We start from the raw sequence: 56,325 nt of genomic DNA, 5'->3' as shown, positions 1-56,325 counted from the left end.
CGACGAGAACATCAGAAGAGCAAAGAACACGACAGCGTGACGCAGCATGACATCTCCGTATGCCAAGCACCCGGCTTGGGTGCGCCGCGCACGCCACCCCCCTGTTCAGCCTTGTCAATCCCCTACCCTATGCGTCCTCGGTCACCCGCAGCACTTCCTCGATCGTGGTCACGCCGGCCAGGGCCTTGGCGATGCCGTCCTCGTACATGGTGCGCATGCCGTGCGTGCGCGCGAGCTGTTCGATCTCGCCCATGCCGGCGTGGCGGATCACCGCGCGGCGCAGCTCGTCGTTCATCACCAGGAACTCCATGATCGTGGTGCGGCCGAGGTAGCCGGTGGGCGAGAGCGCGGACGGGCGCGGGCGGTACAGGTGGATCGGGCCTTCGGGCTGCCAGCGGCGCAGGCCGAACTTCTCGATCTCCTCCGGCGAGGCCTCGTAGCGCTCGGCGTGGGTCGGCTCCAGCCGGCGCACCAGGCGCTGGGCGAGGATGCCGTTGACGGTGGAGGTCAGCAGGTAGTCCTCCACGCCCATGTCGAGCAGACGGGTGATGCCGCCGGCGGCGTTGTTGGTGTGCAGCGTGGACAGCACCAGGTGGCCGGTCAGCGCCGACTGGATCGCGATCCGGCACGTCTCCAGGTCGCGCATCTCGCCGATCATGATGATGTCGGGGTCCTGGCGCACGATCGAGCGCAGCGCATTGGCGAAGTCGAGCCCGATCTGCGGCTTGACCTGGATCTGGTTGATGCCCTCGATCTGGTACTCGACCGGATCCTCGACGGTGATGATCTTCACGTCCGGCGTGTTGAGCCGGGACAGCGCGGTGTAGAGCGTGGTGGTCTTGCCCGAGCCGGTGGGGCCGGTGACCAGCAGGATCCCGTGCGGCTGCTCGAGCACGTGCAGGAACTGCGGCAGCAGCTCGGCGCTGAAGCCCAGGCGCGCGAAGTCGAACACCACCGTCTCGCGGTCGAGCAGGCGCAGCACCACCGATTCGCCGAACGCGGTCGGCACGGTGGACACGCGCAGGTCCAGTTCGCGGCCCTGCACCCGGACCATGATCCGTCCGTCCTGCGGCAGGCGGCGCTCGGCGATGTTGAGCCGGGCCATGATCTTGACCCGCGAGATGATCGCGGCGGTCAGGTTCGCCGGCGGGCTCTCGGCCTCCTCCAGCACGCCGTCAATGCGGTAGCGCACCTTGAGCCGGTTCTCGAACGGCTCGATGTGGATGTCGGAGGCGCGCAGCTCGACCGCGCGCTGGATGATCAGGTTGACCAGGCGGATCACCGGCGCCTCGGACGCCAGGTCGCGCAGGTGCTCGACGTCGTCGGCCTCGCCGGCGGCCTCGCCCTCGGCGGTCTCCACGATCGCGCCCATCGCGCTGCGGCCCTGGCCGTGCCAGCGCTCGATCAGGTCGTCGATCTCCGAACGCAGCGCCACCTGCGGCCGCACCTCGCGCCCGCAGGCCAGGCGCAGCGCATCGAGCGCATAGCTGTCGTACGGGTCGGCCATCAGCACGTCCACGTGCGCGGGCGACTCGGCCACCGGCACCAGGTGGAACTGCTTCATGAACTTGACCGACAGCGCCACCTCCGGCGGCAGCTCGGGCGCGTCCTTGGCGCTGGCCAGCGGCAGGCCCAGCACCGCCGCGCAGGCCTCGGCGTGGTCGCGCTCGGACACCAGCCCGAGCCGGGCGAGCAGCGTCGGCAGGCTGCCGCCGGTTTCCTCCTGCAAGCGCCGCGCGCGGGCCAGGTCGGCTTCCTTGAGGCGGCCGCGGGCGAGCAGGGTCTCGACCACGCGGGCTTCGGGACCGGTTTCGCTCGCCGGAATGTCGCTGGCGACCGCATTCATTTTCGTCACGCCTGCCATGCGCCCGCTGTCCGGGCGGAGGCGACGACTCTAGCAGGTCGCCCATCCGGCCCGGCGCGCCGGTCAGTACCAGGCGCATGGCGTGCGGCGGATGGCCGAGGGCCACCGCCCTCACCGTTATGAGACTTGCGTCACAAAAAACACCGCGCGGCGCTCGGTCGCCGCGGGTCCGACAGGGGGAGACGACATGTCATCCGGTTCCGCGCCGGCGGCGCTCCGTGGTTGGGCGCCCCTGCTCCTGGCCACGCTGTTGGCCGCTCCTTTCCCCACCCAGGCCGCATGCACCGGCAATCCCAACGCCCGGGTGGATCCGCTCAGCCAGACCGTGCCGGAAACCACCGGCGGCGCACCCACGGTGGTGGTGCTCGACGGCAGCAAGTCCACGCCGAACCAGCCCGATCTGGGGTATGCCTGGCAGTACCTCGGCAGCACGCCCTCGGGCTTCACGGTCAGCCTGAGCGGAGCCAACACGGCCACCGCCAGCTTCGCCGCCCCGAACGTCCCGGTCGGCGGCGCCAGCCTGCAGTTCCGGCTGACCGTCACCTGCGGCACGCGCACCAGCAGTACGACCACCACCATCAACGTCACCGACGTGGTGGTCAACACGCCGCCGACCCCGGTCGCCGTGGCGGTGCCAGAGAACGCCGCCGAAGGCACCCTGGTCACCCTCGACGGCAGCGCCTCCTACGACCTCGACCCGGGCACCACCCTGAGCTACCAGTGGACCCAGATCGGCGGCTCGCCCACGGTGCTGCTCAGCAGCGCCAATCCCGCCGGCTCCATCGTCACCTTCGTCGCCCCCAACCTGCCGGCGACGACCAGCCTGACGTTCCGTCTGACGGTGTCGGACGGCAGCCTCTCGGCCAGCGCGAACCGCATCGTCAACATCCTCTGGAGCAACGACCCGCCCGTGGCTTCGCTGGTCTGCCCCGGCGGACTGATCGAGGCCGACGAGGGCGCGCTGGTCACCCTCGACGGCAGCGGCTCGAGCGATCCGGACGGCACCATCGCCAGCTACACCTGGGATCAGTACGCCGGCCTGCCCAATCTGGGCCTGGGCGCCCATGCGACGCCGACGATCGCCTTCTCCGCCCCGGCGCTGGGGTACCAGCAGACCGGCGCGCTGCAGGTGCGTCTGACGGTGACCGACGACCAGGGCGCCTCGGCCTCGGCCGAATGCGGGCTGTTCGTCCACGACGTCACCCCGCCGCTGATCACGGTGCCGGGCGACCTCACGGTCGAGGCCGATTCCGCTGCCGGTGCCGCGGTCAGCTATGCCGTCACGGCGCAGGACGCGGTGGACGATGAGTTCCCGTATCCGCTCGCGTGCACACCGCCCTCGGGCAGCGTGTTCCCCCTCGCGGCCGCCCCGGCCAAGGCACTCGCCACGCCCGTCGCCTGCGCCGCCACGGACTCCGCCGGCAACACCGCGAACGCCGGCTTCACCATCACCGTGCAGGACACCACGCCGCCGGTGATCACGGTGCCGGGCGCGCTCGGCGTCGAAGCCACCGGGGCCGACGGCGCCGTGGCCCATTTCGACGCCACCACGCTGGACGTGGTGGATGGCGCGGGCGTGGCCGACTGCACGCCGCCCAGCGGCAGCACCTTCCCGCTCGGCGACACCACCGTGACCTGCACCGCCAGCGATGCGCGCGGCAACCCGGCTGCACCCGCCGCGTTCATCCTCACGGTGCACGACACCACGCCGCCGACGATCGAACCGCACGCGGACCTCGGCCCGATCGAGGCCACCGGCCCGAGCGGCGCCGTCGTGACCTACACCAGCCCGGCGACCACCGACCTGGTGGACGGCGTCGGCACCGCGACCTGCCTGCCGGCCTCCGGCAGCACCTTCCCGCTCGGCACCAGCACCGTCACCTGCACCGCCGCCGATGCCGCCGGCAACGCCGCCACGCCGACGCAGTTCCAGGTCACGGTGGCAGACACCACGCCGCCGGTGATCGCGGCGCATGCGGATGTGTCCGCCACCGCCGCCTCGTCCGCCGGCGCGGTGGTGAGCTACACGCCGCCGACCGCCACCGACCTGGTGGACGGCCCGGTGGCCGTGACCTGCACTCCCGCCTCCGGCAGCACGTTCCCGGTCGGCCCCAGCACCGTGCAATGCTCGGCCACCGACAATGCCGGCAACACCGGCAACTCGAGTTTCATCGTGCAGGTGAGCTATGCCTGGACCGGCTTCTTCCGCCCGGTGGACAACGCGCCGACGCTCAACACCGTGCGCGCCGGCAGCGCGGTGCCGGTGAAGTTCAGCCTCGGCGGCGACATGGGCCTGGCGATCTTCGCCGCCGGGCATCCGCGCGCGGCGCTGATGGCCTGCGCCAGCGGCGCGGTGGAGGACGTGGTCGAGGAAACCGTCACCGCCGGCGGCAGCACGCTCACCTACGATGCGGTCGCGAAGCAGTACGTGTACGTGTGGAAGACCGACAAGGCCTGGGCCGGCAGCTGCCGCCAGCTCCAGATCCGCTTCGCCGACGGCAGCCTGCGGGTGGCCAACTTCAAGCTCACCAAGTGAGCCCGGCCACAACGACGAAGGCCCGGTCCTGCGACCGGGCCTTCGTGCTTCCGCACACCACTGCACGCGGACTTCACCCCACCCACACCCGCGCGTTGCGGAACATGCGCAGCCACGGCGAGTCGTCCGGCCACTCGCGCGGGGCCCAGCTGAAGTTGGCCTGGCGCAGGGTGCGCTCGGGGTGCGGCATCAGGATGGTGACGCGGCCGTCGTCGCTGGTCAGGCCGGCGATGCCGTCGGCCGAGCCGTTCGGGTTGAGCGGGTACATGCTGGCGATGCGGCCCTCGCCGTCCACGTAGCGCAGTGCCACGCGCGCGGCGGCCGGGTCGGTGCCGGCATCGAACGCGGCGCGGCCCTCGCCGTGCGCGACCGCGACCGGGATCCGCGAGCCGGCCATGCCGCGCAGGAACAGCGAGGGCGAGTCCTCCACCTGCAGCAGCGACAGCCGCGCCTCGTACTGCTCGCTGCGGTTGCGCAAAAAGCGCGGCCAGTGCGCGGCGCCGGGGATGATGTCCTTGAGCTGCGACAGCATCTGGCAGCCGTTGCACACGCCCAGGGCGAAGGTGTCGGGACGGGCGAAGAACGCGGCGAAGGCCTCGCGCAGCTCGGCGCGCTCCAGGATCGAGGTGGCCCAGCCGCGGCCGGCGCCGAGCACGTCGCCGTAGGAGAAACCGCCGCAGGCGACGATGCCCTTGAACCCGTCCAGGCGCACGCGCCCGGCGATCAGGTCGCTCATGTGCACGTCGTAGGCGGCGAAGCCGGCGCGGTCGAAGGCCACCGCGGTCTCGACCTGGCTGTTGACGCCCTGCTCGCGCAGGATCGCGACCCTGGGCCGCGCGCCGGTGGCGATGTACGGGGCGGCGACGTCCTCGGCCGGATCGAAGCCGAGCTTCGGCCGCAGCCCGGGCGCGTGGAAGTCGCGCGCCACGGCGCGCTCCTCGTCGGCGCATTCGGGGTTGTCGCGCAGCCGCTGCATGGCGTGGGTCACCGCCCACCAGGCGTCGAACAGCTCCTCCCAGCGCCATTCGGCGAGCGCCTGGCCGTCGCGCAGCACGCGCACCGCGGGCGCGGTGGTGGGCCTGGCGATGCGCTGCGCGCAATCAATCAGGCCGTGGCGCGCGATCAGGTCGGCGAACTCGGCGCGGTCCGCGCTCGCGATCTGCACCACCGCGCCCAGTTCCTCGTTGAACAGGGTGCGGAACGGATCCTCGCCCCAGCCGTCGAGCGAGATGTCCAGGCCCAGGTGCGAACAGAACGCCATCTCGCACAGCGCGGCGAAGGCGCCGCCGTCGGAACGGTCGTGGTAGGCGCGCAGCAGGCCCGCGGCGCGCGCGTCGCGGATCAGCTCGAAGAACGCGCGCAGGCGCGCCGGGTCGTCGAGGTCGGGCACGTCGCCGGCGAACGCCGGCAGGGCCGGGTTGGTCGCGGCCTCGGGATGGCACTGGGCCAGGATCGAGCCGCCCAGGCGCTGCCGGCCGGCGCCCAGGCCGATCAGCCACAGCTCGGTGTCGGCCTCGCGCGCGAGCAGCGGGGTCAGCGCCTGGCGCACGTCGGCCACCGGCGCGAACGCGGACACGACCAGCGACACCGGCGCCACCGTCTTGTGCGTCGCGCCCTCGTGCGGCCACTGCGCCTGCATGGACAGCGAGTCCTTGCCGACCGGAATGGCGAGGTCGAGCGCCGGGCACAGCTCCAGGCCCACCGCCTTGACCGCGTCGTACAGGCGCGCGTCCTCGCCGGGGTGGCCGGCGGCGGCCATCCAGTTGGCGGAGAGCTTGATCCGGTCCAGCGCCCCGACCGGCGCCGCGCACAGGTTGGTGATCGCCTCGCCCACCGCCATGCGCGCGCTCGCCTCGGGGTCGAGCAGGGCGAGCGGAGTGCGCTCGCCGATCGCCATCGCCTCGCCGGCGGTGCCGTCGAAGCCGGAGAAGGTGATCGCACAGTCGGCCACCGGCAACTGCCATGGGCCGACCATCTGGTCGCGCACGCTCAGGCCGCCGACGCTGCGGTCGCCGATGGTGACCAGGAAGGCCTTGGCGGCGACGGTCGGATGCGCGAGCACGCGCAGGCCGGCCTGGCGCAGGTCGAGCGCGGCGCCGTTGAGCTGCGGCCAGCGCGGCGCGGGCGGATGCGCGGTGTCGCGATGCATCTTCGGCGGCTTGCCGAACAGCACGTCCATCGGCAGGTCGATGGCCCAGGGCGTGGCCCCGTCCTGCCCCTGCGCGGCCGTGCCCTGCACCGCCTCGACCGTGGCCCCGTACCCGACCACCAGCCGCTGTTCCGCGGTCGCATGCCCCACCACCGCGAACGGGCAGCGTTCGCGCAGGCACAACGCGGCGAATTCGCCCACCCGCTCGGCCGGGATGCCGAGCACGTAGCGCTCCTGCGATTCGTTGCACCACAGCTGCATCGGCGACAGCGAGGGATCGTCGCTGGGCACCTTGGCCAGGTCAATCACGCCGCCCACGCCGGAGTCGTGCAGCAGCTCGGGGATCGCGTTGGACAGGCCGCCGGCGCCGACGTCGTGGATGGACAGGATCGGGTTGTCCGCGCCGAGCGCGACGCAGCGGTCGATCACTTCCTGGCAGCGGCGCTGCATCTCGGGGTTGTCGCGCTGCACGCTGGCGAAGTCGAGCTCCTCGGCGCTGTCGCCCGCGGCCACCGAGCTGGCCGCGCCGCCGCCCAGGCCGATCAGCATCGCCGGGCCGCCGAGCACGATCACCGCATCGCCGGGGCGCAGCCGGCGCTTTTCGACCAGCGGGCGGTCAATCGCGCCCACGCCGCCGGCGAGCATGATGGGCTTGTCGTAGCCGCGCACCAGCCCGTCGGCCTCGCGCAGCTCGAAGCTGCGGAAGTAGCCGGCGAGGTTGGGCCGGCCGAACTCGTTGTTGAACGCGGCCGCGCCGATCGGGCCCTCGAGCATGATCTCGAACGCGCTGGCCATGCGCGGGTTGAGCGGCCGCGGGCTCTCCCACGGCTGCGCCAGGGCCGGGATGCGCAGGTGCGAGACCGAGAACCCGCACAGCCCCGCCTTCGGCCGGCCGCCGCGGCCGGTGGCGCCCTCGTCGCGGATCTCGCCGCCGGCGCCGGTGGAGGCGCCCGGGAACGGCGCGATCGCGGTGGGGTGGTTGTGGGTCTCGACCTTGATGCAGAACGCGCTCTCGGTCAGCGGCTCGGCGCGGTATTCGTGGGTGTGCGGGTCGGGCCGGAAGCGGCGCGCCGGATGGCCTTCCACCACCGCCGCGTTGTCGGCGTACGCCGACAGGGTGTGCTGCGGCGTCTGCGCGTGGGTGTGCTTGATCATCTTGAACAGCGAGGTGGGCATCTCGCGTCCGTCGATGGTCCAGCTGGCGTTGAAGATCTTGTGCCGGCAGTGCTCGGAGTTGGCCTGCGCGAACATCATCAGCTCGATGTCGTGCGGGTCGCGGCCGAGTTCGGCGTAGCGGGCGCGCAGGTAGTCGAGCTCGTCCTCGGCCAGGGCCAGGCCGAGGCGGCGGTTGGCGGCCTCGAGCGCCTCGCGCGGCACCACCTCGAGCGCGCCGGGCGCGGGGGCGCGGAACAGCGCCGCGCCGTCCTCGCGCGCGGCCAGCAGCGACTGCGTCATCGGGTCGTGCAGCAGCCGGGCCAGCGCCGCCTGCCGGGCCGGATCGTCGGGCCAGCCGGACAGATCCAGGCGCGTGCCGCGCTCGACCCGCTTCAGCGCCAGGCCGGCGCCGTGCAGCAGCTCGGTGGCCTTGCTCGCCCACGGCGAGATCGTGCCCAGGCGCGGCACCACGTAGCGCGAGACTGACTCCGGCGCGCGCGGCGCCTGGCCTTCGCCGGCCTGCAGGATGCGCGCAAGGGCGGCGGTGTCCAGGCGTGCGCCGGATTCCGGCTCGACCCAGTAGGTGAACCAGGCACCGGTGATGCGCAACGCGGGAACGACGGTCTGGAGGCGGGCTTCGAGCCGTTCACGGCGGAACGGCGACAGGGCCGGCAGGCCCTCGAGGACGATCATGTCCGGGGAAACCGTGGCAAACGGGCCGGCCATTGTAGCGAAAGCCGCCGCCCCGCCCCCGGGCGGGCCCGCCCCGCCGGGCGGCGGGGCGGGAAATCCGGGCTCAGGGCGCGGCCGCGGTGCGCGCCGTCTCCGCCTCGGCAGCGTGCTTGTCCAGCGCCGCGCGCAGCTGTGCCGGCGGCAGGTAGCCGCCGAACTGGGTGCCGTCGGCGCTCAGGATCATCGGCGTGCCGGTCAGGCCCATGCGCTGGCCCAGCGCGTACTGGATCTGCACCGGGTTCTTGCAGGTCTTCTTCGGCACCGGCCGGTCGTTCTTGGCGTCGGTCAGCGCCTTGCGCGGGTCGGCCGCGCACCACACCGACTCCATGGTGCGGAAGTCGGCACTGCCCGGGCCCATGCGCGGGAACGCCAGGTATTCGACCGCGATGCCCTGGCGGTTGTACTCGGCGATCTCGTTGTGCAGCTTGCGGCAGAAGCCGCAGGAGACGTCGGTGAACACGGTCACCGTGTGCTTCGGGTTCGGCGGCGCGAACACGATCCGGTCGCGCGCCGGCACCGTGGCCAGCAGCTCCCTGCGCAGCGCGGCCAGGCTCTGCTCGCCCAGGTTCTTCTTCGCCGCGATGTCGTACAGCGTGCCCTGCAGCAGGTACTTGCCGTCGTCGCTGATGTAGATCACCTGGCCGCCGACGATCGCCTCGCGGAACCCCGCGATCGGTGCCGGACCGAGCCGGTCCACCTTCAACTCCGGATTGATCGCGCGCAGCGCCTCGCGCGCGCGGGCCTCGGGCGATCCGGCGGCATAGGCCGGCTCGGAGGCAGACGCCGGGGTCGCCGGCGCCTGCGACTGGGCGCCGGGCTTGGCGGCGGTGGCGGCCGGGCCCGGCCCCTGGGCACAGGCGGACAGGCTGAGGGTGCCGAGCAGGGCGAGGGTCAGACGCTTCATTCGGGACTCGTGGGTGGTGATTGAGGATCGGGGACGGCCGCCGCTCAGGCGGCCGGGTTCCCGATTGTGGCATGCCGCGGCGCGCGCAGCCGCCGGGGGCGGGACCGTCAGCCGCGCGGATGGTGCCGGGCGTGCAGCTTCTGCAGCTGTTCGCGCGCGACCAGGGTGTAGATCTGGGTGGTCGAGAGCGAGCTGTGGCCGAGCAGCAGCTGCAACGCGCGCAGGTCGGCGCCGTGGTTGAGCAGATGGGTGGCGAAGCTGTGGCGCAGGCCGTGCGGGCTGATCCGCCGCGGCTCGATCCCGGCCGCGCCGGCATAGCGCTTGACCAGTTGCCAGAACTGCTGCCGGGTCGGCGCCCGCCCCTGCGCGGTCAGGAACAGCGGCGCGAGCACACGCTTGCCGGCGAGCTGCGGCCGCGCCTGCTCGAGGTAGCGTTCGAGCCAGTGCTGCGCCTCCTCGCCCAGCGGCACCAGCCGCTCCTTGCCACCCTTGCCGGTGACCCGCAGCACGCCCTGGCGCAGGTTGAGCGCGGTCGCGGGCAGCGCCACCAGTTCGCCCACCCGCAGGCCGGTGGCGTACATCAGCTCCAGCATCGCCTTGTCGCGCAGGCCCAACGCCGTGGCCGCATCCGGCGCGGCCAGCAACGCCTCGATCTCGCTCTCCGACAGCGCCTTGGGCAGCGCGCGCGGCAGTTTCGGCGGCTCCAGCAACGCGGTCGGGTCGTCGCCGCGGGTCCCGCGCCGCAGCAGCCAGGCGTAGAACGCGCGCAATGCCGACAGCAGGCGCGCGTTGCTGCGCGGCGAATAGCCTTCGCGGCTGCGCAGGGCGAGGTAGTCGAACAGGCGCGCGCGGTCGGCCGCGGCGAGGTTGGGGCGCCAGCGTGCCAGTCCTTCCAGGTCGCGTCGGTAGCTCGCCAGGGTGGCCTGGGCCACGCCGCTCTCGGCCCACAACGCATCGAGGAAGGCCTCGATCAGCGCGGCATCCTCGGCCGCGAGCGGCGGACGCTGCATCGCACGCTGGCGGCGGTCGGCGGCGGTGGGCATGACGGCAGTCACGAAGCACTGATGCCGCGATGGTGCCTGCTTGCGCGCGGGGCGTGCACCCCCACCCCAGCCCCCCGCTGCGCGGGGAGGGGGACGGCCTTCCCGTATCCTTCCGCGCATGTCCCTGCCCGCCCCGCGCCCCCTGATCGGCTGGCGCCTGCTCGCCCTGCTCTACGACTTCTTCCCCGCCTGCGCACTGTGGTTCGCGGTGGCCGCGCTCGCGCTGCTGCTGCACGGCAACGAACCGGTGCGCGCCGACACCCTGGCCGGCTGGCTGGAACTGGGCGCGCTGTGGCTGGTGACCGGCGCCTATGCGGTGCTGAGCTGGCGCCGCGGCGGGCAGACCCTGGGCATGCGGCCGTGGCGGCTGCGGGTGGTGGCCGCCGACGGCGGGCCGGCGTCCTCGCGCGCGCTGTGGCTCCGCTACGCGGTCGGCGGGCTGTCGCTGCTGGCGGCAGGGCTGGGGTTCTGGTGGGCGTGGTGGGATCGCGAACGGTTGACGTGGCACGACCGCGCCAGCGGCACGCGCCTGGTCCGCGAACCCAAGTCTGTCTGAGCGGCGGGCGCGGCTCAGCCCGAGCGGCGCTTGAACAGCAGCACCGACACCGTCAGCAGCAGCACCGGCGGCAGCAGGTAGGCGATGCGGTAGTCGAAGCGGTACACGCTGGCCAGCTTGACGAACTGCTCCTGCAGCATCCAGAAGCCGAGCGCGAACACGATGCCGAGGAACAGGCGCTTGCCGAGCCCGCCGCTGCGCAGCGCGCCGAACGCGAACGGCGCCGCCGCCAGGCACAGCGCCAGCACGTTGAGCGGATAGAACCAGCGGCCCCAGTACACCTCCTCGAACTCGGAGGCGTCCAGGCCGTTGCGGCGGTGGTACTCGATGCTGCGGCGCAATTCGTCCGAGCGCAGGTAGCGCGGCCGGGTCACGCTCGCGGTCAGCGCGGTGGCGTCCAGGCGCGAGGCCCAGCGCTCCTCGGCGACGCGCTCCTCGCGCACCGACCGTTCCCCGAAATGCACGCGCCGCACGTCGCGCAGCAGCCAGCCGCCCGGGCGATGTTCGGCGCTGGCCGCGTGCGCGGCGGACTGGAGCCGGCCCTCGGCGTCGAACCGGTACAGGCGCACCTCGCGCAGCTCCAGCCAATGGTCGTCGCCAGCGCTGCGTTCGCGCCCGGTCTGCGCGTTGAGGAACATCTCGCCCTCGCGCGCCCACAGGCCCGAGTACTGGGCCACGATCAGGTCGTTGGAACGCGCCGAGGCCTTGATCGCGTCCGCACGCCGGTTGCCCCACGGGCCCAGGGTTTCGCCGTTGAGCACCATCAACCCGGTCAACAGGGCGAGGGCGGCCGCCACCGCCAGGCTGAGCCGGCGCCGCGACAGCCCCAGCGCACGCAGCGCGGTCAGCTCCGAACTGGCCGCGAGCTGGCCCAGCCCCATCAGCGAGCCGATCACCGCCGCGGTCGGGAACAGCTGGTAGGCGCGGCGCGGGATCGTCCACAGGAGGTAGGCCAGCGCCTCGGGAATGCCGTAGCGGCCCTTGCCGATGTCGGCCGCCTCGCCGAACAGGGCCATCACCACGTCCAGCCCGACCAGCACCGTCCAGGCCAGCAGCACCGAGGCGAACACCACCCGGCCGACGTACAGATCGTGGAGGCGCAGCAGCGGTTTCATCGGCGGCGCACCCGCGGCAGCCGGCCGTCGGCGAAGTACAGCCAGGTCGCCAGTGCCAGCAGCGGCAGCAGCAGCCACCACAGGCCCGCCGCGGCGGGCAGGCGCCCGGCGGCGATCCACTCGGTGCCGAGCGTGGCCAGGTTCATGCACACCAGGTAGGCGAGCATGCCGAGCAGGATCCGGCCATGGCGGGCCTGGCGCGGCCCGCTGCGGGCCAGCGGGAAGGCGAGCAGGGCGAAGGCCAGGGTCAGCAGCACCGGCGCCAGCCGCCGGTGCAGTTGCGCCTGCGCGGCCGGGCGCGGGTCGCCAAGCAGGGCCAGGGTCGGCAGCAGTTCCGGATCGTCGGGGGCGGCCGCCTGCTCACGGTCCGGCAGGCGGATCTCGTTGCGGGCATAACGCATCAGCCGGTAGTCCAGCCCGTCGGCGGCCGGGCCCTCGACCCGGAACCCGTCCTCCAGGCGCAGGTAGCGCTCGCGCGGGCCGGCGAAGAACAGGCTGCCGCCGCGCGCGGTGGTGACGTCCACCCGGTCCTCGCTCTGGCGGTGCACGAACACCCGCTCCAGACGCTCGCCGTCGGCCGACATCGCCCCGACATAGACCACTCCGCCGCCCGGCAGCTCGGCGAAGCGCCCCGGCTCCAGCCCGGCCACCACCAGGCCGCGGTTGGCCTCCTCGATCATCCGGTTCGACACCCGCTGCCCCCACGGCCCCAGCCACAGCGAGCAGGCGCCGACCAGCAGCAGCATCGGCAGCAGCAGCCCGGCCAGCGGCCGCAGCATCCGCCGCGGCCCCACCCCCACCGCCGCCAGCACCGGCATCTCCGAGTCGCGGTACAGCCGGCCCAGCGCCAGCAGCAGGCCGAGCAGCACCGCCAGCGGCAGGATCAGCGGCAGGTAGCGCAGCAACTGCAACCCGATCTGCGACAGCAGCAGCGTGGCCGGCACCTTGCCGCGGGCGATCCGGTCCAGCACCACCCCCAGCATCGCGCTCATGCTGACCATGCCCAGCACCACCAGCGCCGCGAACACGGAGTGGGCGAATTCGCGGGTGAGATAGCGGTCGAGCTTCGGCATCGGGCCTTGGTGTCTTAGACTTCCGGGTTCTGCGCGGCACGGCCCCCCGGCGGGCCGTGCGAACCCGCGATTGTACGGAACCCCGTCGCTCTCCCCCGGAATCTTCGTTCGATGGCCCTCGAATTCACCCTGAACCACGACGCCCCCGCGTCCGTCGCCACCGACTGCGTGATCGTCGGCGCCTATGCCGACAACCGCCTGACCCCGGCCGGGGACGCCCTCGACGCCGCCAGCGGCGGGCGCCTGAAGGCCCTGCTCGAGCGCGGCGACGTCAGCGGCAAGACCGGCAAGACCGCGCTGCTGCACGACCTGCCCGGCGTGGCCGCGCCGCGGGTGCTGGTGGTGGGCCTGGGCGAGGCGGACAAGTTCGGCGTGGCGCAGTACCTCAAGGCGGTGGGCGACGCCGCGCGCGCGCTCAAGCTCGGGCCGGTGCGGCGCGCGCTGCTGACCCTGTCCGAACTGCCGGTCAAGGGCCGCGACGGCGCCTGGAACATCCGCCAGGCCGCGATCGCCGCCGACCATGCCTGCTACCGCTACACCGCCACCCTCGGCGCCAAGAACAAGCAGCGCGAGGAGCGCGGCCTGGAGGCGCTGGCCATCCACGGCGCGGACGCCGCCGCGCTGGCCCAGGGGCGCGCCATCGCCGCCGGCGTGGCCTTCGCCCGCGAACTCGGCAACCTGCCGCCCAACATCTGCAACCCGGCCTACCTGGCGCAGCAGGCGCAGCAGTGCGCGGCGCGCTACCCGCAGGCCGCGTGCGAGGTGCTGGAGGAGGCGCAGATGCGCGAGCTCGGCATGGGCGCGCTGCTCGGCGTGGCCCAGGGCTCGGCCAATCCGCCCAAGCTCATCGTGCTGCGCTGGAACAACGGCGGCGAGGCCCGGCCCTACGTGCTGGTCGGCAAGGGCATCACCTTCGACACCGGCGGCATCAACCTCAAGGTGCAGGGCGGCATCGAGGAGATGAAGTACGACATGTGCGGCGCCGCCGGCGTGCTCGGCGCGTTCGTCGCCGCCGCCGAGATGGCGCTGCCGCTGAACCTGGTGGTGCTGGTGCCGGCGGTGGAGAACATGCCCGACGGCCGCAGCTACCGTCCTTCCGACATCCTCACCTCGATGTCGGGCAGGACCATCGAGGTCGGCAACACCGACGCCGAGGGCCGCCTGATCCTGTGCGACGCCATGACCTACGCCGAGCGCTACTCGCCCGCCGCGCTGGTGGACGTGGCCACCCTCACCGGGGCGTGCGTGGTCGCGCTGGGCAAGCACGCCAGCGGCCTGATGAGCAAGCACGACGACCTGGCCGCGGAACTGCTCGCCGCCGGCGAGACCACCTTCGACCGCGCCTGGCGCCTGCCGCTGTGGGAGGAGTACCAGTCGCAGCTCGACTCCACCTTCGCCGACGTCTACAACATCGGCGGCCGCTGGGCCGGCGCGATCACCGCCGGCTGCTTCCTGGCCCGCTTCGCCGAGGGCCAGCGCTGGGCGCACCTGGACATCGCCGGCGTGGCCAACGAGGAAGGCAAGCGCGGCATGGCCACCGGCCGTCCGGTCGGCCTGCTCGCGCAGTGGCTGCTCGACCGCGTGGCCTGAGCGTGCCCCGCGCCGACTTCTACCTGATCCAGAAGGAGCGCTTCCGCGCCGAGCCGCTGCGGCTGGTGTGCGAGCTGGCGCGCAAGGCCTACGACGCCGGCCACTGGACCCTGGTGCTGGCGCGCGACGCGGCCCAGGCCGAGGCCCTGGACGACCTGCTGTGGGACATGGGCGAGGACGTCTACATCCCGCACCAGATCGCCGGCCTGGACGTGGACGAGGACGAGGCCGCGGTGCTGATCGCCCCGCCCGAGGCCGACGTGCCGCTGCGGCCGCTGGTGATCAACCTGCGCGACGCGGCGGTGGAGGGCCCGTTCGAGCGCGTGCTCGAAGTGGTGCCCGCCGACCCCGCCGCGCGCGCTCCGCTGCGCGAACGCTGGAAGCAGTACCAGGCGCGCGGCTTCGAACTGAACAAGCACGACATGTGACGCATGAGCACCCTGGCCCCCAGCTACGACCCCGCGAGCTTCGAATCCCGCCTGTACCAGGAATGGGAGGCCAGCGGCGTGTTCAAGCCGCGCGGCGAGGGCACGCCGTACTGCATCCTGCTGCCGCCGCCCAACGTCACCGGCACCCTGCACATGGGCCACGCGTTCCAGCACACGCTGCAGGACGCACTGATCCGCTACCACCGCATGCGCGGCTTTGATGTGCTGTGGCAGGTGGGCACCGACCACGCCGGCATCGCCACCGAGATGGTGGTCAGCCGCAACCTGGCCCTGGAGGGCCAGGGCGAGACCCGCGATTCGCTCGGGCGTGAGGGCTTCATCGCCCGGGTCTGGGAGTGGAAGCGGCAGTCCGGCGACACCATCGAGCGGCAGATGCGCCGCCTGGGCGCCTCCGGCGACTGGTCGCGCAGCGTGTTCACGATGGACCCGATGGCGGCCAGGGCGGTGACCGAGGCGTTCGTGCGCCTGCACGAGCAGGGCCTGATCTACCGCGGCCAGCGCCTGGTCAACTGGGATCCGGTGCTGAAGACCGCGATCTCCGACCTCGAGGTGGTCAACGAGGAGGAGGACGGCTTCCTGTGGTCCATCCGCTACCCGCTCGCCGACGGCAGCGGCGAACTGGTGGTGGCCACCACCCGCCCGGAGACCATGCTCGGCGACACCGCGGTGATGGTGCACCCCGAGGACGAGCGCTACGCGCACCTGGTCGGCAAAACGGTGCGCCTGCCCCTGACCGGGCGCGAGATCCCGGTGATCGCCGACGCCTACGTGGACCGCGCGTTCGGCACCGGCGTGGTCAAGGTCACGCCCGCGCACGACTTCAACGACTACGCGGTGGGCCAGCGCCACGGCCTGCCGCTGCTCAACATCTTCACCCCCGAGGCCACGCTCGACGACCACGTCCCCGAGCGCTACCGCGGCCTGGACCGCATGGTCGCGCGCAAGGCGGTGCTGGCCGACCTCGAGGCGCAGGGCCTGCTGGTCGAGGCCAAACCGCACAAGCTGCAGGTGCCGCGCGGCGACCGCACCGGCCAGGTGATCGAGCCGTACCTGACCGACCAGTGGTTCGTGAAGATGGACGGCCTGGCCCGGCGCGGCCTGGAGCTGGTCGAGCGCGGCCAGATCCGCTTCGTGCCCGGCAACTGGATCAACACCTACCGGCACTGGATGGAGAACATCCAGGACTGGTGCATCTCGCGCCAGCTGTGGTGGGGCCACCGCATCCCGGCGTGGTACGACGCAGCGGGCAAGGCGTACGTCGGCCGTGACGAGGCCGAGGTGCGCGCCCGGCACGGCCTGGGCGCGGACGTCGCCCTGCGCCAGGACACCGACGTGCTGGAGACCTGGTTCTCCTCCGCGCTGTGGCCGTTCTCGACCATGGGCTGGCCCGATGAAGCGGCCATGCGCGCGCGCGGCTTCGAGCGCTACGTGCCGTCCTCGGTGCTGGTCACCGGCTTCGACATCATCTTCTTCTGGGTCGCGCGGATGATCATGATGACCGACCACTTCACCGGTCGGGTGCCGTTCCGCGACGTGTACATCACCGGCCTGGTGCGCGACGCGCACGGGCAGAAGATGTCCAAGTCGAAGGGCAACATCCTCGATCCGCTCGACATCATCGACGGCATCTCGGCCGACGACCTGGTGCGCAAGCGCACCACCGGCCTGATGCAGCCGCAGATGGCGGCGAAGATCGAGAAGGCCACGCGCAAGGAGTTCCCCGAGGGCATCCCCGCCTTCGGCGCCGACGCGCTGCGCTTCACCATCGCCGCGCTCGCCGGCCACGGCCGCGACATCAAGTTCGACCTCGGCCGCGCCGAGGGCTACAAGAACTTCTGCAACAAGCTGTGGAACGCCACCCGCTTCGTGCTGATGAACACCGACGGGTTCACGGCCGCCGGCGCGCCGCAGCCGCAGACCGACCCCGAGCGCTGGATCCTGGCCCGCCTGGCCAGGGTCTGCGCCGAGGCCGAGGCCCAGTTCGCCGCCTACCGCTTCGACCTGCTCGCCCAGGCCCTGTACGAGTTCGCCTGGAACGAGTTCTGCGACTGGTTCGTGGAGCTGGCCAAGCCGGCCCTGAACGGCCAGGACGCGGCCGCCGCGGCCAGCACCCGCCACACCCTGCTGTACGTGCTCGAGGCGCTGCTGCGCCTGCTGCACCCGCTGGTCCCGTTCGTGACCGAGGCGCTGTGGCGCCACCTCGCGCCCAGGCTCGGCCTGACCGAGACCACGATCATGCTGCGGCCCTACCCGCAGGCGGCCGACGTCGCCGGCGACCACGCCGCCGCCGAGGCCGACGTGGAATGGCTCAAGGCCATGGTCACCGCCCTGCGCCGCATCCGCAGCGAGCTCAACCTCGCGCCGTCGAAGCCGATCGCGCTGCTGCTGCAGGGCGGCGACGCCGCCGACGCCGCGCGCGTGGCCCGCTTCGAGGCGCAGCTGAAGTTCCTGGCCCGGATCGAACGCATCGCCACGCACGCCGGCGACCCGCCCCCGGCCGCCGCCGGCCTGGTCGGCGAACTCAAGCTGTTCGTGCCGCTGGAAGGCCTGGTGGACCTGGGCGCCGAACGCGCGCGCCTGGACAAGGAACTCAAGCGGGTCGAAGCCGAGATCGGCAAGTGCCAGACCAAGCTCGGCAACCCCACCTTCGTCCAGAACGCCCCCGCCGCGGTGGTCGAACAGGAACGCCAGCGCCTGGCCGACTGGAGCGCCCAGCGCGACGCCCTGGCCGCGCAGCGGGCGCGGTTGGGCGGATAACACGCGTCCACGGCAAGGTCCTGCCAAGCCTCACCCCGCCGCCCGTGGCGGGGTGGCTCCCGGCAGAACCGCGCGGCACGGATGCCGCGGACGAGCCTACATGGACGTATTCACGGCGTGTCCTGACGGGAACCACCCCGTCGCGGGCGGCGGCGACCAAGCTTCTACGCGCGCCACTCCGCCGCCCCTCACCCCGGCGGCAACAATTCCATCCCCATCACGATCGCGTCCTCGCGCCCCTCGTGCGCCGGGTAATAGCGCGGGCGCCGCCCGATCTCGTTGAACCCCTCGCTGTGGTACAGCGCGATCGCCACCGCGTTCGACGGACGCACCTCCAGGAACACCCGCTGCGCCCGCCGCGCCCGCGCCACCTGCAGCAGCGCCCGCAGCAACCGCCGCCCGTGCCCGCGCCCCTGCGCCTCCGGCGCCGTGCACACGTTGAGCACGTGCGCCTCGTCGGCGGCCACGCTCAGCACCCCGTAGCCGATCACCGCCCCGTCCTGCTCCAGCACCCAGGCCGGATAACCCGCGGCCAGGCAGTCGCGGAAGATCCCCCGCGTCCACGGGAATGCATAGGCGCGCTGCTCGATCGCCAGCACCGCCTCCAGATCGTCCTCGCGCATCGGCCGCAGCTGCGCCGGGGATGGAGCCGGTTCGACCGCGATCGCGCTCATCCCGCCTCCCGCTAGTGGCGCGCCCGCCGCAGCGCCCGCAAGGTCGGCCACAGCGCGCGCTTGGCCGCCGGAGTGCGCAGCGCCGGCAGGTCCAGCGGCGGCAGCGCTTCCACCGTCACCCCGGCCGCGCGGGCCAGCGCCGCGAGCAACGCCGCATCGCCGCGCCGCGCCGCCGGATCCGGCGCGCGCGGTCGCGACACCTCGGCCACCGGCGCCTCACGCGGTGTTGCCGCCGGCACGTACAGCCGCAACCCGAGCGCGGCCAGCACCTCGCGCTGGAACGGATCCCACGTCATCGCCTAGCCCGCCGCCGGCCCGCGCCAGCGCCGCACCAGCCACAGCGCCGGTCCCGACAGCGCGTACAGCGCCGCGGCCGCGAACAGCACCCGCGGCGGATCGATCACCAGCGCGATGATCACCGCCACCGCGACCACGATCGCCGCGAACGGCACCCGCTCCGCGCGCGGCCCTTCGCCGCCGCCCTTGAAGCTGTGGTAGCGGATCCGGCTCACCATCAGCAGCCCGGCGGTGACCGTCAGCACCGCCGCGACGTAGCGCAGCTCGGCGCCGCTCCAGCCCAGGTCGTGGAAGGTCCACACCAAGCTGGCCATCAGCCCGGCCGCGGCCGGGCTGGCCAGGCCGATGAACCAGCGCTTGTCCACCTGCCCGACCTGGGTGTTGAAGCGCGCCAGGCGCAGCGCCGCGCAGGCCGCGTACAGGAACGCGGCGAGCCAGCCGACCTTGCCCAGGGTGGCGCCGTCGAGCTTCATCGCCGACAGCGCCCAGTGGTACATCACCAGCGCCGGCGCCATGCCGAAGCTGATCAGGTCGGCGAGCGAGTCGTACTGCACCCCGAACTCGCTCTGGGTGTTGGTCAGGCGCGCCACCCGCCCGTCTATGCCGTCCAGGATCGCGGCGACGAAGATCGCCACGCACGCGGCCTCGAACCGCCCCTGCGAGGCGGCGATGATCGCGAAGAAGCCGGCGAACAGGCCGCCGGTGGTGAACAGGTTCGGCAGCAGGTAGATGCCGCGCGGGCGGGTCGGGGCGCGTTCGTCCATGCCCCCAGTCTAGCCGCTTGCGGGCACGCGCCGGCGGTGCTGCAATCGGCCCGGGTGCCTGCCCCCGGAGGTCGCCATGCGTCGTGTCCTGCCGTTGCTGTGCGCGGTCCTGGCCTGCGGCGCGTTCGCCGCGCAGGCCGCGGAAACCATCTACCAGTGGAAGGACGCCAACGGCGTCACCCACTACTCCAGCACCCCGCCGCCCAAGGGCGCCAAGTACCAGCGCCGCGAGGTGGCCGGCGACCGCGCCAAGCCCCCCGCCGCCGAGCCCGCGCCCGCGTCCGCCCCGGCAGGCAGCGCCGCCGCGCCGGCGGCCGGCGACAGCGCCCGCTGCGAACAGGCCCGCCGCAACCTCGAATACCTGCGCAGCGGCGCGGTGGTGGGCCTGGACGCCAACGGCGACGGCCAGCCCGACGCGCCGCTGGACGAGGCCGCCCGCGCGCGCCAGGCCGAACTGGCGCAGGCCGCGATCAAGGCCTACTGCCGCGGCGGTTGACGGCCCCCACCCCTCCCCCGCACGCGGGGGAGGGCGCGGATCGCGCGCGCCGGGATGCGCCCGGGCGCATGGCAGAATGTCGGCTTTTCCGCCGCACGAACGCCGCCGATGCGCCTGTCGCAGTTCCATCTCCGCACCGTCAAGGAAACCCCCGCCGACGCCGAGGTCGTCAGCCACCGGCTGATGCTGCGCGCCGGCATGCTGCGCAAGCTCGCCGCCGGCATCTACACCTGGTCGCCGCTCGGCCTGCGCGTGCTGCGCAAGGTCGAGGCCGTGGTGCGCGAGGAGATGACCCGCGCCGGCGCGATCGAGCTGCTGATGCCCTCGATCCAGCCGAAGGAACTGTGGGAGGAAACCGGGCGCTGGCAGAAGTTCGGCGGCCAGCTGCTCAAGCTCAAGGACCGCAAGGAGGCCGAGTACTGCTACGGCCCCACCCACGAGGAAGTGATCACCGACTTCGCCCGCCAGGAGCTGTCCAGCTACAAGCAGCTGCCGGTCAACTTCTTCCAGATCCAGACCAAGTTCCGCGACGAGATCCGGCCGCGCTTCGGCGTGATGCGCGCGCGCGAGTTCCTGATGAAGGACGCCTACTCCTTCCACGTGGACGACGCCGACCTGGCGCGCGAATACCGCAACATGTACGACACCTACTGCCGGATCTTCACCCGCCTGGGCCTGAAGTTCCGGCCGGTGGCCGCCGACACCGGCGCGATCGGCGGCAGCGCCTCGCACGAGTTCCACGTGCTGGCCGACAGCGGCGAGGACGCGATCGCCTTTTCCGACCGCTCCGACTACGCCGCCAACGTCGAGCTGGCCGAGGCGGTGGCGCCCGGCCCGCGCCCGGCCGCGGCCGAACCGATGCGCAAGGTGGCCACGCCGGTGCAGAAGACCTGCGAGGACGTGGCCGCGCTGCTCGGCATTCCGCTCGCGCGCACGGTCAAGTCGGTGGCGCTGATCGGCGAGCAGGGCTTCGTGCTCGCGCTGGTGCGCGGCGACCACGTGGTCAACGAGATCAAGCTGGCCAAGCTGCCGGGCCTGGCCGAATACCGCCTGGCCACCGAGGCCGAGATCGGCGAACACCTCGGCAGCGAGCCCGGCTTCCTCGGCCCGGTCGCGCCGCAGCGCCCGATCACCGTGATCGCCGACCGCAGCGTGGCGGCGATGGCCGACTTCGTGGTCGGCGCGAACCAGGCCGGCTTCCACCTCACCGGCGTCAACTGGGGCCGCGACCTGCCCGAGCCCGACCTCGTCGCCGACATCCGCAACGTGGTCGAGGGCGATCCCTCGCCCGACGGCCAGGGCGTGCTGCGCATCGCCCGCGGCATCGAGGTCGGCCACGTGTTCGCGCTCGGCCGCAAGTATTCCGAGGCCATGCAGTGCACGGTGCTCGACGCCGAGGGCAAGGCGGTCCATCCGGCGATGGGCTGCTACGGCATCGGCGTCTCGCGCATCGTCGCCGCGGCGATCGAGCAGAACTTCGATGCCGCCGGCATCGTCTGGCCGGAGGCGATGGCGCCGTGGCAGGTGGCGGTGTGCGTGATCAACCCGAAGCAGGACGCCGCCGTGGCCGAGGCCGCCGAGGCGCTGTACCGCGAACTCACCGCGGCCGGCGTGGACACCGTGCTCGACGACCGCGGCCTGCGCCCGGGCGCGATGTTCGCCGACATCGAGCTGATCGGCATCCCGCACCGGGTGGTGGTCTCCGAACGCGGCCTGGCCGCCGGCACCTTCGAATACCGCGCCCGCACCGCGGCCGGGTCCGAACAGCTCGACCGCGCGACGCTGCTGGCGCGGCTGGCCGGGCGGGGGTAAAAGCGTTTTTTGCCACGGATCTGCACGGATGAACACGGATCAGGAGCAACCAGGAAGACGGTGGATTGCGAGGGGTTGCATCGGCTTCGGCGCCTGTCGGCGTTGCTCTCTCCCTGACTTGTTCTATCCGTGTCCATCCGTGTAAATCCGTGGCAATACCACCCCCCTCTCCCGTTTCCCCCAACGACTTCCCGGAGCACTGCATGTCCATTGACCTGAGCGGCCTGTCGGCCAAGGAGCTGGAGGCCTTGATCAACCAGGCGAAGAAGCGCAAGACCCAGCTGAGCAAGCGCAAGTCGGCCGCGGCCGTGCGGCGCAAGGTGCTGGCGCTGCTCAAGGCCGAGGGCTACACCCTGGCCGAGCTGTTCGGTGGCGCGGCCAGGGCGCCCGCCGCGCCGCGCAAGGCCGCGGCCAAGCCCGGCAAGGCGCGCAAGGGCGGCAAGGTGCCGCCGAAGTACCGCAACCCGGACGACCCGGCGCAGACCTGGGCCGGCCGCGGCGTGCCGCCGCGCTGGCTGGCGGCGCTGCTGGCGCAGGGCCGCAAGCTCGAGGAATTCCTGATCAAGTGATGGAAACGCCGGCGCAAGCCGGCGTTTCCGTTTCCACTCTGCGCGCTTGCGCGCCGCGCTACAGGTTGCGCCGCGCCGACACCAGCAGGTTGCCGAACAGCAGCCCGGCGACCAGCGCCATCAGGGTGTTGAGCGCCGCGATCAGCGCGTCCTGGCCGGCGTCCAGGCTCTGCTGCTGGACCAGGTTGATCACCCCGCGCAGCGCCACGCTGCCGGGCACCAGCATGATCAGGCCGGGCACCCGGATCAGCGCGCCGGGACGCCGCACCCAGCGCGCGTAGGCGTTGCCGGCGGCGGTGGTCGCCAGCGCGGACAGGAACACCCCGGCCGGGCTGCCGAACGCCTGCCCGCCCAGCCGCGCGATCACGTAGCCGCTGGCCGCCGCCAGCATCACCAGCAGGTAGTCGCGCGGGTGCGCGCGAAACAGCACCGCGAACGCGAACGCACCCAGCGCCACCGCGCTCCATTCCACCCAGTCCGGCTGCGGCCGCCAGGCGCGCACCGCCGGTTCCAGGCCCATGAACTGCGCGATGGTCAGTGCGATCGCGGTGCCGACGGTGAGCTTGAAGATCGTGGTCAGCGCGCCGGCGAAGCGCGCCGTGCCCGAGACCAGGTGCCGGCTGGTGAGTTCGTTGACCGCGTTGGTCAGCGCCATGCCGGGCAGCAGCACCACCAGCGCGGCGATGGTGACGGTGTTGAGGTTGAGCGGGCCGACCAGGCTCGCGACCGCGATCGCGGTGAAGCCGGCCACCAGCCCGGCGATCGCGTCCGAGGCCTCCTGCAGCCGCGGCCGCCGCGCCGCGAGCTGCTCGAGCAGGCCGATCATCAGCCCGATCAGGCCGGCGGTGGCGATGTCCAGCCACGGCAGCCGCAGCAGCCCGGCGACCGCGGCCGAGGCCAGGCCGAAGGCCAGCACCTGCAGCACCCGGCCGCGCCGGCGCGGCGCGCGGTCGAGCACCTCCAGCGCGGCCAGACCCTCGGCGATGCCCATCCGCCCGGCCATCACCTCCTCGGCGATGCGGTCGGCCCGGCACAGCTTGGACAGGTCGGTCTCGCCCAGGCCGGTGCGGATCACGCGGGTGATGGACTCGCCGCCCGGGCGGCTGCGGTCGCTGAACGAGAGGATCATCCCGGTCGGGTTCACCCACGGCTCGCAGGCCAGGCCGAGCTTGTGCGCCACCGCCGCGATCGCGCCTTCGAGGCGTTGCGCGGTGGTGCCGTAGGCGTGCAGGCGTTCGGCCAGTTCGATGACGAAGGCGACGCGCTGGGAGACGCTGGCGGATTCGGCGGGCGACATGGCCCCAGCATCGCATGCGTCCGGCCCTCGGGCGCAAGCGCGCGCCGGCTTTCGGTATGCTCGCGGCGATGGTTCTCGATCCCAGCCTGCCGCCGGAAGTCGCCCTGGACGAAGGCGATCCCTCGCGCCTGCGCCTGCTCGGCAACTGGGTGCTGGCGCATGCGGCCGCGATCGCCGAGACCCTGCGCGGCGCGCCCGAGGGCGTGAGCGCGGTGGACGCGCGCGGCATCGAGCGGCTCGACTCGGCCGGCGTGCTGCAGCTGCTGCGCTTCGCCCGCCGCCGCGGGCTGCCCCTGGAGGCGTTCGCGTTCCGCGACGAGCACCGCGCGCTGGTGGCGGCGATCGAGGACGTCGCCGACGAGCGCCCGCCGCGCAAGCGCGAGTACGGCGTGGCCGCGGCGCTGGCGCGGCTGGGCTATGCGGTGCACGACAACGCGCGCGAGATCGCCGCGCTGGTCGCGTTCCTGGGCGAGAACCTGGTCAAGGCGGCGCGCCTGTTCGCCGAGCCGCGCCGCTTCCGCCTCACCTCCACCGTCTTCCACATGGAGCAGGTCGGCCTGGACGCGGTGCCGCTGGTGGCGCTGCTGTCGTTCCTGGTCGGCGCGGTGATCGCGTTCCTCGGCGCCAACATCCTGCGCGACTTCGGCGCCGAGATCTACGTGGTCGAACTGGTCTCGATCGCGTTCCTGCGCGAGTTCGGCGTGCTGCTGACCGCGATCATCCTCGCCGGGCGCACCGCGAGCGCGTTCACCGCCCAGATCGGGGCGATGAAGAGCCGCGAGGAGGTGGACGCGATCCGCACCCTCGGCCTGGATCCGATCGACCTGCTGGTGCTGCCGCGGGTGATCGCGCTGCTGGTGATGCTGCCGCTGCTGGCGTTCATCGCCATGATCTTCGGCCTGCTCGGCGGCCTGACCGTGGGCGCCTTCAGCCTGGAGATCCCGCCGCAGGCGTACCTGGCGCGGATGGACGCGACCATGGAAGTGCGGCACTTCCTGGTCGGGATCAGCAAGGCGCCGCTGTTCGCGGTGGTGATCGCGCTGATCGGCTGCCTGGAGGGCCTGCAGGTCGAGGGCACCGCGCAGTCGGTGGGCGAGCGCACCACCTCGAGCGTGGTGCAGACGATCTCGCTGGTGATCGTGATAGACGCGCTGATGGCGCTGTGGTTCATGCGGATGGACTGGTGATGCACGAGGCCGAACCCATCGTCCGCGTGCGCGGGCTGCTCAACCGCTTCGGCGCGCAGGTCGTGCACGAGGGGCTCGACCTGGACGTGCGCCGCGGCGAGATCCTGGGCGTGGTCGGCGGCTCGGGCACCGGCAAGTCGGTGCTGATGCGCTCGATCCTGGGCCTGCGCCGGCCCGACGCCGGCCGGATCGATGTGCTGGGCGTGGACGCGCGCAGCGAGGACCCGGCCACGCGCGCCCTGATCGAGCGCAACACCGGCGTGCTGTTCCAGGACGGCGCGCTGTTCTCCTCGCTGACCGTCGGCGAGAACGTGGAAGTGCCGCTCAAGGAGCACTATCCCGAGCTGCCGGATTCGCTGCGCTACGAGCTGGCGCTGCTCAAGGTCAAGCTCGCCGGCCTGCCCGCCGACGCGCTCGACAAGCTGCCGGCGCAGCTCTCCGGCGGCATGCGCAAGCGCGCCGGGCTGGCGCGCGCGCTCGCGCTCGATCCGCCGCTGCTGTTCCTGGACGAGCCCACGGCCGGCCTGGACCCGATCGGCGCGGCCGCGTTCGACGCGCTGATCCGCACCCTGCAGCAGGCGCTGGGGCTGACCGTGTTCCTGATCACCCACGACCTCGACACCCTGTATACGATCTGCGACCGGGTCGCGGTGCTCGCCGACCGCCGGGTCCTGGTCACCGCCCCGGTCGCCGAAGTCGAGCGCTTCGACCACCCCTGGGTGCAGGCGTACTTCCACGGCCCGCGCGCGCGGGCGGCGCGCGCGGCGCGTCCGCTGCCGGCATGAGGCGGGCCACACCGGAGACCGGCCGATGGAAACCCGAGCCAACTACGTCCTGATCGGCGCCTTCACCCTGGTGGTGAGCGTGTTCGGCCTGCTGTTCGCGCTGTGGGCGGCGAACTGGTCCTCGGAGCGCGAGTGGATCCGCTACCGGATCATCTTCAACGAGGCCGTCACCGGCCTGTCGGTGGGCGGCAGCGTGCGCTACAACGGCATCACCGTGGGCACCGTGCAGGAGCTCAAGCTGGCGCCCGACGACCCGCGCCAGGTGCTGGCGATCGTGCGCATCGACGCCCAGACCCCGATCAAGACCGACACCCGCGCCAAGATCTCGCAGGACGGCCTGACCGGCCCGACCTTCATCCAGCTCAGCGGCGGCACCCCCGGCGCGCCGCGCCTGCTGCCGCGCGAGCGCGACGACCTGCCGCTGATCCGCACCGAGCCGTCCGCGCTGCAGAACATCGCCGACACCGCCAACCGCCTGGTCGCGCGCCTCGACGAGGTGCTGAGCGAGCAGAACGTGCGCCGCATCGCCAACACCCTCGAGAGCCTGGAAGCGATGACCGGCGCGGTCGCCGGCCAGCGCGAGGACCTGCGCGCGCTGATCGTGGCGGCGCGCAAGTCCAGCGAACAGCTCGAGACCACCCTGCGCACCACCAACGCCGCGCTGCAGGACATAGACCGCGAACTGGTGGACAAGCTGCCGGCGCTGACCTCGCGCCTGGATCGCACCCTGCGCGAACTGGAATCGGCCGCGGCCAATGCCAACGGGATCCTGGCCGAGAACCGCGGCGCGATCGGCAGCTTCGCCGGGGACGGCCTGGCCCAGCTCGGCCCCACCCTGGTCGAACTGCGCGCGCTGGTGCTGAGCCTGCGCCGGATCAGCGACCGCCTCGACCAGAACCCCGCCGGCTACCTGCTCGGCCGCGACGCCACCAAGGAGTTCGAACCGGAATGAACGCCCGTCCCGGACGTCCTGCCGCCCTGCGCGGGGCTGCCCTCGCCCTCGCCCTGGCCCTGCCCGCCCTCGCTGGCTGCGCCCTGCTCGGCGCCTCGAACGGCCCCCCGGCCACGCTGTACGCGCCCGATCCGCGCGTGCCCGCCGATCCCGCCTGGCCGACGGTGCGCTGGCAGCTCGCGCTGGCCTCGCCCACCGCCGCGTCCATGACCGACGGCCTGCGCATCGCGGTCCGCCCCACCCCGCACGAGCTGCAGGTGTACAAGGGCGCGGGCTGGGCCAAGCGGCCGAGCGACATGCTCGAGGACGCGCTGCTGCGCGCGCTCGAGGATTCCGGCCGCATCCCCGCGGTCGCCCGCCGCGGCAGCGGGGTCAACGCCGACTACCGGCTGGTGCTCGACCTGCGCCGGTTCGAGTCCGACTACGCCGGCAACGCCGTGCCCGCGGCAGTGGTCGAGGTCAACGCCAAGCTGCTGCACGCGCGCGATGCGCAGGTGGTCGCCGCCCGCACCTTCGTCCACGCCGCGCCCGCCGCGAGCCCGGCCGTGCCGGACGTGGTGGCCGCCTTCGAACGCTCGCTCGTCGCGGTCACCGGCGAGCTCGCCGGCTGGGTGCTGGCCAGCGGCGAGGCGCACGAGCGCACGCATCCGGCGCCCGCGCCCTAGCCGTCCAGGATCCGCCGGAAGGTCAGGTTGATCCGCGGCCCCACCGGCCGCGCCGTCGCCGGCAGCGCGTGCTTCCAGGCCCGCTGCGTGGCGCCGGCCATCACCAGCAGGCTGCCGTGCGGCAGCACCAGTTCGTGCCGCAGCGCAGGCTCGCGCCGCGACCGGAGCGTGAAACGCCGCGCCGCGCCCAGGCTGAGCGAGGCGATCACCGGCACCGGGCCCAGCGCCGGCTCGTCGTCGGCGTGCCAGCCCATGCGGTCGCGCCCGTCGCGGTAGAGGTTGGCCAGCACACTGTTGAACGCGACCCCCAGCTCGGCCGCGAGCCGCGCGCGCAGCGGCGCCAGCGGCGCCGGCCACGGCCGCGGCTCGAAGCGGGTGCCGGAATAGGTGTAGGCCGCCCCGGGATCCCCGATCCAGCACGACAGCCGCGGCGAGGCGACCTCGCGCCCGAACAGCCGGATCCGGTGCACCTCCCACGGCAGCCCGGCGTGCAGCACGGCGAACAGCGCGTCGGCCTCGGCCGCGGGCAGCCAGTGCGGGTCGAAGGCAAGTTCGGCCTCGGGCAGGGGGATGGCGTGCAGCGGCATGCGCCCACGCTACCGCATCCCGCCCCGCTCCCTCCCGCGCATTTGCCGCCCCCCGCGGAAACCGGGGAAAATCCCCGGATTGCCAGCGGAGTTGCCAGCATGAGCGAGGACGGACAGGTCGAACGCGACGTGATGGAGTACGACGTCGTCACCGTCGGCGCCGGCCCGGCCGGGCTCGCGTTCGCGATCCGGCTCAAGCAGCTCGATCCGGGCCTGAGCGTGTGCGTGATCGAGAAGGCCAGCACCATCGGCGCGCACATCCTGTCCGGCGCGGTGATCGAGCCCGGCCCGCTCGACACCCTGCTGCCCGGCTGGCGCGACGCCCCGCCGCCGATCTGCGTGCCGGCGCAGGAGGACGAGTTCTGGTTCCTGACCAGGACCGGCGGCCGCCGGCTGCCGGTGCCGCCGGGGATGAAGAACCACGGCAACTTCATCGTCAGCCTCGGCGCGCTGTGCGCCTGGCTCGCGCCGCAGGCCGAGGCCCTGGGCGTGGAGATCTACCCCGGCTTCGCCGCGGCGCAGACCCTGCACGACGACAGCGGCCGGGTGGTCGGCGTCCGCATCGGCGACATGGGCGTGGCCCGGGACGGCTCGCACAAGCCCGGCTACACCCCGGGCATTGACATCCGCGCCAAGGTCACCGTGCTCGCCGAGGGCGCGCGCGGGCACCTGACCAAGCGCCTGATCGAGCGCTTCCGGCTCGACGCCGACTGCGACCCGCAGGGCTACTCGATCGGCATCAAGGAGCTGTGGCAGGTGCCGGCCGGGCGCGTGTCCCCCGGCCGGATCGTGCACAGCATCGGCTGGCCCGCCGACAGCCGCACCTACGGCGGCAGCTTCCTCTACCACCTCGACCAGGACCGCATCGCGCTCGGCTACGTCAGCGGCCTGGACTACCGCGACCCGCGCTACCAGCCGTGGGAGGCGTTCCAGCAGTGGAAGCACCACCCGCTGGTCAAACCCCTGCTCGAGGGCGGCAGCATCCTCTCCGCCGGCGCGCGCGCGATCGTCACCGGCGGCTGGCAGTCGCTGCCCAAGGTGGAGATGCCCGGCGCGCTGCTGATCGGCGACACCGCCGGCCTGCTCAACGTGCCCAAGATCAAGGGCACCCACCAGGCGATCCGCAGCGGCATGCTCGCCGCCGAGCACCTGGTCGAATCGAAACTCGCGCCGGAAGGCTTCGACGCCAGGCTGCGCGCCTCGCCGGCGATGGCCGAGCTGCGCAAGGTTCGCAACATCAAGCCCGGCTTCAAGCGCGGGCTGTGGTTCGGCCTGCTCAACGCCGCCTGGGAGACCGCCACTGCCGGCCTGTCGCCGTGGACCCTGCGCAACCAGCCCGACTGGTCCTCGCTGGAGAAGGTGGGCGAATACGAATCGCCCAAACGCGACTGGGTCGAGCGCACCCTGCCCCCGCGCGACCGCCTGGCCGGCGTGTACTTCGCCGCCACCGAGCACGACGAGGACCAGCCGGTGCACCTGCAGGTCGCCGACACCTCGGTCTGCGTCACCCGCTGCGCCGAGGAATACGCCAACCCCTGCACCCGCTTCTGCCCCGCCGGCGTGTACGAGATCGTCGAGGACGCCGCCGGCAAGCGCCTGCAGATCAACGCCGCCAACTGCGTCCACTGCAAGACCTGCGACATCAAGGATCCCTACCGGATCATCGACTGGGTGACGCCGGAGGGGGGCGCGGGGCCCAATTACCAGAACCTTTAGAGGACGCGATCCTTGAAGAAAAAACGCCGCCCGGAGGCGGCGTTTTTTCGTTCCTGTGTCGGCGCTGTTCAACTGCGACCGAACGGAACCCCGGTTCTGGCGCGCACCCCCTCCTCGCTCTCGCCGGGTGCGAGTTCGCGCAGCACCAGCCCGTCGGGCGTGACATCGAACACCGCCAGGTCGGTGATGATCCGGTCCACCACGCCCACGCCGGTCAGCGGCAGGGTGCACTGCGGGAGGATCTTGTGCTCGCCGTTCCTGGCGGTGTGCTCCATCAGCACCACCACGCGCTGCACGCCGGCCACCAGGTCCATCGCCCCGCCCATGCCCTTGACCATCTTGCCGGGCACCATCCAGTTGGCCAGGTCGCCCTTGTCGGTGACCTGCATCGCGCCGAGGATGGCGAGGTCGATGTGCCCGCCGCGGATCATCGCGAAGCTGTCGTGGCTGCTGAAGAAGCTCGCCCCCGGGCGTGCGGTGATGGTCTGCTTGCCGGCGTTGATCAGGTCCGGGTCCACCTCGTCCTCGGTCGGGAACGGGCCGATGCCGAGCAGGCCGTTCTCGCTCTGCAGCCAGACGTCCACGCCTTCGGGGATGTGGTTGGCCACCAGTGTCGGCAGGCCGATGCCGAGGTTGACGTACATGCCGTCGGCCAGTTCCTGCGCGGCGCGCTGCGCCATCTGATCGCGATTCCAGGGCATTGCGGACTCCTTACGCGGCGCGCACGGTGCGCTGCTCGATGCGCTTCTCGGGATGCGGGTTGACGACGATGCGGTCCACGTAGATGCCCGGCAGGTGCACGTGGTCGGGGTCGATCTCGCCGATCTCCACCAGCTGCTCGACCTCGGCGACGCACACCTTGCCCGCCATCGCGCAGGCCGGGTTGAAGTTGCGCGCGGTCTTGCGGAACACCAGGTTGCCGGCCTTGTCGGCCTTCCATGCCTTGACCAGCGCGACGTCGGCGCGCAGCGCGGTCTCCAGCACGTACCACTGGCCGCCGAACTGGCGCGTCTCCTTGCCTTCGGCCACCACCGTGCCGTAGCCGGTGGGGGTGTAGAAGGCCGGGATGCCGGCGCCGCCGGCGCGCAGGCGCTCGGCCAGGGTGCCCTGCGGGTTGAACTCGAGCTCGAGCTCGCCGGACAGGAACTGGCGCTCGAACTCCTTGTTCTCGCCGACGTAGGACGAAATCATCTTGCGGATCTGCCGCGTCTCCAGCAGCAGGCCGAGGCCGAAGCCGTCCACGCCGGCGTTGTTGGAGATCACGGTCAGGTTCTTCACCCCGGAATCGCGCAGCGCGGCGATCAGCGCCTCGGGGATGCCGCACAGGCCGAAGCCGCCGACCGCGAGGGTCTGGCCATCGGCCACCAGGTCGGCGAGCGCGCTGCGCGCGTCCGGGTACAGCTTGCCGGCGCCCCTGGGCGCCGCGGCGGCAGGTCCAGCCATGAAAGTCTCCCGTGCCGAAAGACCGCAGAGTCTAGCGTGCCGGGCCGGGCGGCTCATCGTCCTTTCGGGCAACACCGCGCCGCGCCCTGCGCCGTGCGGGGGCGTCCGGTAAAATGGCCGGCTCTTGGCCGCCGGCCGCATCCCCATTCCCTGCACGATGAAGATCCTCGTCGGCTACAAGCGCGTGGTGGACTACAACGTCCGCATCCAGGTCCGGCCGGACGGCTCCGGCGTGGTCACCGACGGCGTCAAGCTGTCGGCCAACCCCTTCGACGAAATCGCGCTGGAGGAGGCCCTGCGCCTGCGCGACAAGGGCATCGCCACGGAGGTCGTGGTCGCCACCCTCGCCCCCGCCGACGCCCAGGCGCACCTGCGCAACGGCCTGGCGATGGGCGCCAACCGCGCCATCCACGTGGTCACCGAGCCCGGCCAGGAGCTCCAGCCGCTGACCGCGGCCCGGGCCCTGCTCAAGCTGGTCGAACGCGAGCGGCCGGACCTGGTGATCCTGGGCAAGCAGGCGATCGACGACGACGCCAACCAGACCGGGCAGATGCTGGCCACCCTGTGGGGCCGGCCGCAGGCCACCTTCGCTTCGAAGCTCGAGGTCGCCGGCGGCAAGGCCACCGTCGTGCGCGAGGTGGACGCCGGCCTGGAGACGCTCGAAGTCGAGCTGCCGGCCGTGGTCACCACCGACCTGCGCCTGAACGAGCCGCGCTTCATCAAGCTGCCGGACATCATGAAGGCCAAGAGCAAGCCGCTGGAGACGATCCCGTTCGCCGACCTCGGCGTGGACGCCGCGGCCGGGCTCAGGGCCGTGCAGTACGCGCCCCCGCCCAGGCGCAGCCGCGGGGTGATGGTGAAGGATGCGGCCGAGCTCGTCGCCGCGCTCAAGCAGAAGGGGTTGCTGTGATGGCCAGGGTTCTCATCGTCGCCGAACACCTCGACGGCAGGCTCAACGCCGCCACCGCCAAGTGCGTCTCCGCGGCGCAGGCGCTCTCGCCCGAGGCGCTGGACATCGTGGTGCTGGCCGCCGACCCGGCCGCGGTCGCCGCCGAGGCGGCGCAGATCGCGGGCGTGCGCAAGGTGCTCACCGTCGCCCACCCCGCCAACGCCCACGCCATCGCCCAGGTGCTGGCGCCGCAGGTCGCGCGGCTCGCGGAAGGGTACACCCACGTGTTCGGCCCCAGCACCACCTTCGGCAAGGATCTGATGCCGTGCGTGGCCGCGCTGCTCGGCGTGCCGCAGGTATCCGACCTGATGGCGGTGGAGGGCCCGCACACGTTCAAGCGCCCGATCTACGCCGGCAACGCCATCGTCACCGTCGAGGCCCCGGCCGACCGCACCGTGGTGGCCACCGTGCGCACCGCCTCGTGGCCGGAAGCGCCGCGCGGCGGCAGCGCCGCGATCGAGGCCGTGACCGTGGACGCCGCGCTGCCCACCCACACCCGCTACGTCGGCCTGGCCGCCGGCGCCTCCGACCGCCCGGACCTGCAGAGCGCCAGGCGCGTGGTCTCCGGCGGCCGCGGCGTCGGCTCGGCGGAGAACTTCCGGCTCATCTTCGCCCTGGCCGACAAGCTCGGCGCCGCGGTCGGCGCCTCGCGCGCCGCGGTGGACGCCGGCTACGTGCCCAACGAGCTGCAGGTCGGCCAGACCGGCAAGATCATCGCCCCCGAGCTGTACATCGCCGTCGGCATCTCCGGCGCGATCCAGCACCTGACCGGCATCAAGGACGCCGGCACGATCGTGGCCATCAACAAGGATCCCGACGCGCCGATCTTCGAGGTGGCGGACATCGGGCTGGTGGGGGATCTGTTCCAGATCCTGCCGGAGCTGCAGGCGCGGCTGTAAGCCCGCTGCGGCGCGCGGACCGCCGCTCCACGCGTTCGCGCGCAACTCCCGCACCCGCGAAGGCCGTGCGATGACGGCCTTCGCGGTATCACCGGCATCCGGACCGGATCAGGGCAGCAGCACCCAGCCCGGCGGCGGCGAGCCGACCGCCCGACTCACGACCCCACTGCTGCGCAATGTCCACAGCATCATGTGCCGGCTGTCGTTCTGGAACAGGACGCTGGCGGACCCGTCACCATCGAAATCGCCAACCAGGATCGCCCGGTACGTACCGCCGGCACTCCCCAGGTTGACGGCCGCTTTCAAGCGCGCACCGTCAAGCAGCCAGTACGCAAGCGAGCTGCCGTTGCGGAGCAACAAGTCATCCCGACCGTCAAGGTCAATATCATCGGCCGCGAATGGTTCGTAGCCGGGATCCATCTGCCCGACCCTGGTCAGGGTCACGCTGTCCCCCAGAGCGGCCAGATACAGGCCACCCGTACCGTCGGCGTAGATCACGTCGGCGGCACCATTGCCGTCGAAGTCGCCGACCTGGACGGGTCGGTACTGCGTTCCGACGTTCGAATACACGATGCCCTGCACCACCGTCGCACCATTCATGACCCAGGTGGCGAGCTGGTTGCCGTTGCGAAGCACCAGATCGGTCTTGCCGTCGCCATTCATGTCGGCAGTGGCAAATACATCCCAGCCAGTGGGGGGCGTGCCAATCTCCGTCGGCGTCACTACACCCGACGTGGACATGAACCACACCCACATGTTCCTGTTGTCGGGATGCTTGTAGACCACCTCGGTCCGGCCATCGTTGTTGAAGTCGCCGGCGTACTCGACCGCATACCCGCCACCAGCCCCGCCCACGATCACCCCCTGACGCACGCTGGCGCCGTTCATCAGCCAGTAGGCCCACAGCGTACCGTTGCGGAGGATCAAATCGGACTTCCCGTCGCCGTCGATGTCGTTGCGCGGTCTGGGAATGGGTGCGTCGCCGACTACCGTGGCGCGGAAGGTAGCGATGATCGGGATCGTGACGGCCAGGCTGCGTGCGTTGTCCGCCGTGTCCGCCACGCCGGTCGGACGCCCCTGGTAGCTGACCGCGGGATTGGCGAAATGACGGATCGGGAACTGGCTGCTGTCCTTCATCCGGTACGCCATCACCGTGTAGAACCCGCTGGCCGAAGCCTCGCGATAGCCGTACGAATAGGCGTGCGCGCCGGCCCCCCCGGCGTCCTCCTGGTTGTGCACCTGCCCCATGTTGTGCCCGAGCTCGTGCGCCAGCGTCTCCTCGCGGCAGAAGTACGTCTTGCTGTCGCCTTCGTCCAGGTCGCTGCCGTCGCTGACCACGGAATAACCGAACGGTGCGTTGCTGCGACTGATGCCGGATAGGCCGCTGCCGATCAGCCAGGCAATGCCGCAGCCATCGTTCTCGGGGGTGCGGAACTGGCGGACCAGAGACACCAGGTCCGCACCATACTGGTCGCGCGCACTGCGCAGCTCGCTGAAGGCCGGATCCACCGGGATCTGTCCGGTGCCCGACTTGTAGCCGGTCATCTTCTCCAGCGCATCCTGGTTGGACGTGGCGTCGGGATAATTGACCAGCACGGTGCGCACCACGCGGATGCGTGCATTGATCCCGCTGTTGGCGTAGGCCGTGTTGGTGATCTCCGCCAGGTTGTACAGACGGGTGACCGCCTGCGAGCTGCCGCCCTTGGCGCTGGCGAATCCGGGGGTGTAGCCCAGCGCCACGTCCACGGTGGTCGCCGTGGTGCTGGTGGTCGCGCCGGACGGGGAGAGCGGCGGCGCTGGCCCGGCGGCATCGGCCGCCGCGGTGGCCAGGGACGGCGGCACCAGGTAGTCGGGCCTGCGCGTGCGCAGGTCGGCGACCTTGGACGGATCGGTCTCGATCAGCCACGACCGCCCTGCCTGGGTCATCAGGCGCAGCGCCTCGCGGCCGGGCTGGCCGATGCTGCCGAACACCGCCTTCTCGCCGAAGGTGATGACCGCGTCGCTGCCCGAGTCGTCGCGCCCCACCCAGGTCCAGTTGCCGTCAGGGTGCTCGACGTGGCGCTGGTAGTGCAAGCGCAACGGCGTGCCGTCGGGCGCGGTGAGGCGCAGCTCGCCGGTGGCGATCGCGCGCAGCGCATGCTCCTCGCTGAGCTGGACGGGATGCAGGGTGTAGGCGCCGTGCCGCTGCACCGGGCGGGCGCGGTCGTAGGCCAGCAGTTCGCCGCGGTCGGGCAGCGTGGCGAAGCCCTGGCCGGTGCGCACCCCCAGCGCGGCGCTGCGGACCGCGGGAATGGCCTGGAGCGTGGCCGGGGTGGCATCGGCATCTCGCGCCTGCAGGCCGCTGCGGCGGCCGTCCCAGTCGCGCGAACAGCCCGCAGCCAGCAGCAGCACGGCGGCGAGCACGAAACGGTTCAACATGGCAAAACCCTATGGATGGTCGAGGCGTAAAGCCAGGGCAGCCGCTTGCCCCGGGAGCAGATGTTGTCGTGAAATCCTCGCGGCCACAATGTCAAGGATCATAAGTCCGTCCGGCCTCGTTTCCTCGAACGCCGTCACACTCGATCGCCGGTCTCCGGCCACTGATCGGCGGCCGGATCACAACGCCCTATTCAGCGACCTGCCGCCCATCACGCCCCACCTGGCGCAGTGCCCCCGCCGGGCCAGCCGCGACGCGCTGAGATCAGCCCGCGCCCGGCACCGGCTCGGGGTGGATGTAGCCGACGTCGCCGGAGGAGTCGTAGTAGGCGATCGCCCCTTCGGCGAAGTTGTGCGTCACCACCGAGCGCCGCGACAGCGACGGATCGCGGCGGACGCTGCCGGCGTGCATCAGGTTCTCGTGCCAGACCAGGATCTGGCCGCGCCGCGCCAGGTACGGCACCGGCTCGATGCCGCTCTCGCGCAGCAGCCCGGCCCAGCGGCCCACCACCTTGGCGCCGAACTCGCTCCAGTCGCCCTCCACCTTGGCGCAGCCGACCTGGTGCATGTACACCCGCGGCAGGCGGTGGCTGCCCGGATACACGACCAGTTCGCCGGAGCCGGGGCGCACGTCCTCCAGCGCGATCCACACCCCGCACATCATCCCGGCCGGGAACGGCGTGAGGTGGATGGTGTCCTGGTGCGCGTCCTGCTGGCTGCCGAACACGTACACCAGCGACTGACACGGCCGCGACGGCGCCTCGAACACCAGCGACAGGAACCGGTGCACCGGCGGATACAGCCAGATGTCGCGGATCGCCGGGAAGTGCACGTGCATCTGCTCCAGGCGGGTGCTGTCGCCGTAGCGGTAGCCCTGGTAGCCCTGCGCGATGGCCTGATCCAGCGCCGCATTGGCGCGTTCCACCATCGGCTCCGGCAGCGGCGCGTCCAGGATCACGAAGCCGTCGCGGACGAAGCGGCGCAGCAGTTCCGCCTCGTTGGCGGTCACCGTGCCGTCGGCCGCCTTGGCCGCGATCCGCGCCTCGGCGTCGGGCGCGTCCACCCAGTGGACCAGGCCGGCCTGCGCCGCCGCGTAATGGGAAGCGTCGCAATCGCCCTGGAACACCAGCGGCACGCCGTGCGCGCGCAACGCCGCGCGCACCTGCCCGGCGACGCCGCCGTCGTTGCAGACCCGGTAGCGCGCACGCGCGGTCCAGCGGCGCCCGCCCTGGGTCAGTTGCAGGCCGAACGTGTGCTCGCCGTCGGCGAGCAGATGGGTGTGGAAGTTGACGTGCACGCGGCCGTCCGACTTCGGCACCGCCGGCGCGGCATGGATCTCGGCGCCGTCCACCGTGACCCGCAGCGTTGCCGGCACCCCCGCCTGCGGCAGCGCGATCAACGCGCGCAGCAGCCCGGAGACACGTTCGTAGCAGGTCCATTCGACCATCAAGTCATTGGAGAAGATTCCCATCGTCCCGTCCTTTCAGGATCAGCTGCAGGGCGCCGCGCCATCCCCGCTCGGTGATGGTGCGGGCGAGCACCTCGCGGCGCGCCCTGCGGGCCTCGGCATCGGTCAGGCTGAGTGCGAGCACGCGGCACAGGTGGCGGATGCGCCGCGCCGCCCGACTCAGCCATGGGCTTTTTTTGCGCAGAACTCCGGGTGCTCGATCGCCCCCTGGGTGTTCATCCAGCGCAGCAAACCAGTGGCGTCGAATGGGTCCGGATACGCTGCCTGCAGGTCGGGGCGCGCGCGGTACAGCCGGCGGTGCCCGAGCGGGATCGGCGTGCCGTCGCTGTAGCGGCCGTAGCGCCAGGCCACCTGCGCCGCCGGCTCGTCGGCGTCGAAGCGCGCCTCGTGCGCGTACCACGCCACCAGCGCCGCCACCGCCGGGTTGCCGGCGCCGTGCTTGTCGGCCATCACCTTGTGCGCGCCGCTGTCGAAGCCGGTGAAGTGGTAGAAGCCGAGCGGCTCGCCGTCCACGGTGAAGCCGGAGGCCAGGTCGCCGGCGACCTGGCGGGTGGTGATGTTCCAGGTGGCGACGTTGAAGCGCGGGTTCTTGAGGATGCCCACGCCGTCGAAGAACGCCGGCGCCAGGTCGATCCAGCGCTGGTCGGTGAACAGGCCGCCGGGGATGTCGGCCACGCAGAAGTGGTAGATGCGGTCGGCCCACCAGCGTGCGAAGCGCTGCCCTTCGGGCGTGGGACGCACGCCGAGGAAGCCGAGGTTGTACACGCCGTGCTTGAGCGCGCTGATCTCGTTGTCTCGCACCGCCTCCAGCGTCGCCTCGGGCCTGGTCAGGTGCGGGGTGAGCACCAGGTTCGAACCGTCGAGCGCGGCCAGCAGGTCGTCCAGGCGCGAGAACAGCACCATGTCCGGGTCGAAGTACAGCACCCGGTCCACTTCCGGGTCGGCCAGCAGCTCGCACAGCACGAACGGCTTGATCGCGGTGGCCAGCTCGACGATGGTGTGGAAGTAGATCCAGCGCCGGCGGTCCGGGATCGGCAGCTCGTCCACGGCGATCACGCGGTCGATCGGCTCGGCGCCGAACTCCACCCCGGCGGCCTTCTCGTCGGCGAGCGCGAGCACGATCTCGAACTCGGGGTGGTAGCGGCGGATCGAGGCGCAGAGCTTGCGCACCTTGGGCAGGTAGTTCACCGCCGCGGAGGTGAAGGCGACTGTCTTTCCCATTTCACTGTCCTGGTGGAGCCGCGGCGGGCAGCACGCGCGCGGCGAAGGCGGCGATCTCGTCGAGCGCGGTCGCCGCATCGATCCGGCTGATGACCAGCCCGCGATTGTAGTGGGCCACGCGTTCGGCCGGGGCGCCGATCGGGAACACCGCCAGCGGCGCCCGCATCGCCATCAGCTCGTCGGTGACGAAGGAGTAGGTCTCGGCGCACACCGACGGCAGCAGGCACACGCCCACCCGCTGCCGTTCGAGCAGGTCGGGCAGCTCGGCGGCGACGTACTCGCCCAGCACCTCGATGCCGTCGGCCACGTCGTGGTGTTCGAGCGTGCCGAACACCACGATGCGCATCGGCAGCCCGCGCTCGCGGATCAACCGCGCCATGTCGCGCAGCACCAGCGCGCCCTTGGCGGCGCTGATGTGGCCGACCACGCCGATCACCAGCGGCGGGCCCGGATGCGGCCGGACCGGGCGCAGCCGGCTCGCGTCCACGGTGTGCGGCTGCACGGTGATCTTCTCGCGCGGCAGCCGCGGGTAGGCCTTGGCCAGGATCTCCGCCGACGCCTGCGAGAATGCGACGATGCGGTCGCAGTCCTGCAGGAACGGCCCCCACGCCGCGCGCCACTGCGGCACGGTCACGCCCGGAGTGAAGCCCATGGTGTTGGCGGTGTTGGCCGGCAGGCAGCGCCGGCACACGTCGGTGTCGGGTACGCCGCAGTAGGCGCCGGTGTGGTCCACCAGGGTCCAGGCCGGACAGGCGGCGTGGTAGTCGTGCAGGTGGAACACCAGTTCGCCGGCGCCGCGCGCACGCTGCACGCGCAGCCAGTCCAGCAGCGCCAGCGGGTCGTCGTAGGACACCAGCTCGTTGACCTGGATGTCCAGGCGCGGCAGGCGCTGCAGCAGCGCCAGCAGGTCCGGCAGGCGCGGCAGCCGGCATTCGAGCGATCGCCCGTCCGCATGCAGGTCGAGCCGGTACTGCAGCTCGTGCAGCACCGGCGCGAGCACCAGCACCGGCCCGGCCGCCGCCAGGCGATCCACCAGCGCGTGGCGGTAGCGGTTGGCGCCCCCGCCCATGCCGTGGTCGATCACCAGGGTCAGCGGCCGCGCGCCCCAGCGCCGCAGCCGCCCCAGCAGGCGCCGTCGCGCCCAGGCGCCATGCAACCGCGCCTGCCCCCGCGCGCGCAGCGCCGCCAGCAACGCCCGCCCCCCTTCGCGCCGCCACTTGCCCAGCGCCCGCCGCAGCGCGCCGCCGGCCGTGGCCGGGTGCGGCAGGCGATGCACCTCGCAATAGCGGACCTCGCCGTTGGCGAGCGTGGCCACCAGCCGGGCCGGCCGCTGCGGATCGAGCGCGTCACGCAGCTTGCCCTGCAGCAGGAATCCGGACGAGACCGCGTGCGGCACCTGCGGATAGGCCCGGCGCAGGTCCTCGCGGGTGCCCCCCGGCACGCAGGTGACCGCCTGCTCGCCGCCGTCGCGCAGCGGCAGGCGCAGCTCGCACTGCACCGCGCGCGCGGCGTCGTCCAGGAACCAGCCCCAGCCGTAGAAGCGGCCCTCGCGCACCACCAGCGAGTCCAGTCCGAAACGATGCGCCACGCTCAGCCCCCGCGCCGCCACAGGCGGCGCACGCGCTGCGCGGTCTTCCACCACCAGGTGGACTCGATCCGCGCCAGGCGCGCCTCGGCCAACTGCGTCCTGGCCTCCATGGCGGCCAGGGCGGCCGACGTCTCCTGGATCCGGACACGCGCCTCCCCGAGCTCGCGGTCGAGCCGCTCCATCTCCGCCAGGCGTTCCAGTGACAAGGCCTCCACCCGCGCCAGCGCGCGCTGGGTCTCGTCCAGCTCGCCGCGCAAGGTCTGCATCGTGGCCAGCCGCTCGAGCGACTGCGCGGTCACCGCGTCCAGCGCCTGGTGCAGCCGTGCCTCGGTGGCCACCGCCTGCGCCGCCAGCGCGCGGCGGCGGACGTCGGCCGCGCGCAGGGTCGCGCCGGCCAGTTCCACCCACGTCCCGTCCTGCGCCAGTTGCGCCTCCAAGCGCACCCGCACGGCGTCCAGCTGTGACCACGCCGGTTCGTCCGCCGCCAGCGCCGCGTACGCCTCCAGCGCCAGCGCATGCCACGGATCGCGCGCGGCGGCCTCCGCCACCGCATGATGGCGCGCGTCGGCACGCACGAAACCGGCGAGTGCGTGCGCGTCCACCGCCAGCGCCAGCCCCAGCCGCGCCGCTGCCTCGCCCAGCGCCCGCGCCGGATCCTCGACCAGGCGCGCGTAGGTGAGCGTCGCGCGCGGCATGCCCGCCGAGCCTTCCGCGGCCTCCAGCACGTGGCGCAGCCACAGCAGGTGCGCCAGCGCCGCCGGCAGCCGGTCGCGCGCCTGCAGCGAGGCCGCGACCTCGTCGGGATGCCGCAGCACGAACAGCGCGCCGGCGCGCACGCCGGCCGCCTCCAGCAACGGCCGCCACAGCGGCAGCAAGCGGCACAGGCGCGGATCCTTGAGCGCCCACGGCGCATGGGGCGCGAGCCCGGCCAGGGTTTCATCGCGGATCCGCGCCCGCGCGGCATCGGCGGCCGGCGAGTGCAGCCAGCCCGGCGGCAGCGCGCGCACGTCGTCCCAGCTGCGGTCCAGCGCGTCGAGCAGATCCTCGTTGGCCGCCACCGCGTCGGCGTGCTCGAAATAGCCCGCCGGGTTGTCGTCCGCGGCCGGCACCAGGCGCTCGCCCAGATGCAGGCCGAGCCGCGCCAGCGCACCCGTCGCCGCCGAGGTGCCGGAGCGGTGCATGCCCAGCACCAGCACCGCATCGAGTCCGCCGGTCGCGGCCGCCATCAGCCGGCCTCCACCTGCGGCTGCACGCCCAGATCGGCAAAGCCGGTGGCCAGCGCCTCCGGATCGCGCAGCACCCGGAACATCGCCACGTCCACGTAGCGCGCCAGGTAGGTTTCGGTCTCGCCCTGCATGCCGACGATCCCGGCGTTGAGGAAATAGGTGCCGGCGTTGAGCCGGTTACGGAAGCGGAAGCGCACCTCCACCCGACTGCCCGAAGCCACGAATTCCAGCGGCCGCGACGCCGGATGGCTGACCGCGCCCGCCAGCTCCACGCCGGTCAGGCTGCGCACCATCATGCCGAAGCGCACCCCGACCGCCGGCGCGTCGAAGCAGGCGCGGTAGGCGAACACGTACTCGTCGCCGGGGCGCAGCACGTTCACGCGCGCGCCCTCCGGGGTTTCGATGCGCGCATCCTCGATGGTGCAGCCGCGCGGCGGATAGACCACGGTGCTCTTCGGCACCAGCCCCTCGTCCCAGTACGGTTCGTCGGACGTGCTGCGCGCCACCGCAGCCACCGTCGCCGGCGCCGAAGCGCCGGCCGCCCCGGCCTCATCGGCCGGCCACCGGCCCGTCTCGCCCCTGATCGCCTGGCGCACTTCCTGCTGCCGTTCCGCCGGCGCGTACAGCAGCTTCTGGTAGCGCGCCACCACGTCCCGCGCGCGGCCGATGCACAGCAGCTCGCCGCGGTCGAGCAGCAGCGCGCGGTCGCAGACCTCGGTCACATGGCCGGCCGAATGCGAGACGAACAGGATCGTGGCGCCGGCGTCGCGCAGGCGGCGGATGCGCGCATGGCACTTGCGCTGGTAGGCCTCGTCGCCGACCGCGAGCGCCTCGTCCACCACCAGCACGTCCGGCTCCACGTGCACCGCGACCGAGAACGCCAGGCGCATGAACATGCCGCTGGAATAGTGCTTGACCGGCTGGTCGATGAACCCGGGGATGTCGGCGAAGGCGACGATGCTGTCGAAGCGCGCCTCCAGCGCCTGCTGGCTCAGCCCGAGCACGCTGCCGTTGAGGAACACGTTCTCGGCGCCGGTCAGTTCCGGGTTGAAGCCCGCGCCCAGCTCCAGCAGCGCGGCGACGCGGCCGGCGACCTCCACCGTGCCCGTGGTCGGCGTGAGCGTGCCGCAGATCAGCTGCAACAGGGTGGACTTGCCGGCGCCGTTGCGGCCGACGATGCCGAGCTGCTCGCCGGCGCGCACCTCGAAGGAGACGTCACGCAGCGCCCAGTACTCCTCGTAGTAGCGGCGCGGCGCCAGCCCCGCCCAGCGCTGCACCCGCGGCAGCACGAACTGGCGCAGGCGGTCGGACGGCCGCGCATAGACCGGGAAGCACTTGCCCAGTCCGCGCACCGCGATGGCCACGCGCTCAGAGGACATCGGCGAACCCCTTGCGCGTCTTCTGGAACCAGGCGAAGCCCAGCCACATCGCCAGCACGCCCACCACCCACGCCAGCGCCAGCTCGCCCGCGCCCGGCACCTCGCCCGCGATCAGCAGCGCGCGCGCCTGTTCGACCACGTGCGCGAGCGGATTGAGCCCGAACCAGGCGCGGTACTCGGGCGGGATCGCCTCGAGCGGATAGAAGATGGGAGTCAGGAACAGCAGCGCGGTGACCAGCAGGCCCACCGTCTGCGCCAGGTCGCGCACGAACACGCCCAGCGAAGCCAGCAGCCAGGCCAGGCCCAGCGTGCCCAGCACCAGCGGCCCGAGCACCAGCGGCAGCAGCCACGCGGTCCACGGCACGCCGCCGAGCACCAGCCACGCCGCCACCAGCCACGCCAGCAGGCTCACCCCGAAGTGGAACAGGGCATTGCCCATCTGCACCACCGGCAGCACCTCGAGCGGGAACACCACCCGCTTGACGTAATTGGCGTTGGCCACCACCAGCGTGGGCGCCCGCACCACCACGTCGGCGAACACGTTGAACACCGCCATGCCGGCGAACAGCACCACCGCGAAGGCGGCCTTGCCTCCCTGCGGCAGCCCGCCCCAGCGTGCGCCGAACACCACGCTGAACACGAACGTGTAGATCAGCAGCATCAGGATCGGCGTGAGTAGGCTCCAGGCCAGGCCCATGAACGAGCCGCGGTAGCGGCCGACGATCTCCTGGCGGACGAGCTGCCGGATCAGGCCGCGGTGGTGGCGCAACGACGCGACGAGATGCGGCAACCCGGCGGGGAACGACGTGGACGCGGTGGTCATCGCACTGCCGGGTCAGCCGCCGAGCGCGGCCGCCAGATCCTCGCGCAGGTCGGCCACATCCTCCACGCCCACGCTCAGGCGCACCAGGTCGTCGCCGATGCCCAGCGCCGCGCGGCGCTCGACGGGCACCGAGGCGTGGGTCATCACCGCCGGATGGTTGATCAGGCTTTCCACGCCGCCGAGCGACTCGGCCAGCGTGAACAGTTCGGTGCGCTCGCACAGCCGTCGCGCCGCCTCGAAGCCGCCCTTGAGCCAGATCGACACCATGCCGCCGAAGCCGTGCATCTGCCTGCACGCCAGCGCATGCTGTGGATGCGCGGCCAGCCCCGGGTACGCCACCTGCTCGACCGCCGGATGCGCCTGCAGCCACTCCGCAAGTGCCTGCGCGTTCTCGCAGTGGGCACGCATGCGCAGGTGCAGGGTCTTCAGGCCGCGCAGGGCGAGGAAGCTGTCGAAGGGGCCCTGGACGCCGCCGACCGCGTTCTGCAGGAAGGCAAGTTTTTCCGCCAGCTCGACGTCGTCACCGACGACGACCATGCCGCCGACGATGTCGGAATGACCATTGAGGTACTTGGTCGCCGAGTGCATGACGATGTGCGCACCGAGTTCCAGCGGGCGTTGCAGGATCGGCGAGGCGAAGGTGTTGTCCACCACCACGAGCAGTCCGCGCCGGCGCGCGATCGCCGCGATCTGCGCGATGTCCACCAACTTCAGCAGCGGGTTGGTCGGCGTTTCGATCCAGACCATGCGCGTGTGCGGCCGGATCGCGGCCTCGAACGCGGCCGGATCGGTCAGGTCCACCCAGCTGAAGTCGAGCCCGGCCGAGCGGCGGCGTACCCGTTCGAACAGCCGGTAGGTGCCGCCGTAGACATCGTCCATGGCGATCACGTGACTGCCCGAATCGAGCAGCTCCAGGATCGTGGACGTCGCCGCCAAGCCCGAGGCGAAGGCGAAGCCGCGCGTGCCGCCCTCCAGCGCCGCCACGCAGCGTTCGTAGGCGAAGCGGGTGGGGTTGTGGCTGCGCGAGTACTCATAGCCCTGGTGCACGCCCGGGCTGGACTGAGCGTAGGTCGAGGTCGCGTAGATCGGCGTCATCACCGCGCCGGTCGCCGGATCGGGCGACTGGCCGGCATGGATGGCGAGGGTGCCGGGACGATGCGCCATGGGGCTCCGTGGGGGCGGGTCAAACCCCGGCATCATACCGAAGCGCCTGCCCCACCCGCCGATGCCGCGACACGCGCAGACTCAGGCCCGGCATCGCGGCCGGATGCGGATCTCGCGCCACGGCCGCTCGAACAGCAGGAACGAGGCCATGGAGACCCCCAGTACGGCCGCGAGCACGAGCCACGGGGCCAGCAGCGGCCAACGCTCCACCCCCGCGGCGCGCAACCCATCGAGCACCGGCATGTGCCACAGATAGGCGCTGAAGCTCACCACCCCCACCAGGCGCATCGGCGCGGACCCGAACGGAGCGCGCAGCCAGCGTGGCCCGTGCAGGATCGCCAGCAGCAGCACCGACCAGACCAGCCCGAAGAACACGAACCACGTGTGATTGACGTCCCCCGCAAAATCCGCCCCTCTGAGCCATGACCACAGCGCCGGCACGGTGACCACGACCGCCGCCGCCGCCAGCAGCCCCGCCACGCCCCAGGCCGCCCAGTGTGCCTTCCCCGCCTGCAACCGGTGATCCAACCGCGCCGCGAACGCACCGCACAGGAACACCACCAGATACGGCCCCAGCCGCACGTCGTTGACCTCCGTCTGCGACGGCGGCCAGCACCAGGTCGCCAGCGCCAACGCCAGCCCGGCGGCCACCCCCTCCGCCCACAGCGGCCAGCGCCGCGCCTGGGTCCAGGCCAGGGCCAGAGCGACCAGGGGCAGCCAGAAGTAGAAAGTGAACTCGACCGGGATGCTCCACAGCACGCTCTGCCCCTCGCGCAGGAGCAGGTGTCGTCCCAGCGCCCCCGTGTCGAGCTGGTAGTGCCAGCCGCTGATGCCCGCCCCGGTCAGCGCCCAGCTCCCGAGCAGGACCACGAGGTACAGCGGCCAGATCCGCAGCACCCGTCGCAGGGCGTAGTCCGCCCACAGGCGGGCATCGGCAAAGCCCGCCGGTGTTCGCTGCAGCAGCGCGCGCGTGAGCAGGAACGCGCTCAGCACGAAGAACAGGTACACCCCGCTCTTGCCCGTCCCGGACAACCCCGGCGCGGGCAGCAGTCCGGCATTGGACAGGTGCGAGGCGAGCACGATCAGCACCGCCAGCCCGCGCAACCCATCGAGCGCATCGAGGTGATCCTGACGGGTGCGGGGGCGGCCGAGGAACAGCGGCCAGAAAGCAGCACGGTGCAAAGGCATGGCAAGGGCGGCCGCAAGGGCTCGGGGCATCACTGGGCATCCGTTGGCGCCGGCCCGTGATGATGACAGCGCGTGACCGGACATGACACCCCGGGCCGCGCCATCCCCGGCCTGGCCCGTCTCCGTCCGCGCAGGTCCTTCGGAAAAAGGAAAGGCCCGCCGAAGCGGGCCTTTCCGATCAAGCACTGACCGAGGGAACCGATCAGTTGGTGCCCGGACGCACCATCACGTGGTTGCTGATCGAGCCGCTGGCCGGATTCACGATCTGGTACAGACCCTGGATCTGGCTGTTGGGGCCGGCAACCGTCACGTTCAGGGTGGCGCGCGGAGAACCGGTGAAGCCGGTCAGCACGGTGTTCAGATCCACCACGATCGTGCCATTGGCCGGCACGGTGCCGGTCAGGTTGGCGCCGTTGGTGGTGATCGTGTTGCCGCTCTCACCCTGCACCGTGATCGTGTACGGACGCGCCGCCGAGCCAGTGTTGGTCAGGACCATGCGGCTCAGCCAGCCGCTCGGGAGCTGCACCAGCGGCGCCTGCAGCTGGGTGCCGTTGCGGACGATGGAGCCGGCCGCCAGCGGACCGGTGCTGACCGCCGAGTACTCGGCGGGGTTGGCGACCACGGCGTTCAGCGTGGCGTTGTAGCTGCCAGCCGGAATCGGCGTCGTGGTGTTCGGCGCCACGCAGAGGTAGACGTCGGCACCGGCCAGATGCGCGGTCGAGCCCACCGTGAACGAAGCGGCAGTCGCCGTCAGCGCGTCGGCCGAACCGCCGGCAACGACCGTGGCGCAGGCCGTGTCGCTGGCCAGGAACGCATTGGCCAGACCGGTCACGAAGCTGAAATCGCCTGCCACGTTGATCGAGGTGGTCGCACCGAAGATATCGGTGAGGTCAATGTCCAGACCGTCCTCGTCAATCTGCACGCCAGGCGCGTTGTCGTAGCGCATCGCAGTCAGGCGGCCGAGGGTGGCACTGACCGGGCCGGCGGAGGTGAACTTGGTGAACGCGCCGGTGTTGGCCTCGACGTCGGCCGTCAGGGTCTGCTGGCCGTTGGTGAAGAAGGTGTAACCCGAGGCGAAGTTGATGTAGGCACCGCTGGTGACGGTGATGCGGCCGTTGCTGCCGCCGGCCTGGGCCTGCGACGGCTGGTCGTACAGCGAGTAGGAGCAGCTCGCCGCCGAGCCGAGGGTGATGGTGCGGTCGCCGTTGATCGTGAAGCGATCGAGCGCGTTGTCACCCACGCCGGCCGCCGTGGCGGTCACGGAGAAGAAGATCACATTGGTGCCCAGGCCGTTGATCGCGCCCAGCGCGACCGTGCCGACACCGCCGCCGCCATCGGTGTAGCTCACCGCCGAACCGGCGTTGAACTTCACGTTCGAGGGGCACTCGATGCGCGCATAGCGCACTTCGCCGTTGGAGAAGGCGTAGTTCACCGGGGTGATGATGTCGAGCGCACTGCCCGCGTTGGTGAAGGTCGTGCCGGAGGCGTCGGCGGTACCGAACGCTTCGGTGGCCACCGTGACCGGAGTGTTGGTCGGGGTCACGCCCAGCGTCACCGCCGCATGCGCGCTGGAGGCGGCGAAGACGAGTGCGCCGGCGATCGCGATCGACAGAGCATTCTTGTTGAGACTCATTCAATTGCTCCTAAGCTTAGGAATGGTGTTTGGAACAGCATTCGTCTGGACACCGCCCACCGCCTGCACGCGCGTGCCGGCGCCGGCACCGGGTTCGGCTCCTTCCCGGGCGGTGGAGTCGTCGTGACCCGCCGAACCCGTTCGAGAACCTCCCCCTTCCTGCGCATGCTCTAGCACTGCGCAGTCCCCAAACGCCCGCCGATGGTAGTACGCGCGTTTTTCAAACGTCAATGGCTCGTTAAGAAGAAATTTCGGGCCGGGCGTTCAGTTTCGGGGCGGCGCAGCATCGAATCGCTACGGGATTCACGCTTCCAGGCGCAGCCCCGGGCAGCGCCCCGGGACTAGGGCTGCCGCCCCTGCGCGGCAGGGGTGGCCGGTGCAGGGGGCGACGACGGGGCAGCGCGCCCATCGGCGGGCTGCGTACGCTCGTCGGCGGGCGGCACCGCGGGGGCCGGGGCCGGGGCCGGCGGGGCGGCCGGTGCGGGCTGCGGGCGCGGGCGGAGCCAGCGCGGGCTGGTTTCGCTCCCGAACCGCTCGCGGATGGCGTCGGTGATCGCCCGGGCCTGGCCCGCGTCCTCGACCACGTAGGGCGTGATCAGCATCAGCATCTCGGTGCGGGTGCCGGACTTGCGCCGGTTCTGGAACAGGCGCCCGACCAGCGGCACGTCGCCGAGCAGCGGCACCTTGGTCTTGCCGTCGCTGCGGCTGGAGGAGATCAGGCCGCCGAGCAGCATGCTCTCGCCGTCGGCCAGGCTCAGGCTGGTGGTCAGGCGGCGGCTGAAGATGCTCGGCGAGGGGATCTCGCTGGTGTCGGTGGTGGTGGCCTCGCTCACTTCCTGGGTGAGCTTGAGGTCCACCCGCTGGCCCGAGTGCACCACCGCCTGGATGTTCAGCAGCACGCCGGTCTTGCGGTACTGGATGGACTGCAGGATCGAAGGCTGGTTGCGCGGCAGGTCGGGCGCGGTGGCCTGCTGGGTGATCACCGGCACCTCGGTGCCGACGTCGATGCTGGCCTGCTCGCCGCTCTTCACCAGCAGGCGCGGGGTGGACAGGATCGTGACCCGGCTGTCGCGCGCGAACAGGTTGACCAGCGCGCTGACCTGTCCCGAGCCGGACAGCGCGCGCCACACCAGGCCGCCGCTGTTGGGCTCGCCGCCGCGCAGGGCGGTCACCGGGCCGGACATGCCGGCGAAGTTGATGTTGCGCAGCGCCCACTCGATGCCGTGCTCGAACTCGTCGGTGAGGGTGACCTCGGCCACGGTCACCTCGATCACCACCTGCCGCGCCGGCTGGTCCAGGCGCGCGAGCACGCCCTGGATCGCGCGCCAGCGCTGGGCGTCGCCCTGGAACACGATCACGTTGCGCACCGGGTCCACGGCGAGCTGCGCGCCCTGGCCGCTGATGACGCTCACGTTACGCGGCGAGGCGCCCTGGGCCTGTGGAGGCGGCGCCGCCATCTCACCACCTGGCGACGGCGCACTACCCGCGCCGCCCCTGCCCACACCTCCCCCCGGCACCGTGCCGCCGATCAGCGCCTCCAGCACCGGCACCAGCGTCTCCACCGTGGTGTGGCGCGCGGCGTAGAGGTATACGCCACCGTCGCCGGCGCTGGCGTCGCTGGGCTGGTCCAGGCGTTCGGCCCATTCGGCGGCCACGCGCAGGGCCTCGTCGGATTCGCTGAACAGAATCAGCGCGTTGGCCGAGGCCACCGGCACGAAGGTCAGCACGCCCGAGGTGCCCGGCCCCAGGCGCACGCTGTAGCCCTGCGCGGCCACCACCTCGCGCAGCTCCTTCGCCAGCACTTCGGCCGGCAGGTACAGCGGGTTGATGCGCAGCGAGCGCTTGTCGCCGAGCGCGGCGCGGTCGAGCGCGTCCACCGCCTCCATCGTCGCCTGCACCGCGTCCGGCGGGCCGCTGATCAGCAGCGCGTTCTGCTCCGGCAGCTCGGTCAGGGTCACGTTCGACTGGGCGCCGAAGATGTTGCGCAGCACGCCGGCGATCTGGCCCGGCACGGCCGCGTCGAGCGGCATGGCGACGAACACCGGGCGCTGGCTGTAGGGCACTTCCGCGGTCGAGCGCGCCACCACCACCTGCGGCATGCCGGCGGTGGTCGGCGGCGGGAAGAAGCGCAGCACGCCGCCGAGCTCGCGCACCTGCACGCCGTAGTTCCTCAGCACCTCCACCGCGATCGCGTACAGGCGCTCGGGCGGGGTCGGCTCGGTCAGGCGCAGGCTGACCAGGTCGGTGCGGTTGCGCACCGCCTGGTCGATCTCGATCGCAAAGCCCAGCTCGGTGCCGAACACGACGTTGATGAAGGTCGGCAGCGGCACGCCGTCGAGCACCAGCGACACCGGCTTCTTGGCCGGGATCGGCGGGATCTCGGCCGCGGCGGCCTGCTGCGGCTGGGCGGTGGCCGGGCGTTCGATCTTCGGCCCCTCTTCGATGCGCGGACGGGTGCGCCCGCCGGCGCCCTGGTCCTGGGTCAGCACCTCGGCCTGCGGCGCCTCCTGCTTGGGCGCGCGCAGCGGCTCGGGAAAGCGCGGCGGCCTGGTCGCGCAGCCGGCCAGGATGCCGGCGAGCAGCGCCGCGACGAAGGCCGTCGTCGGCCGGGCCACCGGCGGCCGCGCCGACGGACGCGGCGCGACGGGGTGGCGGTGGGGCGGGACGGTGACGTTCATGGGACTGCGCTTTCCACTCGACATTTGAAGAAGGAAGGTGGCCGGCTCAGCGGCCGTCGGCCTCGCCGACCGGGATGGGCTGCGGCGGATCGGCGAACAGCTCGCGCCGGAAGCGGCGGCCCTCGCCGTCCACCCATTCCACCCGGAAGCCCTTGATCGCGGTGACCCGGCCGCCGTCGGCCAGCTTGCCGCCGACGCGCACACGCTGCTCACCGACGCCGGGCTGGACGAACAGGGCCTCGACACCGCCGCGCACGCGGATCACCCCCACCGGCACCGGCGGCGGGGGGGGCGGCGGCTCGGTGCTGCCGGCGGGCGGGGGCGGCGCGCCCCAGGGCGTGTGCACCTGCCAGGCGGCCTCGGCGGCGGCCAGGTCCGCAGTGGGCGGCTTGGGCAGGCGCCAGGCGTCCGCGACCGGCCGGGCGGCTTGGGGCGCCGGCGGACGGGCGCCGAAGCCGAGGTAGGCCAACGCACCCGTGAGCAGCGCGCCGGCGATCACCAGCAGGGGGCGCAGCAGCGGCTTCATGGCGTCGCCCCTCCGGGCACGGCCGGGGGGGGCGGAGCAGCGCCGCCCTGGCTACCGGCGGCCGCTTCGGCGGCTTCGGCAGCCTGCGCCTCGGCCTCGGTCGCCTTGCGGTAGTAGGCGCGCACCACCAGCCCCAGCCGCGTGGGCATGGCCTCGGTGATCTCCAGGCGTTCGGCCTGCACCCACGGCAGGGCCTCGGCGAGGGCGCGCAGGAAGCCCTGGAGCGATTCCGGGCCGGCCGGCACGTTCGCGTCCAGCCGCGCCAGCACCTGCCACAGGTCGGGGTGCCCGGGCACGTCCACGGTGTCTTCCACCCGCACGCGCGGCTCCTGCAGGCCGGCCTGGGTCGCCTGCTCGGTGAGCCAGGCCTGCACTTCCGCCTGGGCCAGGCCGGGGCTGCGCGCGGCCGGCACCGACTTGCGCACGGCCGCCAGCAGCCCTTCCGCGGCGCGCGCCCGGGTCGGCCAGGCGCGTTCGCGGCTCACCGCCTCGAGCCGGGCCAGCAGCTCGGCGTCGCGCGCGTACTCGCGCGCCAGCGCCTGCCGGCGGTCGGAGAGGCCGAGCACGGCATGCAGGCCCAGGATCAGCACGACCACCAGCGTGGCCAGCCGCAGCCGCCGGTTCTGTCGCCATTCCTGGCGCACCCGCTCCCATTGCGCCCGCATCACTGGCGCGGCTCCGGCGCCGGGCCGCCCGGCAGGGTGAAGTCCAGCCGCATCACGCCGGCCTCGGCGGGCGTGGCGACCACGTCGGCCAGCCGGGGGTGTTTGTCGAAGGCGGCGACGAAATGGCGCGGGTCGGCATCGGGCGAGCGCACCGACACCTGCAGGCGCACGCCTTCGCGATGCCAGGCGGCGAACCGGGAATCCTTGGGCAGGCGCGCGGCGATCTCGGCCATCAGGGCGTAGTCGTTCACGCCGCGCTGGAAGCTGCTGAACTCCTCCAGCGCCTGGCGCGCGGCCTCGGCGCGCTCACGCGCGTCGAGCAGCGGCGTGGCGCGGGCGCGGAGGGCCTCGATCCGGGCCTGCAGGTCGCGGTGCGCCGCGGCCCAGGTCGCCTGCGCCGCGAGCTGCCAGCCCAGGGCGAGCGCCAGCACCGCCAGGCCGCCCGTCCACGCCAGCCGCTCCACGGCCGCCGGGGAACCGAGCAGGCCACGACGCAGGTCGGCCCAAGGCGTCTCCACCCAGGGCTCGGTGACCGGCTCGGGCACCGCGTGCAGCTCTTCGGTGCCCAGGCCGCAGGCGCGCAGGAAGCGGCGCCAGTCCTCCAGGTCGGGCAACTGCGGCCACCACTGGCTGCACACCAGTTGCCGCTCGCGCCACAACTGCCCCTCGAACCCGCGCAGCAGGCGCAGCAGGCGCGGGCCGTCGGCGGCCGGCGGCGCGCGCAACAGGGTTTCCGGGATCCAGCGCGTCTCCTCGCCGCCCGCCGCCGGCTGCGGCTGCGGCCAGTACCAGACGTGCGCGACCGGGCCGGTCCAGGCGATGCAGGCCGCGGCCCCGGCCACCGGTTCGTGGCGGGCGGCGGCGATGCGCGCCGCGGCCGGACGCTGCCGCGCCGGCAACGCGGCGAAGTCCAGGCGGCGGTAATGGCACTCGGCCCGCGGCACCACCCATTCGAGCGCGCCCAGCGGCCCGCCGCGCTGCAGCGTGGCGGGGTCAGGGCCGATCAGACGCCGCGTCGGCGAAAAGATCGCTGCCAGGGTCTTGCGCAGGTGCATGCAGGGCGGGACGGGGAACCGGATAGGCGGCGAGCACGGACCAGGGCGCCGCCTGGTCCGCGAAGGGCGTCAATCGTACATGGATGCGCCAGGCACTGCCCGTCCGGCCCCACAACGTCAGGCGCAGATGCTCGGAGGCGAGATAGCGGTAGTCGACGCCGTCGTCGCCGGGCAGGCGGATGCCGAGCAGGTTCTGCAACTCGAAACTGGAGGTGAACGGACGCTGCCGGCGCCGCTCCACCAGCGCGGTGCAGTTCTCCGGGCACCCGGGGATCCAGATCGGCAGCAGCGCCTCGGGCATGGTGTTGAGGTTGACCGCAGTGCCGTGGAAGGTGCTGACCAGGTCCGGCAGCGCCTGCCGGCGCGCGGCCGGCAACTGCTCCCAGCCGAGCACGCGCAGGGCCTCGCCGGGCAGCAGCAGGCGGCGGTTGGGCGGCGGCGGGCGTTTCTCGAGCTCGTACTCGCGCGCCTCGGCGCCGTTGAGGCGGCGCAGGGTGTCCAGGTCGATGTAGTCCAGCAACGCATCGCGCAGGCGCGGCACCTGCTCGCGCTCCACGCCCTGCGCCAGCAGGAATGCATCCAGCGCCTCCGGCGTGGGCCAGACCAGCGGGAACAGCCCGGCCTCGTCCTGCAGCGCGAACACCGCATGGCCCAGGCCGGCGTAGGGCTGGCCGTCGAGCCGCAGCTCGCCGCCGACCGGGTCGTGCTTGAACGCGCCGAACTCGTCCAGCAGGCGGATCGCGCGTTCGTCGTCGGCGAGTGCGCGCGTGGGCAGGCCGGCGAGGGTGAGGTCGCGGGTGGCGGCCAGGTACAGCACGGTGTCGCGCGTGCCGTGCATGGCCAGGACGTCCTCGGTGCGCTCGCGCGCGACGGTGGCCTCGCGCACTTCCTGCAGCGCCCACAGCGTCATCAGCCCGACCGCCACCGCGATCGCGGCCAGCAGCCACAGCGTCACCGCCAGCACGAAGCCGGACTGACGCCCGCGCCGGCCGCCGGGCGCCCGCCCGGGACACAGCCGCCGCCGGGATGACGGCATGTTCGGGCCTTCCCTAGAGGCCACTGGGCGCCTCCGGCTTGAGCATCTCCGGCAGTTTGCCCTCGCTCGCGATCGGCACCAGCCACAGCAGTTCGCCGCCGGCGGCGGTGGTGGCCCGCAGCCGCACCATGCGCGGCAGCAGCGGCGGCGCGAGCGCGGGCGGCGTCCACTCGGGCGCCCATTCGCGCTGCCACTGGCCTTGCGCGTCGAGATAGTCGAACGCGGCCTCGCGCAGCGGGCCGGGGAGCACCACCAGGTCCGGCCAGGTGGCATCGGCGTAGTGCAGCGCGAACCCGCCCGACTCCCTGCGCAAGGTCCAGCGCACCCGCTGCAGGCTGCCGCCGCCGAGCGGCGCGGCGCTCACCAGCTCCAGTGATTCGGCGCCGCCGCGCATCGGCCCGAGCGCATCCGGCAGGTCCGCCACCGCACCCGCGACGCTGTCGCGGAACCAGGCCTCCTGCAGCGCGGCGCGCCGGGTCTCGCCGGCGTAGTGCAGCAGGCGTTCGCGCAGGCGCAGCGACTGGCCCAGCGCCTGCATCAGCAAGGTCACCAGCAGCGAGACGATCACCAGGGTGACGATCGCCTCGAGCAGGGTGAATCCGGCGGCGGTGCGGGGCGCGCGCATGGCTACACCCGGGGCGGCTGGCGGACCTGGCGGTAGCCGGCGCGGCGCAGCGTGGCTTCGCGCTCGAGCCGGCCCGCGCGCCACAGCTGCAGGGTCACGCGGTACAGGCCGACCTTGTACAGGCCCGGGTGCAGGTAGCCCGAGGCACCGTCGCGCGGCGGCTCCACCGGCTCGGCCTGCCAGCGCAGCACGAACGCGCCCAGTGGTTGTTCGCCCTGCGGCGTCTCCATCGGATTGACCCGTTCCATCCAGGCCAGGGCGTTGCGCAGGGCCGCGTCCACCTCGCGCGCGCGCTCGGCGCGGGCCGCCATCTGCAGCGACTGCGACATCGCCGCGAACAGCGCCAGCCCCGCCGCGGCCAGGATCGCCAGGGCGACGATCGCCTCGAGCAGCGAGAACCCGGCGATGCGCTTACGGTGCATCGCCCACCCCGCAATCCGGCGGCGACAACGCCCAGACCTCGGCCACACCGCGCCCGCTCACACGCAGCCGCGCCGCATGGCACACGCCGCTGGCTTCCACCCGCAGCGGCTGCAACGGACTCACGCTCCAGCCCTCGGGCAGGGCCAGCAGCTCCGCCAGGCGCGCGGCGCCGCCCTGCACCGGGACCTCGATCGCCGCGCCGGCATCGCGCGCCAGCAGCGGCAGGCGCTGCAGCTGGCGCACGACCTCGGCACGCTCGCCGCTGCCGGCGATGGCCTCGTAGGTGCGCTGCAGGCGGGGCGCGACCACGGCCGCGGCCATCGCGATCAAGGCGAGGACGATCAGCAGCTCGAGCAGGGTGAAGCCGGCCGCCCGCCGGATCGCCGGGCGCGCGTCACTGCGCGGGCAGGAAGCCGATGTCGGCATCGTTGCCCTCGCCCCCGGGCTTGCCGTCCGCGCCCAGCGAATACAGCGCGAAGGGCATGCCGTCACGGCCGGGGATGGCGTACTGGTAGGGGTTGCCCCAGGGATCGGCGGGCACCGCCTCGTCCAGGTACGGCCCGCGCCAGCGCGCGCTGGTGCGCGGGTCGGCCGGCGGCTTGGTCAGCACCTCCAGGCCCTCCTCCACGGTCGGCAGGCGGCCGACCTCGAGGCGGAAGGTCTCCACCGCGCCGCGCAGCATGCGCACCTGGGTCTCGGCCACCTGCACCTTGGAGGCGTCCACGCGGCTGAACAGGCGCGGGCCGACCAGGCTCGCGATCAGGCCGATGATGACCAGCACCACCAGCATCTCGAGCAGGGTGAAGCCGGCCGGCGGGCGGGGGGCGCGGTGGGTCGCGGATGCGGGCATGCGGGCTCCGGGAGTCGGCGTCACAGGGGCACGTCGTTGACGCTGGTGATCGCCAGGATGATGGCGGTGACGATCACGCCGATCACCGCGCCGATGACGATGATCGCCAGCGGTTCGATCAATTGTAGCGCACGCTTCATGCGGTCCCGGCCGGTGGTTTCGTACAGGCGCGCGAGCGCGGCCAGCAGCTTGGGCAGCTCGCCGCTGGCCTCGCCCACCGCGACCAGGTCGTAGCCGGTGGGGTTGAGCGCGCGGTGCTCGCGCAGGGCCGCCGAGAGGGTCGAACCGCCCTTCACCGCCTTGGCCACCTGCGCCAGGCGGTTGCGCAGGAACGCCAGCCGCACCGAGCCGGCGGCCAGCCCGAGGGCCCGGATCAGCTCCACCCGCCCGGCCAGCAGCGCCGAGAGCGTGCTCGACCAGCGCCCCACCTCGGCCTCCACCAGCCAGTCGCCCAGCACCGGCAGTGCCGCGGCGCGCTCGGCGAACAGGTCGCGCACGCCCGGCTGCCGCCACAGCGTGCGCAGGGCGACGACCGCCGCCAGCAGCGCCAGCCCGACCCACCAGGCGTGTTCGCTCAGCCACACGCCAGTGCCGATGGTCCAGCGCGAAAGCGCGGGCATGCGGTCGCCGTGCTGGGTCAGCAGGCCGCCGAAGCGCGGCACCACCCACAGGAAGATGATCGCCACCGCGGCGATGCCCGAACCCACCAGCACCGTCGGATAGACCAGCGCCGAGCGCAGCTCCGCGGACACGCGCTGGTCGTACTCGAACTGCTCCACGCCGCTGCGCAGGGATTCGGCCAGCCGCCCGGTGGCCTCGCCGGCGTGCACCAGCTGGTGCACGTATTCGGGTACCGGCAACTGCGACTGCCGCAGCGCGGCGCTGAAGCTCTCGCCGCGCCGCACCGCGCGTTCCATGTCCGCGAACGCCGCGGTCAGCTGCGGATGGTGGCTGGACTTGGCCAGCGACGACAGCGCGATCACCAGCGCCACGCCGGATTCGAGCAGGGTGGTGAACTCCTGCAGCACCAGCTGCAGCTCGCGCGTGGAGGCGCGGCGGCGGCGGCGCGAGGACAGCAGGCCGGGCTTCTGCTCGCGCAGGGCGAACACGGTGAGCCCCTGCCCCGCCAGCAGCCGCGCGGCCTCGCGCTCGCCCGGCGCGTCGAGGCTGCCGGAGACCTTGTTGCCGGAGGGGTCTATCGCCTCGTAGCGGAACAGCATCGCCTTATCTCTTGAGTTTCTGAGAGGGTAGGCGTCGAGAGCCGACGTGGGCGACCGATTGCGCCTGGGTCTTGCGACCGTGACTGAGCATGGTCCCCACGTCGGATTCTCCCCATCACGCCCGAAC

At 72.4% G+C, this 56,325-nt stretch carries 50 protein-coding genes (1 of these 50 only partly in view); 15 read left to right on the top strand and 35 right to left on the bottom strand.

Annotation, left to right across the window (positions count from 1 at the left end; all coding sequences use genetic code 11):
• On the bottom strand, positions 1-48 hold the 5' portion of the coding sequence (locus tag FPV26_RS08460; RefSeq protein ID WP_147653449.1) for a hypothetical protein. The gene continues 417 nt to the left of window position 1, outside the view; only the first 48 of its 465 coding nucleotides appear in the window; the start codon lies at positions 46-48; its stop codon lies off the left edge, out of view.
• Between the two features lie 79 nt (positions 49-127).
• Positions 128-1,846 carry a type II secretion system ATPase GspE gene (gspE, locus tag FPV26_RS08455; protein ID WP_147653448.1) on the bottom strand — a complete coding sequence of 573 codons (1,719 nt, stop codon included), beginning with the start codon at positions 1,844-1,846 and terminating at the stop codon, positions 128-130.
• Positions 1,847-2,051: 205 nt separating this feature from the next.
• On the opposite strand from gspE, the gene FPV26_RS08450 reads away from it, so the two are divergent.
• Entirely contained in the window at positions 2,052-4,400 is a 2,349-nt protein-coding gene (locus FPV26_RS08450; protein ID WP_181952603.1) for a PxKF domain-containing protein, read from the top strand.
• A 73-nt stretch (positions 4,401-4,473) separates the two neighbouring features.
• Here the strand turns inward: FPV26_RS08450 and purL are convergent, their stop codons facing one another.
• The 3 genes from purL to xerD all read right to left on the bottom strand — a co-directional run bounded on the left by purL (position 4,474) and on the right by xerD (position 10,395).
• Positions 4,474-8,397 carry a phosphoribosylformylglycinamidine synthase gene (gene purL / locus FPV26_RS08445; protein WP_147653446.1) on the bottom strand — a complete coding sequence of 1,308 codons (3,924 nt, stop codon included), beginning with the start codon at positions 8,395-8,397 and terminating at the stop codon, positions 4,474-4,476.
• A gap of 103 nt (positions 8,398-8,500) precedes the next feature.
• Positions 8,501-9,340, bottom strand: coding sequence for a disulfide isomerase DsbC N-terminal domain-containing protein (locus tag FPV26_RS08440; protein WP_147653445.1), 840 nt, complete (start codon positions 9,338-9,340; stop codon positions 8,501-8,503).
• A gap of 107 nt (positions 9,341-9,447) precedes the next feature.
• Positions 9,448-10,395 (bottom strand): site-specific tyrosine recombinase XerD, encoded by a 948-nt coding sequence (gene xerD, locus FPV26_RS08435; protein WP_246109245.1) that lies wholly within the window; start codon positions 10,393-10,395, stop codon positions 9,448-9,450.
• Between the two features lie 106 nt (positions 10,396-10,501).
• Here xerD and FPV26_RS08430 point away from each other — a divergent pair, with 106 nt between their 5' ends.
• Positions 10,502-10,939, top strand: a complete 438-nt coding sequence (locus FPV26_RS08430) for an RDD family protein (RefSeq protein ID WP_147653443.1) — start codon at positions 10,502-10,504, stop codon at positions 10,937-10,939.
• Positions 10,940-10,953: 14 nt separating this feature from the next.
• Here FPV26_RS08430 and lptG read toward each other — a convergent pair whose 3' ends face one another.
• Both lptG and lptF read right to left on the bottom strand, forming a co-directional pair.
• On the bottom strand, positions 10,954-12,099 hold the full coding sequence (lptG, locus tag FPV26_RS08425) for an LPS export ABC transporter permease LptG (RefSeq protein ID WP_425473081.1): 1,146 nt from the start codon (positions 12,097-12,099) through the stop codon (positions 10,954-10,956).
• Positions 12,051-13,127 carry an LPS export ABC transporter permease LptF gene (gene lptF / locus FPV26_RS08420; protein ID WP_147653441.1) on the bottom strand — a complete coding sequence of 359 codons (1,077 nt, stop codon included), beginning with the start codon at positions 13,125-13,127 and terminating at the stop codon, positions 12,051-12,053. The genes lptG and lptF overlap by 49 nt, the downstream gene beginning before the upstream one ends.
• 111 nt (positions 13,128-13,238) lie before the next feature.
• Here lptF and FPV26_RS08415 point away from each other — a divergent pair, with 111 nt between their 5' ends.
• From FPV26_RS08415 to FPV26_RS08405, 3 genes are read left to right on the top strand one after another with little or no spacing between them, the layout of a single operon-like run.
• A complete protein-coding gene (locus FPV26_RS08415; protein WP_147653440.1) occupies positions 13,239-14,717 on the top strand; it encodes a leucyl aminopeptidase in 1,479 nt (492 codons plus the stop codon).
• 2 nt (positions 14,718-14,719) lie between these two features.
• Positions 14,720-15,145: a DNA polymerase III subunit chi gene (locus tag FPV26_RS08410; RefSeq protein WP_147653439.1), complete on the top strand. Its 426-nt coding sequence runs from the start codon at positions 14,720-14,722 to the stop codon at positions 15,143-15,145.
• Positions 15,146-15,148: 3 nt separating this feature from the next.
• Positions 15,149-17,923: a valine--tRNA ligase gene (locus FPV26_RS08405; RefSeq protein ID WP_147653438.1), complete on the top strand. Its 2,775-nt coding sequence runs from the start codon at positions 15,149-15,151 to the stop codon at positions 17,921-17,923.
• A gap of 188 nt (positions 17,924-18,111) precedes the next feature.
• Here the strand turns inward: FPV26_RS08405 and rimI are convergent, their stop codons facing one another.
• Genes rimI through pssA form a run of 3 tightly spaced genes read right to left on the bottom strand, consistent with a single transcriptional unit; the run spans position 18,112 to position 19,658 of the window.
• Entirely contained in the window at positions 18,112-18,597 is a 486-nt protein-coding gene (rimI, locus tag FPV26_RS08400) for a ribosomal protein S18-alanine N-acetyltransferase (protein ID WP_147653437.1), read from the bottom strand.
• 11 nt (positions 18,598-18,608) lie between these two features.
• Positions 18,609-18,893: a hypothetical protein gene (locus tag FPV26_RS08395; RefSeq protein ID WP_147653436.1), complete on the bottom strand. Its 285-nt coding sequence runs from the start codon at positions 18,891-18,893 to the stop codon at positions 18,609-18,611.
• A 3-nt stretch (positions 18,894-18,896) separates the two neighbouring features.
• A complete protein-coding gene (gene pssA, locus FPV26_RS08390; RefSeq protein WP_147653435.1) occupies positions 18,897-19,658 on the bottom strand; it encodes a CDP-diacylglycerol--serine O-phosphatidyltransferase in 762 nt (253 codons plus the stop codon).
• Between the two features lie 76 nt (positions 19,659-19,734).
• Between pssA and FPV26_RS08385 the strand changes: the two genes are divergently transcribed.
• The 3 genes from FPV26_RS08385 to FPV26_RS08375 all read left to right on the top strand — a co-directional run bounded on the left by FPV26_RS08385 (position 19,735) and on the right by FPV26_RS08375 (position 22,535).
• Complete coding sequence (locus tag FPV26_RS08385; protein ID WP_147653434.1) at positions 19,735-20,154, top strand: DUF4124 domain-containing protein; 420 nt, start codon at positions 19,735-19,737, stop codon at positions 20,152-20,154.
• Positions 20,155-20,262: 108 nt separating this feature from the next.
• The gene (locus tag FPV26_RS08380) at positions 20,263-21,966 is read left to right on the top strand and encodes a proline--tRNA ligase (protein ID WP_147653433.1); all 1,704 of its coding nucleotides are present in this window, start codon (positions 20,263-20,265) and stop codon (positions 21,964-21,966) included.
• A gap of 203 nt (positions 21,967-22,169) precedes the next feature.
• Entirely contained in the window at positions 22,170-22,535 is a 366-nt protein-coding gene (locus FPV26_RS08375; RefSeq protein WP_147653432.1) for an H-NS histone family protein, read from the top strand.
• 58 nt (positions 22,536-22,593) lie between these two features.
• On the opposite strand, the gene FPV26_RS08370 is transcribed toward FPV26_RS08375, so the two are convergent.
• Complete coding sequence (locus FPV26_RS08370) at positions 22,594-23,832, bottom strand: threonine/serine exporter family protein (RefSeq protein WP_147653431.1); 1,239 nt, start codon at positions 23,830-23,832, stop codon at positions 22,594-22,596.
• 68 nt (positions 23,833-23,900) lie between these two features.
• Between FPV26_RS08370 and FPV26_RS08365 the strand changes: the two genes are divergently transcribed.
• The 4 genes from FPV26_RS08365 to FPV26_RS08350 are packed head-to-tail and all read left to right on the top strand — an operon-like array spanning position 23,901 to position 27,421.
• Complete coding sequence (locus FPV26_RS08365) at positions 23,901-25,019, top strand: ABC transporter permease (protein ID WP_147653484.1); 1,119 nt, start codon at positions 23,901-23,903, stop codon at positions 25,017-25,019.
• Entirely contained in the window at positions 25,019-25,804 is a 786-nt protein-coding gene (locus tag FPV26_RS08360) for an ABC transporter ATP-binding protein (protein ID WP_147653430.1), read from the top strand. Before FPV26_RS08365 ends, FPV26_RS08360 begins: the two co-directional genes overlap by 1 nt.
• 25 nt (positions 25,805-25,829) lie before the next feature.
• Complete coding sequence (locus FPV26_RS08355) at positions 25,830-26,756, top strand: MlaD family protein (protein WP_147653429.1); 927 nt, start codon at positions 25,830-25,832, stop codon at positions 26,754-26,756.
• On the top strand, positions 26,753-27,421 hold the full coding sequence (locus tag FPV26_RS08350; protein ID WP_147653428.1) for an ABC-type transport auxiliary lipoprotein family protein: 669 nt from the start codon (positions 26,753-26,755) through the stop codon (positions 27,419-27,421). The genes FPV26_RS08355 and FPV26_RS08350 overlap by 4 nt, the downstream gene beginning before the upstream one ends.
• On the opposite strand, the gene FPV26_RS08345 is transcribed toward FPV26_RS08350, so the two are convergent.
• Entirely contained in the window at positions 27,418-28,008 is a 591-nt protein-coding gene (locus FPV26_RS08345) for an alpha-ketoglutarate-dependent dioxygenase AlkB family protein (protein ID WP_147653427.1), read from the bottom strand. The two genes, FPV26_RS08350 and FPV26_RS08345, sit on opposite strands and share 4 nt — an antisense overlap.
• Before the next feature lie 99 nt (positions 28,009-28,107).
• On the opposite strand from FPV26_RS08345, the gene FPV26_RS08340 reads away from it, so the two are divergent.
• Positions 28,108-29,724, top strand: a complete 1,617-nt coding sequence (locus FPV26_RS08340; protein WP_147653426.1) for an electron transfer flavoprotein-ubiquinone oxidoreductase — start codon at positions 28,108-28,110, stop codon at positions 29,722-29,724.
• Positions 29,725-29,792: 68 nt separating this feature from the next.
• Here the strand turns inward: FPV26_RS08340 and FPV26_RS08335 are convergent, their stop codons facing one another.
• Both FPV26_RS08335 and FPV26_RS08330 read right to left on the bottom strand, forming a co-directional pair.
• Positions 29,793-30,425 carry a CoA transferase subunit B gene (locus FPV26_RS08335; RefSeq protein WP_147653425.1) on the bottom strand — a complete coding sequence of 211 codons (633 nt, stop codon included), beginning with the start codon at positions 30,423-30,425 and terminating at the stop codon, positions 29,793-29,795.
• Between the two features lie 10 nt (positions 30,426-30,435).
• Positions 30,436-31,167 (bottom strand): CoA transferase subunit A, encoded by a 732-nt coding sequence (locus tag FPV26_RS08330; protein WP_147653424.1) that lies wholly within the window; start codon positions 31,165-31,167, stop codon positions 30,436-30,438.
• 157 nt (positions 31,168-31,324) lie between these two features.
• Between FPV26_RS08330 and FPV26_RS08325 the strand changes: the two genes are divergently transcribed.
• Positions 31,325-32,077 (top strand): electron transfer flavoprotein subunit beta/FixA family protein, encoded by a 753-nt coding sequence (locus tag FPV26_RS08325; protein WP_147653423.1) that lies wholly within the window; start codon positions 31,325-31,327, stop codon positions 32,075-32,077.
• Positions 32,077-33,015 carry an electron transfer flavoprotein subunit alpha/FixB family protein gene (locus FPV26_RS08320; protein ID WP_147653422.1) on the top strand — a complete coding sequence of 313 codons (939 nt, stop codon included), beginning with the start codon at positions 32,077-32,079 and terminating at the stop codon, positions 33,013-33,015. The genes FPV26_RS08325 and FPV26_RS08320 overlap by 1 nt, the downstream gene beginning before the upstream one ends.
• Positions 33,016-33,123: 108 nt before the next feature.
• On the opposite strand, the gene FPV26_RS08315 is transcribed toward FPV26_RS08320, so the two are convergent.
• The 21 genes from FPV26_RS08315 to FPV26_RS08220 form a co-directional block, all read right to left on the bottom strand.
• Positions 33,124-35,433 (bottom strand): reprolysin-like metallopeptidase, encoded by a 2,310-nt coding sequence (locus FPV26_RS08315; RefSeq protein WP_147653421.1) that lies wholly within the window; start codon positions 35,431-35,433, stop codon positions 33,124-33,126.
• A 262-nt stretch (positions 35,434-35,695) separates the two neighbouring features.
• Positions 35,696-36,877, bottom strand: coding sequence for a phytanoyl-CoA dioxygenase family protein (locus FPV26_RS08310; RefSeq protein WP_181952601.1), 1,182 nt, complete (start codon positions 36,875-36,877; stop codon positions 35,696-35,698).
• Between the two features lie 4 nt (positions 36,878-36,881).
• Positions 36,882-37,022, bottom strand: a complete 141-nt coding sequence (locus FPV26_RS12645) for a hypothetical protein (RefSeq protein ID WP_181952600.1) — start codon at positions 37,020-37,022, stop codon at positions 36,882-36,884.
• 35 nt (positions 37,023-37,057) lie between these two features.
• A complete protein-coding gene (locus FPV26_RS08305) occupies positions 37,058-38,119 on the bottom strand; it encodes a glycosyltransferase family protein (protein WP_147653419.1) in 1,062 nt (353 codons plus the stop codon).
• A gap of 1 nt (position 38,120) precedes the next feature.
• Entirely contained in the window at positions 38,121-39,707 is a 1,587-nt protein-coding gene (locus FPV26_RS08300; RefSeq protein WP_147653418.1) for a glycosyltransferase family 4 protein, read from the bottom strand.
• A 2-nt stretch (positions 39,708-39,709) separates the two neighbouring features.
• A complete protein-coding gene (locus FPV26_RS12925) occupies positions 39,710-40,933 on the bottom strand; it encodes a hypothetical protein (RefSeq protein WP_147653417.1) in 1,224 nt (407 codons plus the stop codon).
• Positions 40,933-42,312: an ABC transporter ATP-binding protein gene (locus FPV26_RS08290; RefSeq protein ID WP_147653416.1), complete on the bottom strand. Its 1,380-nt coding sequence runs from the start codon at positions 42,310-42,312 to the stop codon at positions 40,933-40,935. The genes FPV26_RS12925 and FPV26_RS08290 overlap by 1 nt, the downstream gene beginning before the upstream one ends.
• Positions 42,302-43,135, bottom strand: coding sequence for an ABC transporter permease (locus tag FPV26_RS08285; RefSeq protein ID WP_147653415.1), 834 nt, complete (start codon positions 43,133-43,135; stop codon positions 42,302-42,304). Before FPV26_RS08285 ends, FPV26_RS08290 begins: the two co-directional genes overlap by 11 nt.
• 12 nt (positions 43,136-43,147) lie before the next feature.
• A complete protein-coding gene (locus tag FPV26_RS08280) occupies positions 43,148-44,299 on the bottom strand; it encodes a cystathionine gamma-synthase (protein WP_246109244.1) in 1,152 nt (383 codons plus the stop codon).
• A gap of 81 nt (positions 44,300-44,380) precedes the next feature.
• Entirely contained in the window at positions 44,381-45,487 is a 1,107-nt protein-coding gene (locus FPV26_RS08275) for an acyltransferase family protein (protein WP_181952599.1), read from the bottom strand.
• 202 nt (positions 45,488-45,689) lie between these two features.
• Positions 45,690-47,120, bottom strand: coding sequence for a hypothetical protein (locus tag FPV26_RS08270; RefSeq protein WP_147653412.1), 1,431 nt, complete (start codon positions 47,118-47,120; stop codon positions 45,690-45,692).
• A 341-nt stretch (positions 47,121-47,461) separates the two neighbouring features.
• On the bottom strand, positions 47,462-49,798 hold the full coding sequence (locus tag FPV26_RS08265; protein ID WP_147653411.1) for a secretin N-terminal domain-containing protein: 2,337 nt from the start codon (positions 49,796-49,798) through the stop codon (positions 47,462-47,464).
• A gap of 46 nt (positions 49,799-49,844) precedes the next feature.
• On the bottom strand, positions 49,845-50,324 hold the full coding sequence (locus tag FPV26_RS08260; RefSeq protein WP_147653410.1) for a hypothetical protein: 480 nt from the start codon (positions 50,322-50,324) through the stop codon (positions 49,845-49,847).
• Positions 50,321-50,989, bottom strand: coding sequence for a hypothetical protein (locus tag FPV26_RS08255; RefSeq protein ID WP_147653409.1), 669 nt, complete (start codon positions 50,987-50,989; stop codon positions 50,321-50,323). The genes FPV26_RS08260 and FPV26_RS08255 overlap by 4 nt, the downstream gene beginning before the upstream one ends.
• A complete protein-coding gene (locus FPV26_RS08250) occupies positions 50,989-52,044 on the bottom strand; it encodes a hypothetical protein (protein ID WP_147653408.1) in 1,056 nt (351 codons plus the stop codon). Before FPV26_RS08250 ends, FPV26_RS08255 begins: the two co-directional genes overlap by 1 nt.
• Positions 51,983-53,080: a type II secretion system minor pseudopilin gene (locus FPV26_RS08245; RefSeq protein WP_181952598.1), complete on the bottom strand. Its 1,098-nt coding sequence runs from the start codon at positions 53,078-53,080 to the stop codon at positions 51,983-51,985. The genes FPV26_RS08250 and FPV26_RS08245 overlap by 62 nt, the downstream gene beginning before the upstream one ends.
• 13 nt (positions 53,081-53,093) lie before the next feature.
• Positions 53,094-53,705, bottom strand: coding sequence for a PulJ/GspJ family protein (locus FPV26_RS08240; RefSeq protein ID WP_147653406.1), 612 nt, complete (start codon positions 53,703-53,705; stop codon positions 53,094-53,096).
• A 2-nt stretch (positions 53,706-53,707) separates the two neighbouring features.
• Positions 53,708-54,127, bottom strand: coding sequence for a prepilin-type N-terminal cleavage/methylation domain-containing protein (locus FPV26_RS08235; RefSeq protein WP_147653405.1), 420 nt, complete (start codon positions 54,125-54,127; stop codon positions 53,708-53,710).
• Entirely contained in the window at positions 54,117-54,554 is a 438-nt protein-coding gene (locus FPV26_RS08230; protein ID WP_147653404.1) for a prepilin-type N-terminal cleavage/methylation domain-containing protein, read from the bottom strand. The genes FPV26_RS08235 and FPV26_RS08230 overlap by 11 nt, the downstream gene beginning before the upstream one ends.
• On the bottom strand, positions 54,523-54,978 hold the full coding sequence (gspG, locus tag FPV26_RS08225; RefSeq protein ID WP_147653403.1) for a type II secretion system major pseudopilin GspG: 456 nt from the start codon (positions 54,976-54,978) through the stop codon (positions 54,523-54,525). Before gspG ends, FPV26_RS08230 begins: the two co-directional genes overlap by 32 nt.
• 20 nt (positions 54,979-54,998) lie before the next feature.
• Positions 54,999-56,198 (bottom strand): type II secretion system F family protein, encoded by a 1,200-nt coding sequence (locus tag FPV26_RS08220; RefSeq protein WP_147653402.1) that lies wholly within the window; start codon positions 56,196-56,198, stop codon positions 54,999-55,001.
• Between the last annotated feature and the right edge of the window lie 127 nt (positions 56,199-56,325).

Origin of the sequence: Vulcaniibacterium gelatinicum (assembly GCF_008033445.1) — a bacterium.
GTDB lineage: Bacteria > Pseudomonadota > Gammaproteobacteria > Xanthomonadales > Xanthomonadaceae > Vulcaniibacterium_B > Vulcaniibacterium_B gelatinicum.
This window is presented reverse-complemented; position numbering and strand designations above follow the sequence as displayed.

Coding starts and splice junctions, on each gene's coding strand:
- FPV26_RS08290 (WP_147653416.1), bottom strand. CDS start 42,312: ATGTCCTCTGAGCGCGTGGCCATCGCGGTGCGCGGACTGGGCAAGTGC.
- pssA (WP_147653435.1), bottom strand. CDS start 19,658: ATGGACGAACGCGCCCCGACCCGCCCGCGCGGCATCTACCTGCTGCCG.
- FPV26_RS08330 (WP_147653424.1), bottom strand. CDS start 31,167: ATGGCTGGACCTGCCGCCGCGGCGCCCAGGGGCGCCGGCAAGCTGTAC.
- FPV26_RS08275 (WP_181952599.1), bottom strand. CDS start 45,487: ATGCCTTTGCACCGTGCTGCTTTCTGGCCGCTGTTCCTCGGCCGCCCC.
- FPV26_RS08340 (WP_147653426.1), top strand. CDS start 28,108: ATGAGCGAGGACGGACAGGTCGAACGCGACGTGATGGAGTACGACGTC.
- FPV26_RS08270 (WP_147653412.1), bottom strand. CDS start 47,120: ATGAGTCTCAACAAGAATGCTCTGTCGATCGCGATCGCCGGCGCACTC.
- FPV26_RS08285 (WP_147653415.1), bottom strand. CDS start 43,135: ATGACCACCGCGTCCACGTCGTTCCCCGCCGGGTTGCCGCATCTCGTC.
- FPV26_RS12925 (WP_147653417.1), bottom strand. CDS start 40,933: ATGGCGGCCGCGACCGGCGGACTCGATGCGGTGCTGGTGCTGGGCATG.
- lptF (WP_147653441.1), bottom strand. CDS start 13,127: ATGCCGAAGCTCGACCGCTATCTCACCCGCGAATTCGCCCACTCCGTG.
- FPV26_RS08220 (WP_147653402.1), bottom strand. CDS start 56,198: ATGCTGTTCCGCTACGAGGCGATAGACCCCTCCGGCAACAAGGTCTCC.
- FPV26_RS08240 (WP_147653406.1), bottom strand. CDS start 53,705: ATGCGCGCGCCCCGCACCGCCGCCGGATTCACCCTGCTCGAGGCGATC.
- FPV26_RS08260 (WP_147653410.1), bottom strand. CDS start 50,324: ATGAAGCCGCTGCTGCGCCCCCTGCTGGTGATCGCCGGCGCGCTGCTC.
- rimI (WP_147653437.1), bottom strand. CDS start 18,597: ATGAGCGCGATCGCGGTCGAACCGGCTCCATCCCCGGCGCAGCTGCGG.
- FPV26_RS08325 (WP_147653423.1), top strand. CDS start 31,325: ATGAAGATCCTCGTCGGCTACAAGCGCGTGGTGGACTACAACGTCCGC.
- FPV26_RS08440 (WP_147653445.1), bottom strand. CDS start 9,340: ATGAAGCGTCTGACCCTCGCCCTGCTCGGCACCCTCAGCCTGTCCGCC.
- FPV26_RS08310 (WP_181952601.1), bottom strand. CDS start 36,877: ATGGTCGAATGGACCTGCTACGAACGTGTCTCCGGGCTGCTGCGCGCG.
- FPV26_RS08385 (WP_147653434.1), top strand. CDS start 19,735: ATGCGTCGTGTCCTGCCGTTGCTGTGCGCGGTCCTGGCCTGCGGCGCG.
- FPV26_RS08450 (WP_181952603.1), top strand. CDS start 2,052: ATGTCATCCGGTTCCGCGCCGGCGGCGCTCCGTGGTTGGGCGCCCCTG.
- FPV26_RS08335 (WP_147653425.1), bottom strand. CDS start 30,425: ATGCCCTGGAATCGCGATCAGATGGCGCAGCGCGCCGCGCAGGAACTG.
- FPV26_RS08245 (WP_181952598.1), bottom strand. CDS start 53,080: ATGCCGTCATCCCGGCGGCGGCTGTGTCCCGGGCGGGCGCCCGGCGGC.
- FPV26_RS08370 (WP_147653431.1), bottom strand. CDS start 23,832: ATGTCGCCCGCCGAATCCGCCAGCGTCTCCCAGCGCGTCGCCTTCGTC.
- FPV26_RS08360 (WP_147653430.1), top strand. CDS start 25,019: ATGCACGAGGCCGAACCCATCGTCCGCGTGCGCGGGCTGCTCAACCGC.
- FPV26_RS08355 (WP_147653429.1), top strand. CDS start 25,830: ATGGAAACCCGAGCCAACTACGTCCTGATCGGCGCCTTCACCCTGGTG.
- FPV26_RS08380 (WP_147653433.1), top strand. CDS start 20,263: ATGCGCCTGTCGCAGTTCCATCTCCGCACCGTCAAGGAAACCCCCGCC.
- FPV26_RS08230 (WP_147653404.1), bottom strand. CDS start 54,554: ATGCCGACATCGGCTTCCTGCCCGCGCAGTGACGCGCGCCCGGCGATC.
- purL (WP_147653446.1), bottom strand. CDS start 8,397: ATGATCGTCCTCGAGGGCCTGCCGGCCCTGTCGCCGTTCCGCCGTGAA.
- FPV26_RS08350 (WP_147653428.1), top strand. CDS start 26,753: ATGAACGCCCGTCCCGGACGTCCTGCCGCCCTGCGCGGGGCTGCCCTC.
- FPV26_RS08305 (WP_147653419.1), bottom strand. CDS start 38,119: ATGGGAAAGACAGTCGCCTTCACCTCCGCGGCGGTGAACTACCTGCCC.
- FPV26_RS08395 (WP_147653436.1), bottom strand. CDS start 18,893: ATGACGTGGGATCCGTTCCAGCGCGAGGTGCTGGCCGCGCTCGGGTTG.
- gspE (WP_147653448.1), bottom strand. CDS start 1,846: ATGAATGCGGTCGCCAGCGACATTCCGGCGAGCGAAACCGGTCCCGAA.
- FPV26_RS08405 (WP_147653438.1), top strand. CDS start 15,149: ATGAGCACCCTGGCCCCCAGCTACGACCCCGCGAGCTTCGAATCCCGC.
- FPV26_RS08255 (WP_147653409.1), bottom strand. CDS start 50,989: ATGCGGGCGCAATGGGAGCGGGTGCGCCAGGAATGGCGACAGAACCGG.
- gspG (WP_147653403.1), bottom strand. CDS start 54,978: ATGCCCGCATCCGCGACCCACCGCGCCCCCCGCCCGCCGGCCGGCTTC.
- FPV26_RS08415 (WP_147653440.1), top strand. CDS start 13,239: ATGGCCCTCGAATTCACCCTGAACCACGACGCCCCCGCGTCCGTCGCC.
- FPV26_RS08265 (WP_147653411.1), bottom strand. CDS start 49,798: ATGAACGTCACCGTCCCGCCCCACCGCCACCCCGTCGCGCCGCGTCCG.
- FPV26_RS08345 (WP_147653427.1), bottom strand. CDS start 28,008: ATGCCGCTGCACGCCATCCCCCTGCCCGAGGCCGAACTTGCCTTCGAC.
- FPV26_RS08320 (WP_147653422.1), top strand. CDS start 32,077: ATGGCCAGGGTTCTCATCGTCGCCGAACACCTCGACGGCAGGCTCAAC.
- FPV26_RS08315 (WP_147653421.1), bottom strand. CDS start 35,433: ATGTTGAACCGTTTCGTGCTCGCCGCCGTGCTGCTGCTGGCTGCGGGC.
- FPV26_RS08375 (WP_147653432.1), top strand. CDS start 22,170: ATGTCCATTGACCTGAGCGGCCTGTCGGCCAAGGAGCTGGAGGCCTTG.
- FPV26_RS08365 (WP_147653484.1), top strand. CDS start 23,901: ATGGTTCTCGATCCCAGCCTGCCGCCGGAAGTCGCCCTGGACGAAGGC.
- FPV26_RS08430 (WP_147653443.1), top strand. CDS start 10,502: ATGTCCCTGCCCGCCCCGCGCCCCCTGATCGGCTGGCGCCTGCTCGCC.
- FPV26_RS08280 (WP_246109244.1), bottom strand. CDS start 44,299: ATGGCGCATCGTCCCGGCACCCTCGCCATCCATGCCGGCCAGTCGCCC.
- FPV26_RS08235 (WP_147653405.1), bottom strand. CDS start 54,127: ATGCACCGTAAGCGCATCGCCGGGTTCTCGCTGCTCGAGGCGATCGTC.
- FPV26_RS08250 (WP_147653408.1), bottom strand. CDS start 52,044: ATGCACCTGCGCAAGACCCTGGCAGCGATCTTTTCGCCGACGCGGCGT.